This is a genomic window from Phytohabitans sp. LJ34 (genome assembly GCF_052068095.1).
GTDB lineage: Bacteria > Actinomycetota > Actinomycetes > Mycobacteriales > Micromonosporaceae > Phytohabitans.
Genome location: NZ_JBQHDG010000002.1, coordinates 285,439 through 340,893 on the forward strand (window position 1 = coordinate 285,439; position 55,455 = coordinate 340,893).

Consider the following 55,455-nt stretch of genomic DNA (forward strand, 5'->3'; position numbering starts at 1 on the left):
GCGTGACGACGAGCGCGAGCGGGAAGTGCGTGGCGTCCACGCTGCCCACCTGCTCGACGCCGTGGCGGTCAAGCAATGTGGCCAGCGCATCCTTGCCACTCCCGGCCGCTAGGCCCGAATCGCCGCCCACGTTCTGGAGCGCGAAGAGCGTGTCGAACAGCCGCGGGTGGCCGGTCTCCCGCTGGATCGCGCCGAGGCCCACGTGTTCGTACGGCATCAGCGCGGTCCGCTCAGCCTGTAGGCGGGTCAGCAGGTCGGCGACCGGCTCGCGCGGGTCGAGGGTGACCCGCACCGGCACGGTGTTGAGGAACAGGCCGATCGCCCGCTCGATGTGCGGGATCGGGGCGGTGCGGCCGGCGACGGTGGCCCCGAAGACGACGTCGGTGCGACCGGACACGGTGGACAGCGCCACCGCCCAGGCGGCGTTGAGGAGGGTGTTGAGCGTGACGCCGCGTTCCCGGGCGACGGCGCGGAGCCGGTCGCTGAGGGCGGCGGTGAGCTCGGCGCGGTGCCGCTCCGGCAGCGTGGGGCGTTCGGTGCGGCCGGCCGGTCCGACGAGGGTGGGCTCGGCGAGGCCGGCGAGCGCCTGTCCCCACGCCTTGGTCGCCCGGTCGGCGTCCTGAGCGGCGAGCCAGGCGAGGTAGTCCCGGTAGGAGCCGGCCGGCGGGAGGTCGGCCGCACCGTCCGCGCCAGCGACGGCCGGTGCCGCGGAGGCGGCGCCGCCGTACAGGCTCAGCAGCTGCTCCAGGAACAGTGACGCGGACCAGCCGTCCCAGAGCAGCACGTGGTGGGTGAGCACGAGCCGGTCCCGGCCACCGCCGAGGCGTACCAGCAGAAGGCGGAACAGCGGCGGGTGGGCGAGGTCGAAGCGGCGGGTGCGGTCCCGCGACAGCAGCGTTTCGAGGCGGGTGTCCCGCTCGGCCGCCGGCAGCGTGGAGAGGTCCACCTCGGACAGTGGAACCTCGACGGTCGCGCCGACGAACTGCACCGGCGCGCGCAGGCCGTCGCTGGTGAAGCCGGCCCGCACGCTGGGGTTGCGGTCGAGCAGGGCGGCGCAGGCGGCACGCAGCCGGGCGGCGTCGACGCCGCGGACGAAGCCGAAGGACGCCTGCGCGGTGTAGACGTCGATGCCGCCGGTGTCGTAGCTGGCGTGGAAGTACAGCCCCTCCTGGAGCGGGGAGAGCGGCCAGACGTCGGCGACCGGCACCGGGCTGGCCCGGCGCACGGTGGCCAGCTCGTCGTCGCTGAGCGTGACGAGCGGCCCGCCCGTTTCCCAAGAGGGCTGCCCTGTGCCCGCCGGGACGCCAAGAGGGCTGCCCTCTTGGGGCGCGGGCGCGGCCGCTTCGGCCAGGGCCGCCGGCGTGCGGTGGGCGAAGACGTCGCGCGGGCTGACTTCCAGGCCGGCGGTCCGGGCCCGGCTGGATACCGCGATGGAGAGGATGCTGTCGCCGCCGAGCGCGAAGAAGTCGTCGTCCGGGCCCACCTCGGGCAGGCCGAGCACGTCGGCGACGGCGGCGCAGAGCAGCCGTTCGCGGTCGTTCCTCGGCGCGCGTGAGACGGCCCGGGTCGCGTCGGGCGCGGGCAGCGCGGCGCGGTCCAGCTTGCCGTTCGGCGTCCGCGGCAGCGTGTCGAGCGCGACGAAGGCGCCGGGGACCATCGGCTCGGGCAGGACTGCCGCGAGCTCGTCCCGCAGGACCGCGACATCGGCCGGGCCGGCGACGTACGCGACGAGCCGGACGCCACCCGGGCCGTCCGCGCGGGCGACCACCGCGGCGTCCGTCACCCCGGGGGCGCGGCGCAGCCTGGCCTCGACCTCACCCGGCTCCACCCGGTTGCCGCGGATCTTGACCTGCTGGTCGGCGCGGCCGAGGTATTCGAGGGCCCCGTCGGGCCGTCGCCGCACGCGGTCGCCGGTGCGGTACATGCGCTCCCCCGGCTCGCCGTACGGGTCGGCGACGAAGCGGCCCGCGGTCAGTCCGAGCCGGTCGTGGTACCCGAGCGCCAGCTGCGGGCCGGCGATGTACAGCTCACCGGTGGTGGCCGGCCGCAGGAACGGGTCGAGCACGTAGAGGCGGGTGTTCCACACCGGACGTCCGATGGGGACGGTGCTGCCCTCCGCCCCGTCCACGTCCCAGGACGTGACCTGGACGGCGGACTCCGTCGGGCCGTAGACGTTGTGCAGCGGCGCGCCGGCCGTGGCCAGCCAGTGGCGGGCGGTCTCGGCGGTCAGCGCGTCACCGCCGGCCAGCACCCGCCGCACCCCGGCGAACGCGCCCGCGCCGGCGTCGGCGAGCGGGCCGAGCAGCGACGAGACGGTGACGACGGTGGTGACGCCGTGCTCGCGGACCAGCTCGGCGACGTACCGGGGGTCGCGCAGCCCGTCCGGCTTGGCGAGCACCACCGCGGCCCCGGCGGTGAGCGGCCAGAAGATCTCCAGGATCGACGGGTCGAAGCTGGCGGAGAGCTGGTGCAGGACGCGGTCGTCGGGCCCGAGGCCCCACCTGTCGCGGGCCCAGGCGAGCTGGTGGCCGATCGCCCGGTGGGTGACGAGGACACCTTTGGGTGTGCCGGTCGAGCCGGAGGTGTAGAGCAGGTAAGCGGGGTCGCTCGCGGTCGGCGGCGGTCCGTCGACGGCCGGGCCGTCGATGTCGAGGTCGCGGAGGACGAGCGTGGCGCCGGAGTCGGCGAGCAGGAACGCGATCCGGTCTTCCGGGTAGTCCACGTCGACCGGCAGGTAGGCGGCGCCGGCCCTGAGCACGCCGAGCAGCGCGACGATCTGCTCCACCGAGCGGGGCATGGCGACGGCGACGACCTGTCCGGACCGGACGCCCCGCGCCCGCAGCCGCCCGGCGAGCGTGCCGGCGCGCGCGTCCAGGTCGGCGTAGGACACCCGCTGGTCGCCGGCGACGAGTGCGGTCGCCTGTGGACGGAGCGCGACCTGCTCCGCGAAGGCGGCGACGAGCGTGGTCCCCGGTACGTCCCGGGCCGGTCCGGCGAGCGGCTCCACCGGCGGGATCAGGTCGACGCGGGCGGCCAGCTGGTCCGGGTCGGCGGCGACCGCGGTGAGCAGCCGGGCGAGCTGGTCGGCGACGTCCCGCACCGTGGCCGCGTCCAGCCGTGCGGCGTCATGCTTGAGCCGCAGCTCGAGACGGTCGCCCGGCATGACGATGAGAGCGAGGGGGTAGTGGCCGGTGTCCACGTAGTCCGGTACGCCGGCGCGGAGCGTGCCGCCCGGGTCGGTGAGGTCGCCGTCGACCGGGTAGTTCTCCAGCACGACGATCGTGTCGAAGAGGTCGCCGAGCCCGGCCATCCGCTGGAGCTCGGCCAGCCCCACGTGCTGGTGGTCGAGGAGCGCGGACCGCTCGGCCTGCAAGGTGCCGAGCGCGGTGGCCAGCGACTGGCCGGGACGCCAGCGCATGCGTACCGGCAGCGTGTTGACGAGCAGGCCGACCAGCGACTCGACGCCGTCCACCTCGGCGGCCCGGCCGGAGACGGTGGTGCCGAAGACGACGTCGGTGCGGCCGGTGAGGCGGCCGAGCAGCAGGCCCCAGGCGCCCTGGACGACGGTGCCGAGGGTGAGGCCGCGCTCCCGGGCCCGGGCGGTGAGACCGGCGGTGACCTCCTCGGGCAGCGCGACGCGCACCTCCTCGTGGCGCGGCGGCGCGGTGGCGGCGGCCGGTGCGAGCATCGTCGGCTCGTCGAGCCCGGCGAGCGCGGCCCGCCACGCCTCGGTCGCGGCCGCCCGGTCCCGCCCGCCGAGCCAGGCCAGGTAGTCGCGGTACGGCGCGGGCGGCGGCGGTGCGGCGCCGCCGTAGAGGGCGAGCAGCTCACGGAGCAGGACGGAGACCGACCAGCCGTCGGCGACGATGTGGTGGAAGCGCAGGACGAGCTCGTGCCGCTCGGCGTCGCGCCGGACCAGCGCCGCCCGCACCAGGGGCCCGGCGCCGAGGTCGAACGGCGCGTCCACATCGGACCAGGGCAGCTCGACCGACGGCGCGATCAGCTGCACCACCCGCCCGTCCGGCCGCTGCCGGAACGTGGCGCGCAGCGGGGCGTGCCGGTCGACGAGCGCCTGTGCCGCGCGGCGCAGGGCCGGCACGTCGAGCGGCCCGGTCAGGTCGACGGTGAGCCGGACCGCGTAGACCGCGGAGCCGGGATCGAGGTGGGCGTGGAAGAAGAAGCCCTCCTGTAGCGGCGACAGCGGCAGCACCTCGGCCGCGTCCTCGCCCGGCAGCGGCTCCAGGACGACGGCGGGCAGCTCCACAGTGGACCCGCCGGCACCCGCGGCCGTGGCGAGCGCGGCGGCGGTCCGGTGCCGGAAGACGTCCCGCAGCGACAGCGCGAGGCCGGCCTCGCGGGCCCGGATCAGCAGCTGGATCGCCACGATGCTGTCGCCGCCGAGCGCGAAGAAGTCGTCGTCCACGCCGACGCCCGGCAGGTCGAGCACCTCGCCGAACAGCGCGCACAGCACGCCTTCGCGGGCGTCCCGGGGCGGCGTGCCGGTGGCGAGCGCGGCGAAGTCGGGAGTGGGCAGCGCCTTGCGGTCCAGCTTGCCGCTGGCCGCGACCGGCAGCCGGTGCAGCGGCACGATCGCCGACGGCACCATGTACTCCGGCAGCCGCTCCCGGGCGTACGAGCGGACCGACCGCAGGAACGCGTTGACGTCCAGGAACGCGGCGGGGGTATTCGCCAGCGCCGGCCGGACCCGCTGGCCGGGGCGGTACACCGTGCCGAACCCGGTGCCCGGCCGGGCGAACACCGCGTCCAGCTCGCCGACAAGGCCGTCGCCGGCCCAGGTGACACCGACCTCGTAGCCGAGCTCGGCGGCGAGGTCGTGCAGGTCCTCCGGTTCGACGCCGCCGACGGCCAGGCGCGCGTTGGGGATCCCGGTGACGCGCAGCCGCTCGAGCCGGCGCGTCCGGAGCAGGTCGAGGGCCTGCGGCCACGGCGCCTCGGGAGCCGCCGTCGCCGGGGCCGGCGGCGAGAGCACCACGTCGTACCGGTACCGGCTCAGCTCGTTGTGGTAGCGGCCCCGCTTGACCCGCACGTCGGCCACCACACCGGGCAGGGTGGTGAAGTAGTCCGGGTCGAGCAGCAGCTCGCGCTCCCAGGCCACGGCCCGGTCGACGTCGGCCGGCCCGCCGCCGCGCACCGACTCGATCGCCGCGCGGAAGTGGCGCAGCAGGCGGTGGTTGCGGATGTCCCCGGCGAAGACCCGCCCGCCGGGCGCGAGCAGGCCGAACGCGGCGGTCAGCACCGACGTGAGGTAGGCGGCGCTCGGGAAGTACTGCGCCACCGAGTTGACCACGATGGTGTCGAAGAAGCCGCGCGGCAGCCCGTCGAAGTCGTGCGCCGGCTGGCAGCGCAGCTCCACGTGCGGCGGGATCCCGGTACGCAGCCGCCGGATCGCCTCCGCCGACAGGTCGGTGGCCCAGTACGCCTCGGTGTGCGGGGCGAGCGCGGTGAGGATCAGTCCACTGCCGACACCGATCTCCAGCACCCGGCGCGGGCGCAGCGCGAGGACGCTCTCCACGGTGGCGTCCCGCCAGGCGTGCATCTCGTCGACGGGCAGCGGTTCGCCGTCGTAGCTGCTGTTCCATCCGGCGAACGGGTTGTCCACCGCGTCCGTCTTGAAGAGCGCGTCGTGCGCTTCCCGCCAGCCGCGCACGTGCGCGTCGACCTCCGGCGTGGCGCCGACGGCCGGCACCACGTAGGCCGCCAGCCGCTGGTCCCGCGCGACGACGGCGACCTGCGCGACGGCCGGGTGTCCACCGAGGACCGCCTCGACCTCGCCCGGCTCGATCCGGTACCCCCGGATCTTGACCTGGTCGTCGGCCCGCCCGACGAAGTCCAGGCGCCCGTCGTCCAGCACCCGCACGAGGTCGCCGGTGCGGTAGAGGCGGGTGCCGGGCTCGAAGGGGTTGGCGACGAACCGCTCCGCGGTCAGCGCGGTCCGCCCCAGGTAACCGCGGGCGAGCCCGGCGCCGCCGAGGTACAGCTCACCGAAGTCCGCCGGCCGCAACCGGGAGTCGAGAACGTGGACCGCCGTACCGGGGTCCGCCACTCCGATGGGGACGGACGAGGACGCGGTGGATGGATCGCACAGGCCCAGCGTGGAGTTGACGGTCGCCTCAGTCGGGCCGTAGGCGTTGAACATCCGCCGGCCGCGGGCGTGCCGCGCGACGAGCTCCGGCGCCACCCGCTCTGTGCCGGCCAGCAGCGTGGCCCCCTCGGGCAGCACGCAGTCGGCGGGCAGCGCGGCCAGCAGCGCCGGCGGCAGGATCATGAAGTTGGCGCCGTGCGCGTGGATGTAGTCGGTGAGCGCCGGTCCGGGCACCCGCCGCTCGGCCGGCACGACGACGAGCCGCCCGCCGGAGAGCAGGCCGAGGCACAGGTCCCAGAACGCGACGTCGAAGCTCGGCGACGCGAACTGGAGCACGCGGCTGTGCGGCCCGACGCCGAACCGCTCGACCTGCGTGGCGAGGAGCTTCGCGACGCCGGTGTGCGACAGCACGACGCCCTTGGGGCGGCCGGTGGAGCCGGAGGTGTAGATGACGTAGGCGGCGTTGGTGACGTGGAGCGACCGGACCGGGTCGGTGTCCGGCTGGCCGTCGGCGAGCCCGTCCAGCGAGTCCAGGACGCACACCGGCGACGCGTCGGCCACCATGAAGGCGATCCGCTCGGCCGGGTAGTCGGGGTCGAGCGGCAGGTAGGCCCCGCCCGCCTTGAGCACCGCCACCTCGGCGACGATCATGTCGACCGAGCGGGGCAGGGACAGCCCGACGACCTGCTCCGGGCCGACGCCGCGCGCGACGAGCGCGTGGGCCACCCGGTTGGCGCGGGCGTTGAGCTGCGCGTACGTCAGCTCGGTGTCCTCGAAGACGAGGGCCACCGCGTCCGGCGTCGCGCGCACCCGCGCCTCGAACAGGTCCGGCCAGGTCGTTCCACTGCTCACTTGTTGCCGCCTCCGGCGAGGATCGGTACGACCTGGTCGATCGCGTACGGGATGCTCAGCACGGTGTTGAAGGAGAGCGCCCCGCCCAGCGGCGGCTCCTCGTACGGCAGGAACGTGGCCCGCCCTTCCTTGGCCACCGCGAGCCCGGCGTAGACCTTGTCCGCCTTGACCCGCGACTCAGCCGTGGGATCGCTGCTGAGGAAGAGCAGGCGGTCGACGTCGACGAGGTCGAGCCGCTCGGAGCTGACGACCGTGGCGTTCTCCTTGCCGGCGAGCTTGGTGATCTCGTCCGGGATGGTGAAGCCGAGCGCGGTCAGGAACACCGCCTTCGGGTCGCTGCCGGCGAAGACCGCGTACTGGCCGGGCTCGAACGGGTCGACGACGGCGGCCGTCTTGCCGGCCCACTCCGGGTGCTGCGCGCGCACGTCGGCGAAGCGCTTGTCGATGCCGGCGATCAGCTCCTTCGCCCGCGCCTCCTTGCCCAGCGCCTTGCCGATCGCGAGCGTCATGTCCTGCCACGGCGCCGCGTAGTCGTCGAACTTCGGCGGCTGTCCCACCGTCGGGGCGATCTGGGACAGCGTCGCGTAGTTCTCCTTCGTCATCCCGCTGTACTGGGCCAGGATGAGGTTCGGCTTCAGCGCGGCGATCTTCTCGAAGTTGTACTCGTCGCGCTCGCCGACGATCTCCGGCGGCGCGGAGCCCCACAGCGGCTGGGCCCACGGCCACTTGCCGAACGGCTTCTCGCCGAACCAGTCCACCGCGCCGACCGGCTTGACGCCCAGCGCCAGCACGGCGTCCTGGTCGCTGAGGCCCAGCGTCACCACCCGGGCGGGCGCCGCCTTGATCTCGGTGCTGCCGTACTTGTGGGCCACCGTCACGGGAAAAGAGCCCTGGCCGGACGCCGCCGCGGGTTCCTCCGGATCGGAGCCGGAACCGCAGGCTCCCAGAGCCAGTGCGGCCGCGAACGCGGCCACCACGGGCATGCGTGATCGCAACATGTCGCTCCCCTGGGACTGGTCGAAGGGTCAGGCAGTCGTGAACTGCGGGGCGGGCACTCCCGCGCCGACGATCGAGGCCAGGATCTCGGCGGCCCGGATCGCGGTGTTGGAGAGCAGCGACGACGTGATGCCGTGGGTGTGCTCGGTGCCGCCCTGTAGGTAGATGCCCGGTCCCAGCGCGGGATCGGTCACCACCCGGTAGTCCCGCCCCACCCGCAGCCGGCCCGCCTCGTCGCGGTCGCAGGGGCAGGACGCCAGCAGCGGGCCCGGGTCGGCGGGGCGGTAGCCGGTGGCGTAGATCACCGCGTCGGCGTCCAGCACCGTCCGCTCGCCGGTGGCCAGGGACTCCACTGTGGTCCGGACGCCCGAGGCCGTCTCGACCGCGTCGGTGACGCGGGAGACGTTGAACAGCCGCAGCCGCTGGGCGCCGAGCACCTTCTCGCGGTAGACCCGCCGGTACAGCTCGTCGATGAGGTCGATGTCGACGACGGAGTAGTTGGTGTTGGCGTGGTAGTCCACAAGGGACTGTTTGACGTCCGCGGGCGCGTCGTAGAAGTCGTCGACCGCGGCGGGGTCGAAGATGCGGTTGGCGAACGCGCTGTCGTCGGCCGGGCTGTACCCGTACCGGGAGAAGACCGCGCACACCTCGGCCGCCGGAAAGCGCTCGTGCAGGAACGCCACCACCTCGGCCGCGCTCTGCCCCGCCCCCACGACCACGAAGCGCCCGCCGTCGGTGAGCTCGCCGGCCCGTTCGAGCAGACCGCGGTTGTGCCAGATCCGGCGCGACTGGACCACCCCGGCCGGCAGGTGCGGGCGCAGGCCGGTGGCGAAGACCACGTTGCGCGCGCGGTAGACGCTCACGCCGTCGGGGCTGCGCACGGTGACGTCGAGGAAGCCGTCGGCCGGCTCGACGCTCAGCACCTCGTGGCCGTAGCAGACCAGGTCGTCCACTTTGGCCGCCGCCCACTCGAGGTAGTCGTGGAACTCCACGCGAAGCGGGAAGAGGTTCTTGTGGTTGATGAAGTCGATCAACCGGTCCTTGCTGTGCAGATAGCAGAGGAAGGAGAACTCGCTGGTCGGGTTGCGGAGCGTCACCAGGTCCTTGAGGAACGAGACCTGCATCGTGGCGTCCTCGATCAACATGCCGCGGTGCCAGCCGAAGTGCGGCTGCCGCTCCAGGAAGACGCCGGTCGTCTTGTCCGCGGAGATCGCGTTGTGCTCGGCCAGCGCGATCGCCAGTGCCAGGTTCGACGGCCCGAAGCCGACACCGACGAGGTCGTACACGGGTACCGCCTGCGACATGCCTGCCCCATCACTCGGTTGCGACTTAGGACAGCCTTGCTTAAGTTATCGAGTTAGGCAAGCCTTGCTTAACTGATCACATTTTGTGGAGGGCACTGATGCGGGTCGTTATGTTCGGGTATCAGACCTGGGGGCATCGCACCCTCCAGGCACTGCTCGAGTCCGGTCACGAGGTAGTCCTCGCGGTCACCCACCCGAAGAGCGACCACGCGTACGAGAAGATCTGGGACGACTCGGTCGCCGAGCTCGCCGAGAAGCACGGGGTGCCCGTCGAGATCCGCAGCCGGCCCGACGAGAGCCTCGTCGAGCGGCTGCGCGAGGTCGAGCCGGACGTCATCGTCGCGACCAACTGGCGCACCTGGATCCCGCCGGAGATCTTCCGGCTCCCCCGCCTCGGCACGCTCAACGTGCACGACTCGCTGCTGCCCGCGTACGCCGGCTTCGCGCCCCTGATCTGGGCCCTGATCAACGGCGAGGAGCAGGTCGGTGTGACCGCGCACATAATGGACGACGACCTCGACGCCGGCGACATCGTGCTCCAGCGGGCGGTGCCGGTCGGCCCCACCGACACCGCCACCGACCTGTTCCACCGCACGCTCGACCTCTTCGGACCGATCACAGTGGACGGTCTCGGGCTGATCGCGAGCGGACGCACCGATTGGGTGAAGCAGGACCGTTCCAAGGCCAGCTTCTTCCACAAGCGATCGATTGAGGACAGTCGCATCGACTGGAGCTGGCCCGCCGAAGACATCGAGCGGCTCGTGCGCGCGCAGTCCGACCCGTACCCGAACGCGTTCACGTACCACCGGGGGCAGCGCCTGCGGATCCTCGCCGCGGCCGTGTCCACGGGTCGCTACGGCGGCACGCCCGGTCGGATCTTCATCCGGGAGGGCGACGGCGTGGTCATCGTGGCCGGCGCCGACGCCCGGCATGGCCGTAACCACGGACTTCTCGTCAAACGGGTACGCCTCGAGGACGGCACTGAGCTGCCCGCGGCGGACCACTTCACGACCATGGGCGGGTACCTCACACCCCACGCCTGATCACAGTTTGACGCAAGAATCCCCTAGGACCGGCCTCCCATCGCTTGACACTTATCTGAGTCTATGTAACAAAATTGAAACGTAGTCCTAACCGCCGGGGAGGCCGGTATGGGACAGGTTTCGGCACCGAGTGGGCACCTGGTGCGGGTGGCCATCCGCTCGCCCCGGCGCCTGTTCCGCGACACGCTGGCGGTCTGCCTGTCCGGGCAGCCCGAGTTCACGGTCGTCGGGCACGTCTCCGACGACGCGGCCCTGCTCGGCCTCTGCGACCTGTGCGGGCCTGACCTGGTCGTCTACGACGCGGGCGCCGGCGTGGGCGAGGCACTGCGCGCCCTGCGGATGCTGCGCACCCGCTTCGTCCGCCTCCGGCTCATCGTGATCTACGACCGGCTCACGCCCGCCGACCTGTCCGGCAGCCGCCAGGTCGGCGTCGACACGCTGATCCCCTGCTCGCACGGGCTCGACGCGCTGCTCATGCTGCTGCACCAGCACGTCGACGCGCTGCGGTCCGGCGTGGCGGTACCGGTGCCGGGCGGGCTGACCACCCAGGAACGCGAGATCATCACCCTCACCGCCGCCGGGCACCCGGTCAGCCGCATCGCCGAGCTGCTCATCACGACCCCGTTCGCGGTGGAAAACTGCAAGCGGCGGATCTACCAGAAGCTCGCCGTCACCAGCCAGAGCCACGCGATCGCCCGCGCCATCACGCTCGGCCTGGTCAACCGCGCGCCACTGCCGCGCCCGCGGGTCTACGCGGCCGGCGGCCTCACCCTGGCCGTCCTCTGTGGACCGGACGTGCCCGCCCGCTACGACGTGGCGGTGGCGCTGCTCGCCCAGCACATCCCGTTCGTCACCGACGGCGGGAACGGCGGCGAGGGCCTCGACCTGTGGGACCACGCCGGCTCGGGCACGGTCCCGGTCATCCTTGTCGACCCGGACGCGGAGGCGTGGCAGCGACTCGGCGACGCCCGCGTCCCCATCATGGTGGTCACGACCCGCCCCATGAGCCGCGGCGAGACCCTGGACGTACTCGGCCGCGGCGCGGTGGCCATCGTGGCCGCGGAACGCATCGGCGAGGCCCTGGTGCCCGCCCTCACCCTCGCCGCGGCCGGTCACCTGACCATCGACCCCGCCGCCGCCAACTGGCTCATCGCCGCCGCCGGCACCCACGCCGGCGAGGCGGACGGCGGGCTGCCCGAGCTCACCATCCGCGAGGGCGACATCCTCCGCTCGATCGCGGCCGGCCACAGCGTGCGGCAGACGGCCCGGTCACTCGGGATCGCGGAGAAGACGGTGGAGAACACGCAGGCGCGCCTGTTCCGCAAGCTGGGGGCGCGGAACCGGGCGGGCGCGCTGGCCACCGCCCACGCACTCGGCCTCCTCGAACTCCTCGACCCTTAGGTTTGCCCACGTCCGCTTTTGGTTGCGCGCCGCATGCTCCCGCGGGCCTCAGCTTCGCTTGTGGTCGCGGTTAGATCGGCGCCTCCGGCGGGGCCACAGTGTCTGGGCGGCTCCATGATCGTTAGCCCTCCAGCTGTGCGACACGCCGGGGAGAGTCCGGTTTGCGGGCTAACGATCATCGGGCGGAGCGGTCGCGCGGTGGGCTTGTCCCGCGGACCCGGCAGTGGACGGCCGGGGATTTCGGCTCGCCCTGCGAGCCGCCGGCCGGGAGCGGTGCCCGCGGGAGCATACGGTCTACCGCTGACACGGACCTGGGAAAGAGTCTGTTCCGGATTTGACCGTGCGTTGTGGCCAGTCTCGCGACCCCCGACCGCGAAAGCTCTCCAGAGCGGTGATCAGGGAGTTGGTGGAGCGCCCCACCGACTCCCTGATCGACACGCCAGACCTCACTCAACCAGGCTGCTCGCCCACGGCGAACTGGACGGCGCCGTTGGCGTCGACCGCGGCGTCCAGGCTCTTGTCGTCGAGGATGCGGGCCGCCTCGGTCTCCAAAAAGACGCGGGCGCCGGCCTCGTCGCGCACCTCGTCGCCGTCCATGGGCTCGGCGGCGAGGGTGAGCATGAGCGCGCCTTGGGCGTCGTCGGTGGCGATGCGCAGGCCGGCGCCCTCGGGCACCTGGGGCTGCTCGGTGAGGTTGCGGATCACCGCCACCGCGTTGTCGGTCAGCGTGAGCATCGGAAGCTCCCTCCGGTTTTCTGCATGCAGGGTCCCGGCCGCCATACCCACGGATCCGCCGCCCGAACCTTGTCTTGACGACATCGACATGCCCACTTACCGTCTCGAAAGGAACAGCGGACGTCCTATGTCTGATCGCCCACCAGCGAGTGGAGGACCCCATGACCCGCCTGCCGAGACCTGCCGTACTCCTGTTCACCGCCGCCCTCCTGGCCACCGCCGGGTGCGCCGAGGCCACCGCCGCCGGGGGTGACCGGGAGCGGTGTTCGAGCTCCGTCCCGTACGTCGCCGGCACCGACGGGTACAGCGCCTTCCGCATTCCAGCTGTCGTGGCCGCCCGGTCGGGCGCGCTGCTGGCGTTCGCCGAGGGGCGGGTCGGTGGGCTCGGTGACGCCGGCGACATCGACCTCGTGCTGCGGCGCTCCACCGACGGCGGGTGCACCTGGGGGGCGCTCCAGGTGGTCGCGGACAGCGGCGCCAACACCTCCGGCAACCCGGCGCCCGTCGTGACGGCCGGTGGGCGGGTGGTGTTGCTGTCGACGTACAACGGCGGGACGGCGACCGAGGCCGCGATCATGCGGGGTGAGGTGCCCGCGGACCAGAGCCGGCGGGTGTTCGTCCAGACGAGCGACGACGACGGGGCGAGCTGGACGGCGCCGCGCGAGATCACCGCGGCGGCCAAGGCGGCCAACTGGCGGTGGTACGCGACCGGGCCCGTGCACGGCATCCGGCTGGCCCGGAGTGGGCGGCTGGTCATCCCGGCCAACCACTCGATCGCCCCGCCGGCCGGCTCGCCCGACAGCGGCACCGAGGCGAAGTACTACGGCGGGCACACGCTCTACAGCGACGACGGCGGCGAGACGTGGGCGATCGGGGCGGTCGACGACAACCCCAACGGGTACCTCAACGTGAACGAGACCACCGTCGCCGAGCTGCCCGACGGGCGCCTCTACCTCAACACCCGCGAGCACAACGGCACCGGGCCGGGAAACCGGGCGGACGCGTACAGCGCGGACGGCGGGGTGACCCTGGAGAAGCCCTACCGGCCGCAGGCCACGCTCACCGGGCCGGTCGTGCAGGGCAGCGTGCTCCAGCTGTCCGGGCCGGGCGCGCCGCTGGTCTTCGCCGGGCCCGCCGACCCGGCCGCCCGCGCGGCGCTGACGTTGCGGGTGAGCACCGACCGGGGCGTCACGTGGCGGGCCGCGCTGCCGCTCTCCGGGTTGCCCGCGGCGTACTCCGATCTGGTGCAGCTCGGCACCACGCTGGGTGTGTTGTACGAGACCGGCGACTTCGGTGCCAACGAGCGGATAGCCTTCCAGCGGATACCGATCCAGCAGCTTCGATAGGGTAACCTCGGACGTCCTATGACTCGCGCGAAAGACGGAAGACCATGACCCCACCGCGGCGGGGAGCCAGCGAAAACCAGCGGGCGCTGCAAGAGGCGATCAAGGAGCTGATCGTGCGGCGCGGACTGGCCCCTGGCTCCCTGCTGCCGACCGAGACCGAGCTGATGGCCGAGCTCTCGGTCAGCCGCCACCCGCTGCGCGAGGCGATCAAGGCGCTCCAGGCGCTCGGCATCGTCGACATCCGCCACGGCCTCGGCACGTACGTGGGCACGCCGTCGTTCTCGCCGCTGGAGGCCGGCCTCACGTTCCACTCGCACCTCTCGCTCCGCGGCGACCTGCGCGACATCGGCGACCTGGTGCAGATCCGCGAGGTGCTGGAGACCGGGCTGGTGCGCCAGGTGCTCGCGCTCGTCGACGACGCCGACTTCGACACCCTCGAGACCGCGGTCGCCGCGATGGAGCGGGAGGCCGCCGACGGGCGCTACTCCCCCGAGGCCGACTGGCTCTTCCACAAGACGCTCTACGAGCCGCTGCGCAACGAGCTGATCAGCGACCTGCTGCGGGTCTTCTGGAGCGTCTTCGACAAGGTGAACGCCGAGCTGCCGCGCACGGTCGAAACCCCGCAGGTGGCGGCGGCCGCCCACCGCAACATCCTCAACGCGTTGCGCGACGGCGACGGGCAGGTGCTCGCCGCCGCCATGGCCGACCATTTCAACGACATCCGTGAACGGATCTCGCGCGTCCCGCGCCGGTGAGCGCGCGGCGGCGGGCGTAGCATCGGCCCGTGAACCGCGGTGAGGTGTGGACCATAGGAGACCGCACCGACCTGCGGTACCGGGTCGTCGTGCTCTCCGGCGACACGCACAACGACCGCCCCAACGCCGCGCCCTACTGCGCGCCGGTCGTGCGGCAGCGCGGCAGCATCACCGACCTGCCGCCGTTCGCGGTGCCGCTGTCGGAGACCGACCCGGTGTCGGGCGTCGTCGTGGTCAACCGCATGCGCCGCCTCCCGGTGACCTCCGGGGCCGAGCGGCTCGGCATGATCACCGGCGCCAGCCTCGCCCGCGTCGACGACGCGCTGCGCAACCTCTTCGACCTCTGAGCGCGGCGGGGTCAGCAGCTCCACATCAGCAGCTCGGTGCCGGTGGCCGTCGCGGCGCGCTCCTTCGTGGACAGTGCCCCGGCCTCGGGGGGCTGCGGGAAGCGTTCGCCGTACAGGCGGCGGTTGTCGTCGCTCAGCGCGGTCGGGTAGCCGTCGGCCGGTCCGGGCAGGGTGGTCAGCTTGCCGGCGGGTGAGATGACCGTCGGGCCGGCGTCGCCGGGGATGGCGACCCAGCCGGTGGCGTTGACCGCCGTGGCCGGCATGGCCAGGTCGGGCCAGTGGGTGACCTCGCCGGTGCGCAGGTCCCAGCGGGCGGGCGCGGTCACCAGGTTGCCACCGGCCACCGCCTTGCCGAGCATGTCGAGCACGCGCCGGTCGGGCTCGCTGCCCTGCACGCGCGGGGCGACCTGGTGGGCTGGCGGGGGGCCTTCCTCGACCGGGAGCCCCACCCAGCCGGCGGCCCAGTGCCCGCGGACGGCGAGCACCTGCCCGGCGGCCGCGCCCGGCGGGAGGTCGAGGGCGCGACCGGTGCCGTCGGGGTGCCAGGCGTACGGTGCGGCGCCCTCGCCGCGCGTGCCGACCACCGTGCCGTCGCCGCCGACGCCGGAGCCGCGCACGTCGCCGGGGCGGGTGAGCAGCACCGGTCCGCGGAGCGGGTCGGCGTGCGGCCACGACACGACCGCGAACCGCACGCCGCGCCACGCCTCGCCGGTGACGTCGCCGCCCTCGTCGACGGCGAGCGGCGTCCACCATTCGTACCCGTCGACGGGGGCCAGCTTGACGGTCGAGCCGTCGTGGTAGATCCAGGCCAGCGGGCCGCCGTCGGCGGTGGCGGACGTGCCGACCACGACGCCGGAGGAGTTGACCGCGCGGGGCTCTGCGTTCGTGCCGACGGCGGGCAGCACCTTCGGCTCGCCGCCGGTCCAGAGCACCGGGCGCACGGAGCCGTCGGGCCGCACCAGGCCGGCCGCCGCGTACCGGCCGGTGGGGTCGGCGACGACCTGCCCGGTGAGCCTGCCCTTGCCGGCCGGTGCGGGCAGCGCCGCCACGGTGCAGGTGCTGAACGGCGGCGGGGTCGAGGTCACTGTCTCGCCGATCGGCACGTCCAGCCGGTCGGCGCCTTCGGTGCGGTCGAGCGCCTGCCCGACCGCCGCGGTGCCGGCGAGGGCGAAGACGGTCGCGGCGGCCACGGCCGCGTACCGGCGGCGGCGCCGCACCACTCCCCCGGCCTCGATCGCCCGCGACAGGTCGGCGTTGGCCGGCGGGACCCGCGCGGTCTCCAGCAGCACGCGAACGTCGTCGGCCCGCTCCTCGAACGGATCACTCACGCTTACAAGCCCCCACCCTTGCCCGTGCCCGCCCCGGCGAACGGTGCCTCCTGGCCGAGCCGTGCGCGCAGCGTGGCGAGGCCGCGCGCGGTCTGTGCCTTCACATTGCCGGTTGAGCAACGCATCGCCGCCGCCACGCTCTCCACCGGCATGTCGCAGAGGAAGCGCATCACCAGCACCGTGCGCTGGCCCTTGGGCAGGTCGGCGAGCGCCCGCACCACAAGGTCGCGCTCCTCCACGCCGCTGTCGCCGGACGCGCCCCGCTCCGGGGTCGCCGACATCAGCCACACCTTCGACCAGGCCAGCCGCTTTTCGTCGATGTACGTGCGGACGAGCATGCGGTGCACGTACCCGTCGAGGTTGTCGGCGGCCCGGGCCCGCGCCCAGTGCACGTAGAGCTTGGTGACGGTGGTCTGCACCAGGTCGTCGGCGCGGTGCTCGTCGCCGCACAGCAGGTAGGCGGCGCGGTGCCACCGGGCCAGCCGCGCCGAGACGAACTCGACGTACTCGGACGTGTCGTCCGTCCGCATACGGTGCACTCCTCCCCCGACCACCCTCACCCACGATGACGGGCGGCGGTCACGGCGGGGTTGCGGTGGCGGCGAAGAAAAAAGAGCGGGCCCCGCGAGGGGCCCGCTCCTGTGTGCGGTTGGTTACGCGCCGCACACGTTGTCGTTCAGGCGGATCCCGGTCGGGCCGGGCGAGCCGCTGCTGGTGAACCCGATCGTCGCGGACGCTCCCGCGGCGAGGGTCGAGTTCCACGACGGTGCCGCGGCGGTGACCGTGGTGCCGCTCTGGCTCACCGTCGCGTTCCAGCCGCTGGCGACCGTCGCACCGGCCGGCATCGTCCAGGTGGCCGTCCACGGGCTGAGCGGGGCGGTGCTGTTGTTGCGCACCGTCACCTCACCCTGGAAGCCACCGGACCACTGGCTGCTGATCCGCGTCGTCGCGGTGCACGTCTGCGGGCCGCTGGTGGACGGCGGCGGGCTGGTCGGCGGCACCGACGTGGGCGGCGGGCTGGTCGGCGGCGGAGAGGTGGGCGGGGTGCCACCGAACTGCACGTCGACGCAGTTGTAGAACGCCTCGGGGCTGTCCGACCGCTGCCAGATCGAGTAGATGATGTGGCGGCCCTGCTTCACCGGCAGGCGGGCGTTCCAGTAGTACTCGTTGCCGGACGAGCCGTTTTGCGTGGGCGGGTTGGTCACCTGGTCGAACGGCGTCGCCTCGAGGTCCGACCACTTCAGCGGCTGGTTCGGGTCGAACCCGTCCCGGGTGATGTACTGCGTCCAGGTGCCCGGGTGCGGCGCCCACGCGTTGTACCGGAACTGCATCGTGCTGCCCGACTGGACCTGGGTGACCGGCCAGTCGAGGCGGCCCGCGTTGTAGGCGGCGTACTTGGTGGTGCCACCGCCGCACAGCTGGCCGTCGGCGATGATCGTCCGGTGGTTGCCGGCGGCGTTGCTTTGCAGCACGCCGAACCAGTCCCACAGCGGCTGCTTGCCGCCCTGGGCCACGGCGGCCACGCAGGCCGGGTTGGTGGGGTTGATGTCGCCACCGCCGCCCGCCAGGCCGTCCTTGTAGCACGCGTACGTGCGGGTGGCCGGAGACACGAACGCGCCGTGCGCCTCCACCGGACTGGGTTTCAAGAGCAGCGGAATCCCGCTGCCCAGTAGCGCGGCGGCGGCGAGCACCGCCAACCTGCGTCTCGCTTTCACTTTCGTTGCCTTTCGTCGCGACTGCACAGGGTCGCCCGGACAGGCGAGGGCGCCCACCGGGGGTGCCGCCCGTTGACACCCGTGCCCGGCGCGCCCTTCGCGGTCGAGAAAGGCCACTCGCGTCCGACTATTGAATCATGCGAATACATGAGCGAACAAACAGGCCCGGCCTCCGCGGAGGCCGGGCCTGGTTCGCCGGTACAGGCTCAGTAGCGCGTCTGGGTCTGCGCGTTGAGCTGGTGGAACCTGTTGAACTCGGCGCCGAAGAGCCGCCAGTCACGCACCTGGAGGACGTCGAGGCCCTTGGTGATGTCGTTGGAGTAGATGTAGCCGTTGTAGTAGTACGCCGACCACGATCCGGCCAGGACCAGGTCGGTCGCGGAGACCGGACCCCGCTCCCAGTACGCGATCTCCTTCGGGCGGGACGAGTTGGTGAAGTCCCAGATGGAGATGCCGCCCTGGTACCAAGCCTGCACCATGATGTCGCGGCCGGGCACCGGGATCAGCGAGCCATTGTGCGCGACGCAGTTCTCGGTCTCGGCGTTCAAGCGGGGGATCTTGAAGTAGCTCTTGAACACGAGCCGGCGGTGCTTGCCCCAGCCCTGGATGTCGTAGATCGCGTCCGCGCCCTTGGTGGACGGGACGCTCGCGAGGCACTCCGCCGCCACGCCGCCGCCCAGCTCGTCGGTGAAGACGACCTTGGTGCCGGCGTTGTTGAACGTGGCCGAGTGCCAGAAGGCGAAGTTGACCGTGTCGCGCACCCGGGTGATCACCCGCGGCGCCTCCGGACGGCTGATGTCGAGCAGGATGCCGTCACCCATGCACGCGCCCGCGGCGATGTCCTTCTTCGGGTACGCGGTGATGTCGTGGCAGCCGCTGGTCTCGGTGCTCGGCGTGCCCGGCGGGTTGCCAGAGTCGCCCGGGAACAGGTTGGGCGTCGCCACGACCGCCGCGGAGGTCGGGTTGCGCACCGGCACCTTGACGATCGAGATCAGGTCGTGCGGCGGCTTGCAGTCCGGGAACGTCTCCGACGGGAAGTACGACGACACGTACACGTAGAGCGAACGGCGGTCCTTGCCCGGCACCAGCGTGTGCGTGTGCGAGCCGCAGTTGGTCTCCACGGACTTCACGTAGCGCGGGCTGGCCTTGTCGCTGATGTCGAAGATGCGGATGCCTTCCCAGGCCGCCTTGTTGGTGGCGGAAAGGCTCGTGCTCTGGCACGAGTCGTCGCTGCGCGACGAGTCGACCGACATGATGAGCAGGTTGCCGTCGACCGAGACGTCACCCTGGCCGCCGGGGCAGGACACCTGGGAGACCAGCCTCGGCTGCGACGGCCGGCTGATGTCGAAGATGGCGAACCCGTTGAAGTTACCGGCGAACGCGTACTTGCCCTGGAACGCGATGTCGGAGTTGATGCCGTTGGCGAGCGGGCCCGAAAGGGGCACGTTCGTCAACAGGCGGATGTTGTTGCTGCTGACGATCTCGTCGACGCCGGGGATCTCGTTTGTGGACGGCGACTGGGCACTCGTCGGGGAGGCGGAGGCCGCGACAGCCAGCGTGAGAGCGAACGCGGCCGCCGCGACGGCACTGAGCCGCCGCAACCCTTGTGGGGCCGATCTGAACATGGGCATACCCCGTCTTTCAGGCCCTTTCAACGGCGAAAGGGCGCCAGATTGGTGCACACCTTACCGAGGCATCGTAACCGTCGATGTGACACCCGTCACTCGGATACTCAGGTCGGCGATATACGATCGCGCGCACCCTGCGATTACGGAGGTCAGTCTTGATGAGCCGTCGCACGTACGCGGTGATCGGCGCCGTAGTGGTGGCGGTAGCCGGCGTCGCGATAGCCCTCGGCGTCCGCGCGGCCGGCTCGGGCGACGACCCGGCGGCGAGCGCCTCCCCGACACCGACCACGTCGCCGGTCCCGGTGATCGTGCCCGGCCGCCCCGGCGAGTCCGCGTCGGTCATCCCCTCCGACAAGATCCCCGCGCCCGACGGCAGCCTCTACAACCAGGCCGACGCCTTCTTCATGCGCATGATGATCCCGCACCACGCCCAGGCCCTGGAGATGGCCGCCCTCGCCCCCGACCGGGCCGGCCACGAGCAGATCCGCGCCCTCGCCTCCCGCATCACCGCGGCGCAGAAGCCGGAGATCGCGGTGTTCCAGGCCTGGCTGAAGGCGCGCGGCCTCCCCGAAGACCAGGCCGGCCACAGCCACGCCGGCATGTGGGGGATGCAGCCGCCGGAGGCCCTGAAGGCGCTGGCCGGCATGCGCGGTGACGCGTTCGACAAGATGTTCGTCGACATGATGGTCGCCCATCACGAGGGCGCGGTCGCGATGGCGACGGACGCACTGCGCGCCGGCCGCGACCAGGAGGTGGAGCGGCTCGCCACCGGCATCGCCGCCGAGCAGCAGGCCGAGATCGGCCGAATGCGCCAGATCCCCCTGTAACGCCCGCGCTCAGTCGCGCTGTCGGGGCCGCACCAGCACCACCTTGTGCGGGTCGACGCCCGGCCGGTGGTAGAGCTGCGGCACGACCCGGGCCTCCGGAAACTTCTCGACCTCCAGCAGTCCCTGTTCGAACGCCTTGCGCATAGACTCGCCGAACGCGAGCGACGAGTAGACGCGGGCCGCGAACATGCGGGCCATCGTGTCCGGCAGCCGGCCGCGCATACCGATCACCACATCCAGCAGGCGGGCCGCCGCGACCGCCTGCTCCTCGGAGTCGCAGACGTTGAAGAACGCCACCCGAAGGTGATCGGCCGACGCCTTGAACATCCGGACCAGCAGGTCGGTCGGCACCGGCTCCGGCCGATCAGGACCGCCGGTCATGATCAGTGCGCCCGGCTGGCCGTGGCCGCTGAAGTGGACCATGTACGGCTTGTGCCGGTTGAACATGGGCATCAGGTCCAGCGGACGCGTCGCCTGCCATGCCTTGAGCCGGACGTACGCCGCCAGCGTGGCGTCATTGATCTTCATTTCGATCTCACGCGCCTCCTCGGCGACGTCGACCGTCGTCTCCTTGGGCACGTGGGACGCGAAGAGCAGGACGGTGACGCGCTCCGGGAGTGCGTCGAGCTCCGCCTCGGGGATGGCGCGCGAACAGGGCTCGGACACCGGCTGGAAGTCCGGATTCCAGCCCCTCCGCTCGACCGTCGGCTCGACGGCGTTGGTGATCTGGGCGACCGTGCCCTCCACCGCGCGGAACGTCACCCGCGCGTTCGCGACCTCGCCGGCCAGCCGATCGATCCGGGTGCCGATGGCCTTGACCGCACCGGCCTGGCCGGCCTGGCCGCTCCGGAGTGCGCCGATCGCGTCCGTCAGCGCGCCGACCCGGGTCTCCAGCGCGGACAGCCGCGCGCCCAGGTCGTCCACACCCTTCCGCAACAGGTCGTGCTGGCGCTCAGCGCCCAGGAGGAGCTCCGATGCGGCCCACATCGCGGCGATGAAGTCGACGATCTCCTTCTCCTTTGCTTCGAGCCTCCCTTGCAGCGCCTTTTCCTGCGGCCGGATAGCCATCTTGGCCTCGTGCGCGTTCTGCGCCTTCCGGTGCAGATGGCTCCGCCGCGACCCGGTGCTGCCGCGCATCTCCTCGATGAACTCGTTGTATTCGTCGGTGAGGTCGTCGCGCCGATCCCGCAGCACGCGGATCTGCTGGAAGATGGCGGCACGATCGGCAAGGAGGACCGAGAGCCGCTCGAGGTTGAACGCCGGCATCAGGCGCCCGCTCCGCCGGACTGCTCGTCGGCCAGTGCGGTCAGTAAAGTGGCGACGGCCTCGACGAGCTTCTCCGGTAGGTCGTCCGTGGCGTATCCGTCGGTCTCGAACACCACCGAACCACCCACCGGCGTGTGCCCGACCGCCACCGTGATGCGGCGCCGGCCCGCCGGGTCGGGTCGCGACGACCGCCAAAGCCGACGGACGAGCCGGGCGACCTCATGCCGGCCGACCAGGATGGACACCGCATCCGCACCCAGGCCGAGCCCTGCGCCGAGCACGGCCGCGGCCGCCTGTGCGGCGTCGAGCACCTCTCCCGCGCCACGGTCGTCGCCGCGTCGGAGGAACCCGTCGCTGTGCAGGTCTCCGGCCAGCTCCGGGGGGACTCGCACGTAGAAACCGGCCGCCATGAGTCAACAGACTAGAGACGGATCGACGGGACGGAACGGATCGACCAAGATCTGTCAATCGATCCGCCGCCACCCCGGGTCAGCAGCCGACGCGGGTGGTGCTCAGGGCTATGTCGTCCATGAGGATGTCGTAGGCGGGTGGGGTGGGGTCGCCCTGGTAGAGCTGCCAGCCGATCTTCACCGTGTCGAAGCGCGGGAAGACGAAGTCGACCGGGTTGCCGCCGTGGTCCTTGGTGGTGACGGTGAGGTCGGGCTGGGGGCGGCCGTCGATCCAGATGTCGATGCGGTTGTCGGCGGCGTCGGCGCGCCACTCGACGCACTGCCAGCGGCCGGCCACGGAGGGGGCGGACTCGCGCCAGTTCGTCCAGTCGCCGGTCGGGCCGCCGTCGGCGCCGACGCCCCACAGCGCGCGGTCGAGTGTCGGGACGTACTGGCCGCCCAGCGGGCGGACGATCTCCGGGCCCTGGCCGGTGGCCTCGACGAGCGTGTAGTGGGCCCAGTCGGGCGCGGTCGGGAAGGCCGCCACGCGTAGGCGGAGGCGGCCGAAGAAGCTGTTGCCGGGCGCGGCGAAGTCGTCGACCTTGAGGAAGGCGCGGCCGTTGCCCTCGGTGTGCACGTGGAGTACGCGGTCGCCGCGGTGGCGTTCGACGGTGAGGGTGCCGTGCTTGGTGTCGATGCCCCACTTGAGGCTGGCGGCCCCGCCCAGCGGCATGCGCTCGAAGTCCTCGCAGAACAGCAGCCGGTCGGAGCATCCGCCGCGGGAGTGCGCCGGCGCGGCGGCGGGAGCGGCGAAGAGCAGGAGTACACCGGCCGCGGCGGCCGCCAGGCGAGTCATCATGTCGATATTCTTACATATCTCGATGGAGTGTCGGTCGAACGTCGTTCGGTTCCGCGCGGATTTTCCGGTGGCGTCCGGATTTGCTTCGGCGGCGCTGGTCATGCGGCTGAAAGCGAATAGCGTCGGGCCATGACGTTCGATCATGAACAGCTTACCGTCCACAAGGGACGACGCAGCGGGCTGCCGGTGGCGATCGCCGTGCACTCCACCGTACGGGGCATGGCGATCGGCGGGTGCCGGCTCAAGCACTACGCCGACTGGCGCGACGGGGTGGCCGACGCGCTGCGGCTGGCCGAGGCGATGACGTACAAGACCGCGGTCGCCGGCCTCGACCACGGCGGCGGCAAGACCGTCGTGGCGCTACCGACCGCGGCGCCGTTGACCACCGACGAGAGGCACGACGTGCTGCTCGACGTGGGCGACGCGGTCGAGTCGCTCGGCGGGCGCTACGGCACCGGGCCCGACGTCGGCACCGGGCCGGCCGACATGGTGACGATCGGCGAGCGCACGCGGTGGGTCTTCTGCCGCCCGGCCGAGCGGGGCGGCAGCGGCGACTCGTCCGGCCCGACCGCCGAAGGGGTGCTCGCCGCGCTCGCCGCCCTCTGCGCGCACCGCTTCGGCAGCGCGGACATGGCCGGGCTGCGGGTCACGCTGATCGGGCTGGGCCACGTCGGCACCCACCTGGCGAAGGCGCTCGCCGGCGCCGGCGCGATCCTCACGGTCACCGACGTCGACCCCGGCCGTCGCACGCTCGCGGACGCGATGGGCGCGGCCTGGGTGGCTCCGGCGGAGGCGGCCACCGCGCCGGCCGACGTGGTCGTGCCGGCCGCGCTGGGCGGGCTGTTGACACCCGATCTTGTACCGCGCCTGCGCTGCGCCGCCATCGCCGGGCCGGCCAACAACCAGCTCGCCGAGGAACGCGTCGCCGACATGCTGCACGAGCGGGGCGTGCTGTGGGTGCCCGACCCGGTGGTGAGCGCGGGTGGCGCGATCTACGGCACCGGCGTGGAGCTGCGCGGCCTGACCCCGGCGGCGGCGCTCGCGGAGGTGCGCGGGATCGGCGCGACGGTCACCCGGATACTCGGCGCGGGCATGAGCCCGCACCGCGCGGCGAAGGACCTGGCCGAGGAACGCCTCAGGGGAGCGTGAGGCCGGCGTCGTGGGCGAGCAGCGCCACCTGCACCCGGTTGTTGAGCTCCAGCTTGGTCAGCACCCGGGACACGTGCGCCTTGACCGTCGCCACGCTCATGAAGAGCTCGCCGCTGATCTCCGCGTTGGACTTGCCCTGGCCGACCGCGACGGCGACCTCCCGCTCCCGCTCGCTCAGCCGGCCGAGCAGCGCCAGCGCGTGGCGCCGCCGCCCGTCCGCGCCGGTGTCGCTGACGTGGTCGATGAGGCGGCGGGTCACGGCGGGCGAGAGCATCGGCTCGCCGAGCGCGACCCGGCGCACCGCGCGCAGGATCTCGGCCGGCGGGGTGTCCTTGAGCAGGAAGCCGCTGGCGCCGGCCCGGAGCGCGCGCAGCACGTACTCGTCCGCGTGGAACGTCGTCAGCACGATCACCTCGGGCGGCTCGGGCCGGCGGCGCAGCGCCTCGGTGGCGGCGAGACCGTCGAGGCGGGGCATGCGGATGTCCATGAGCACGACGTCGGGCGCGTGCGAGCGGACGGCGGCGGCCACCTCGGCGCCGTCGGAGGCCTCGCCGACCACCACGATGTCGTCCGCGCCGCCGAGGATCATCGCGAGGCCGGCGCGGACCAGCGCGTCGTCGTCCACGATCAGGACCTTGATCGGCGCCTGGCCGCCCGCGGCGCCGACGCCGCCGGCCCGCGCGCCACCCGGAAAAGCGCCCGCGGCGCCGTCGCCGCCGGGCGGCGGGCCGCCCGGGAAGGCGCTCACGCCGGCCACGGCAGCCAGGCCCAGAGCCGGAAGTCGCCGGACGCGGTGCGGCCGCTCTCCAGCCGCCCGCCGGCGAGCGTGGCCCGCTCGGTGAGCCCCACGATGCCGGTGCCCGTGCCGGGAATCTCCGGCCCGGCCGGCACGCCCACCGGCCACGGGTTGCGCACCTCGACCGACAGGCCGTCGCCGGCCGCCCCCGCCACGATCACGTCCACAGTGGAACCGTACGCGTGCTTGCGGGCATTCGTGAGTCCTTCCTGCACGATCCGGTACGCGTTTCGCCCCACCGCCACAGGCACCGCGCCGAGGTCGGCCACCCGCCGGTCGAGGCGCACCCGCATGCCGGCCGCCCGCGACTCGTCGACGAGGCCGGGCAGGTCGGCGAGCGTGGGCTGGGGACGGTCGGGCGCCTCGTCGGCCGGGTCGTCGCGGAGCACGCCGATCACCTCGCGCAGCTCCTGGAGCGCCTGGTGGGCGCTGTCGCGGATCACGCCGGCCGCGCGGGCCACCTCCTCCGGCGGCGCGTCCGGGCGAAACTCCAGCGCGCCCGCGTGCAGGCTCAGCAGCGAGATCCGGTGGGCCAGCACGTCGTGCATCTCCCGCGCGATGCGGGCCCGCTCGGCCTGGCGGGCCTGCGCCACCCGCAGCTGCTGCTCGGACTCGGCGCGGTGGGCCCGGTCGCGGAGCGAGAGCACCAGCTGGCGGCGGGCCTTGACGACCAGCCCCCAGGCGAGCACCAGCGCCATGAACACCAGGGTCCAGACCAGGTCGACCCACATGGGGCTGCTGCTCCACTCCGGCCGCAGCAGCGGAAAGACGAAGCCGCTGGCGACGCCGACCGCGGCGAGTGCCAGCGCCACCGCGACGCGCCGGTGCACCACGACCGTGAAGAACGCGACCACCGCGGCACCGACGCTGGTCACCGACCAGAGGCCGACGACCGTCACGGCGATAGTGAGCCCGACCGGCCAGCGCCGCCGCACCCACAGGCCGAGGCAGCACAGCAGGCCGAGCAGGAAGTCGAGGGTCATCCGCCCCTCGTCGATGCCCTGCTCGAAGCCGTACGCGGCCAGGATCAGCGCGAGCCCTACCGCGAAGAGGAACAGCAGCACGTCGACGACCCAGTCGCGGGCCGTGCGCCGCACCCGCCGGCGGTCCTCCGGGTAGGGTTTCGCCAGCAGCGCGCCGGGCAGCAGCGCGCGGTATTCGGGCGTTGCCCCACCAACCATGATCAAATGGTACGACCCGGCAGGCGCCCGGGCATCCGACCAAAGTCGAATGCCGGCCATAGACCTCGGTCGGCGCGGGGACAGCCCTCGGTCACCCGCCGCCGACCTCGGGCCGATTCCGGGGTACCGGCCGGAGCCGCAGGCTGGACGCATGATCAGTGTGGAGCACCTGACCAAGCGGTACGGCCAGCACACGGCCGTCGACGACGTGTCGTTCCGCTGCGAGGCCGGGACAGTGACCGGGTTCCTCGGGCCCAACGGCGCCGGCAAGTCCACGACCATGCGCATGATCTGCGGCCTCACGCCACCCACGGTGGGCGGGGCGACGGTGGACGGCGTGCCGTACCGGCGGCTGCCCAACCCGGGCCGCCGCGTGGGTGTGCTCCTGGACGCCTCCGCGCAGCACCCGGGCCGCACCGGCCGGGAGACGCTCAGCCTCGCCGCGCACGTCATGGGCGTCGACCGCGGCCGGGTGGACAAGCTGCTCGACCTCGTCGGGCTGGACGCCAAGGCCGGCCGCAAGCGGGTCCGCCAGTACTCGCTGGGCATGCGGCAGCGGCTCGGCCTGGCGCACGCGCTGCTGGGCGACCCGCGCGTGCTCATCCTCGACGAGCCGGCCAACGGGCTGGACCCGGAGGGGATCTTCTGGATGCGTACGGTGCTGCGCGACTTCGCCGACCGGGGCGGCACCGTGCTGCTCTCCTCGCACCTGCTGCGCGAGGTCGAGGCGGTGGCGGACCGGCTGGTGGTCATCGGGGGTGGCCGGGTCGTCGCCGACGGCAGCAAAGAGGAGTTGCTCGCCGGCTCCGGGGTACGGGTGCGCGGCCTGGAGCCGGACAAGCTCGAATGGGCGCTCACCGCCGCCGGCGTGGCCGTGACCCCCACGCCGGACGGCGCGCTCGTCGCGCAGACCGACGCGGAGACCGTCGGGCGGGCCGCTACCGCGGCCGGGCTCGTGCTGCTGGAGCTCCGCCCCGCCGACGGCGGCGGGCTGGAGCAGCTCTTCCTCCAACTCACCTCGAACGGAGCGCCTCGATGACCACTCTGGAAGCGCCGCCCCGCCCCTCGCTCGGGCGCCTCACGCTCGTCGAGGTGCGCAAGATGACCGACACGCGGGCCGGCTTCTGGCTGCTGGCCGTGACCGGGCTCGCGTACGCGGCGCTGGTCGTGGTCATGCTCATCGTCGCCGACCCGCCGGACCTCACGTTCTACGGCATCTTCCAGACCACGCTGCTGCCGGCCGGCGTGCTGCTGCCGGTCATCGGCATCCTCTCGGTCACCAGCGAGTGGACGCAGCGGGGCGCGCTGACCACGTTCACGCTGGTGCCGGAGCGCGAGCGGGTCGCCGCGGCCAAGGTGCTCGCCGGCTTCGTGCTGGCCGGCGCCTCGGTCGTCGCGGGGCTGCTCGTCGCCGCGGTCGGCAACGCGATCGGGATGACGTTCTTCGACGGCGACGGCAGCTGGCGGCTGACCGCCGGCGCGCTGGGCAGCGCGGTGCTGTTCCAGCTGATCAACATGACCGTCGGCGTGGCGTTCGGCATGCTGCTGATGAACTCCGCGCTCGCCATCGTCATGTACTTCCTGCTGCCGACCGTGTGGAGCATGCTCACCAACATGATCGACGCGCTGCGGACGCCGGCCGAGTGGCTCGACCTCGGCATGACCTCCCAGCCGCTCGTCGACAACACCATGGCCGGCGCGGACTGGCCCAAGCTCGCCGCCTCCGTCGGCGTCTGGCTCGCCGTGCCACTCGCCGCCGGCCTCGCGCGCCTCCTCCGCCGGGAGGTGGCCTAGGGCCTGTCTCCTGGGTCTCGGTGGAGCGAGGCGAGATCCAGGCGGCGTCCGGGGGTGCCGGGCGAAAGGCCGCATACAACACCGGTATGCGACCTTTTCGCCCGGTGCCGCCGCTCGTCGTCTGGGCCCGCCGCAGCCCGTCGAGACCCAGGAGACAGGCCCGGGCGGTATACAGAGGAGATGGCGGCTGACGCGGTACCCGGTGAGATGTCTGAGGCTGCGACGGCGCTGCTCGCCGCGCTCGACGGCGAGCAGCGCTCACTCGCGTCGCGGCCCTTCGCCGACGAGGCCGCGCGGCGGTGGATCGAGTACCGCCCGCGGCCCCGGCCCGGCGCGTGCCTCGCGGACCTGGACCGCACCGCGCGCAAGGCGGCCCACCGGCTACTCGCGACGGCGCTGAGTCCGCCCGCGTACGCGCAGGCGATGGCGATCGTCGCCCTGGAGGAGGTGCTCGACCGCCAGGAGGGGTGGGCGCGCGGGCGGCACAGCAACGACTACTGGGTGGCGGTCTTCGGCGAGCCGGGGCGGGACGAGCCGTGGGGGTGGCGCTTCGAGGGCCACCACCTCTCGGTCACGATGACGGTCGCCGACGGGGTCGTCTCCCCCGCGCCGATCTTCCTGGGCGCCAACCCGCACCGCGTCGGGTACGCCGGCGGCACCGTGCTGCGCCCGCTCGCCGCCGAGGAAGACCTGGCCCGCGCGCTGCTCGACGCGATGGGCCGCGCCGACCGCCGCGCGGCGATCGTCTCCGACGAAGCCCCGCCGGACATCCGCACCGCCACCCGACCCGCGGTCGGCGGGCCCCTCGAGCCGCGGGGCGTGCCGGCCAGCCGCCTCGGCCCCGGCGCGCGGGCGGCCCTCTACCGCCTCGTCGCCCTCTACCTCGACCGGCTGCCGCCCGGCCTGGCCGCGCTGGAGTACGCGCGGATCGAGAGCGGCGAGCAGTGGTTCGCGTGGGAGGGGCCGACCCGGCCGGGTGGGCGGCACTACTACCGGGTGCAGGGCGAGGACGTGCTGATCGAGTACGACAACACGACCGACGACGGCAACCACGCGCACACGGTGCTCCGCCGGCCGCACGGCGACTTCGGCGACGACGTGCTCGCCAGCCACCGCGCGTCGGTGCCACACTCCGCCTAGCGCGGCCCGCTCACCCAAAATCGCGCAACGATTCGTGAAGTTGCTGCGAATGTGTGCTTAGGGTACCGACCGCTTCGCCGCCGCTTCCGACCATTCCAGCAGGAGCAGGGTGGCGTCGTCGGCCGGCGGCCCGCCCTGGTGGTCGCGGACCGCGTGGGAGATGCGTCGGGCGGTCTCGGCCACCGGGAGACCGACCGCGGCGTGGCGTTCGACCAGGTCGACGAGGCGCTCCAGGCCGAAGAGCGTGCCGTCGGCGTCGCGGGCCTCGGTGATCCCGTCCGTGTAGAAGAGGAGGCGGTCGCCACGCTCCAGGCGCTCCTCGGCGACGGCGGTGGGCGCGGGCACGCCGAGCGGGGTGCGGCGGCCACCGGCCAGCGCGCGCACCGCCTTGCCGCGGCGCAGCAGGACCGGCGGCGGGTGGCCGGCACCGACGTAGCGGAGGTGGCCGGCGTGCAGGTCGAACTCGGCCAGCACCGCCGTCACGAAACGCGAGTCGGTGAACTCCCCCTTCAGCGCGCGGTCGACCTCCTCCGCCATCTCGGCCAGCCCGGCACCGGCGCGGCGGCTGGCGCGGCTGGCGCCGAGGGCCACGGCGGTGGTGAGGGCGGCGGGCAGGCCCTTGCCGACTCCGTCGTACACGGCGAAGCGGGCCACCCCGTCGTCCACTGTGTAGTCGAACGCGTCGCCGCCCACCTCGTAGCTGGGTTCGAGCACGGCGGCGAGGACGAAGTGGTCGGTGGCGAACGTGAGCGGCGGCAGCAGCTGCCACAGCACCTCGGCGGCCGTGGTCATGGGCCGGGAGCGGCGGGCCACGACGATCGCGTCGCCGTACGCGGTCTTCGAGGTGATCATGTGCCCGACCAGGCCGGCGAGGAGGCGGGTGCCGGAGATCATCGCCGGGTCGGCCGGGTCGGCGCCGCGGACCTCCAGCACGCCGATCCGCTCGGTGCCGTTGACGATGGGCATCCAGAGGCGGGGCGGGTCGCCGGCGGACGGCACCGGGGTGAGCGTCATGAACGCCCGGCCCGCGACCGAACCCCGTATCGGGATCGGGTCGGTGGCCTTGTCGGGCGACAGCACGCGCAGCCGCTCCTGCTCGTGGTCGACGAGGTGGATGGTGACGTCGAGGCCGACCCGCGCGGCGGCCACCTCCACGATCTCGGCGAGCCCGCTCGGGCCGACGAAGTGTGCCACGTCGATCAGCTCGGCGAGCATGCCGTGCCATTCCGCGGGGCGCGGGACGCTCATAGCCCGAACAGCGGCGCCACGCCGGTGATCCGCAGAACCTCCTCGACGATGCGCCGGGGGTTGCGGACGCACAGCCGCACGCCGCTCCGCTGGGCCGCCTCGCGCCCACGCAGCAGCGCGCGCACGCCGCTGGAGTCGAGGAACGGCACGGCCGACAGGTCCACCACCACGTCGCGCTGGGCGCGGGCGAGCGCCGCCTCGATCTCGGCGACCACGCGATCCTCGGCCTGCATGTCCAGGTCGCCCTCGAGGTAGATCACGGCTACCTCGTCCCGCGCGAGTGTCATCGGTCGCCTCCTAAGCCGTGATCAAATCTCAGTTACCCCGGACCGACCCTACTCACACACGCGGCCCTCGACAGCTCTGCCGCCAGGTAACTAGTCTGAGGCACATGAGTCCTTACATCGTGGAGGCGGCCGCCTGGCAGGAAAGCTGGGACCGCCAGCAGGAGGCGTACATGCCGGACCGCGAGGAGCGCTTCACCGCCCTCCTGGACACGGTCGACGCGGTCACCGCCGGACGCGCACCCCGCGTACTCGACCTGGCCGGCGGCACCGGCTCGATCTCACTGCGGCTGCTGCGGCGCTTCCCCGAGGCCACCACCACCCTCCTCGACCTCGACCCGGTGCTCCGCCACATCGCCGCCGGAACACTCGGCGAGCGGGCCACGGTGGTCACGGCCGACCTGCGCACCAAGGAATGGCTGTCGGCCCTCCCCCACCAGGACTTCGACGCGGTGCTGACCGCGACCGCGCTGCACTGGCTGGACCCGTCGCGCCTGGCCGAGCTGTACGGCGAGATCCGCGAAGCCCTCCGCCCCGGCGGCGTCTTCGTCAACGCCGACCACATGCCCGACGACGGCCTGCCCGGCTTGTCAGCCCGCCTCGGCGAGCGCGCGGACGCACTCCGCCACGCCCGCTACGCGGCCGGCGCGGCCCTGTCGTGGGCCGACTGGTGGGATCGGGCGGCGGCCGACCCGACGCTGGGGCCGCTGGTGATCGAACGCAAGCGCCTCTTCACCGAGCACCACAGCTCGGAGTGGACGCCACCGGTGTCGTGGCACCTGGAGGCGCTACGGGCGGCGGGGTACGCGGAGATCGGGCTCGTGTGGCGCGGCGCGCGGGATGCCGCGGTGGCGGGGGTCAAGGGCTAGGCATCTTTGCCCGCGTCCGCGTCTGGTCACCCGCCGCCACTCCCGCCCGGTACCGCTCGCCCGTGCGCTGCGCTTAGCTGAGGCTGCGCACGCGCTCCTCGAATCAGGCCGCGCGCACGCGCCGCACTCGGCCCGGGTTTCGGGCGAGCACCAGGTCCACATGGCGGGACAAGCGGCTCGCATCTGAGATGCGCCATGATCGTTAGCCCGGAAACCGGACGACACGCCGGGGAGACTCTGGGTGTTGGGCTAACGATCATCGGTGGACGCATTCGTGCGAGCAGGTCGACAGCTCGCCGAGAGCCACACCGTGACCCCCGCGCGCGGAGCGTGGCTAGGCGAAAGCGCTTCGGGCGAAGCTCACGCCGCCGCGTTCGGCCGGGTCTAGGAATGGGCGAGGCACCAGGCGCGGCGGCTGCCTGATGTAGACCTGGAGCGACGCGGCCTGGACGCGGATGTCGAGCCCGTCGCCCGCGATCCGCCAGTCGGGGTCGATCCAGCCGGTGCGGGGCGTCTCCTGCCGCACCTCGCGCAGCACCGCTGCCGTCTCGACGCGGCCGTGACCCAGACGGGCCGGCCGCGCGTCGTGGCCGATGGCCGCGGTGATGCCGCCGGCGTCGCAGTCGAGTGTCGCGGGCGCGACCCACCACAGCGGCTGGCCGTCGGGGGTTTGCGGCTCGACGCGGCGGACGATGTAGTCGAAGTCGACGCGCAGGTAGTCGACGGGCATCGTGTCGTCGACGATGTCGTCCTCGTCGGGCTCGCCCTCCAGCTTGCCGACGTCGACGGCGTGGACCAGGCAGCCCTGCCAGGCCAGCACGGGGGCGTCGTCGAGCGTCCACGCGGCCGGGTGCCACCAGCGGGCCGCGGGCAGGCCGGACTCCGGGTGCGCGGGTGGAGCCACGCCCGCCAGTGTCACATGTTGATCATGTGGCCGGCCAGGCCGTGGATGGCTTCCTTGACGGCCTCGCCGAGGGTGGGGTGGGCGTGTACGTTGCGGGCGACCTCGTGCACCGTCAGGTCCCATTGCTGGGCCAGGGTCAGCTCGGGCAGCAGCTCGGTCACGTCCGGGCCGATGAGGTGGGCGCCGAGCAGCTCGCCGTACCTCGCGTCGCTGAGCACCTTGACGAAGCCGGAGGTGTCGCCGAGGCCGTTCGACTTGCCGTTCGCCGTGAAGGGGAACTTCGCGACGCGCACGTCGAAGCCCTTCTCGCGGGCCTGCGCCTCGGTCCAGCCGAAGCTGGCGATCTGCGGCTGGCAGTATGTGGCGCGCGGAATCATCACGTAGTCGAGCTCCATGGTCTCCGCGTCGCCGATCGTCTCGGCGGCCACGATGCCCATCGACTCGGCGGCGTGCGCGAGCATCAGCTTGGCCGTGACGTCGCCGATCGCGAAGATGTGCGGCACGCTGGTGCGGCAGCGGCCGTCGACGTCGATGGCGCCGCGGTCGGTGAGCTTGACGCCGGTGTTCTCCAGGCCGTAGCCCTCGACGCGGGGCTGGAAGCCGATCGCCTGGAGCACCTTGTCCGCTTCGAGCACCTGCTGCTGGCCGTCGCGCGACACGGTGACGCGCACACCGGAGTCAGACTCCGAGATCGACTCCACGCGCGTCGAGGTGAGCACGTCGATGCCGAGGCGGCGGTAGCGCTTGGCGAGCTCGGCCGACACCTCCTCGTCCTCCAGCGGCACGAGGCGGTCGAGGAACTCCACGATCGTCACGCGCACGCCGTAGTTCGCCAGCACGTAGGCGAACTCGACGCCGATCGCACCGGCGCCGGCGATCACGATGCTCGACGGCAGCGAGTCCGAAAGGATCTGCTCCTCATAAGTCACGACACGTGGGGACAAAGACGTCCCGGGCAGAAGCCGCGTCGTAGCCCCCGTCGCGATGATGCAATGGTCGAACGTCACGGTGGCATCCCCCACCCGCAACGTATGAGGATCGACGAACACACCTCGCGCGTCGTACTGCCTGATCTTGTTCTTCTTCATCAGGTAGTTGACGCCCTTGACCCGGCCGTCGGCGACCTTGCGGCTGCGCTGGAACGCGGCGCCGTAGTCGAACGTCACCTCGCCCTGGATGCCGAAGGTCTTCGCCTCCTGGGTGAAGATGTGCGCCAGCTCCGCGTTGCGCAGCAGCGCCTTCGAGGGGATGCAGCCGATGTTGAGGCAGACCCCGCCCCAGAACCGCTCCTCGACGACGGCAACCGACAAGCCGAGCTGGGCGGCCCGGACCGCGGCGGTGTACCCACCCGGTCCGGCGCCCAGCACCACGACGTTGAAGTGGTCAGTCATACAAGAAACCTAGTCAGCGCGACGACAACCGCCGACCGACCGCCGAAATCAACCGGTCGAGCTCCGAGCCGAACGGGTTGTCGTGCACCAGGTAGGTCCAGGTGGCCGACGGGCGGACCAGCGTGGCCTCCTCCGGTTCCCAGTCTTCGGTGACCTCGATCGTCTCGAAGGTCTCCAGCGTGAGCTGCTCGATCTTCGGGAAGAGGTCGTTGAACGCCGGCACCGCCGACCGGTGGAACTCGTCGAGCGGGTCGAGCCGCCCCAGCGCCCGCAGGTGCACGCCCTCGCGCACCTCGTTGAGCTCGGCCAGGTGCTCGGCCCACAGGCGGTCGAGGTGGTAGAGCGCGATCGAGCGGCCGATGCGGGAGAGCAGCTCGTCGTCGATCTCCTCGGTCTCCTCCGGGAAGCGGTCGCGGAGCAGGTCGGCGGCGACGTCGGTGGTGAGCAGCCGCTCGCGGCGCTCGGCGAGCGCGATGCGCTGCTGCTCGATCACCACGCTGTACCGCCAGGTGTTGCGGTGGATCTCGTGGTTGACGCCCTCGGCGACGCGCTGGGCGTGCTCGATCGCGTACGTGACCTGCTCGTCCACGACCAGACCGTCGGCGTGCATCTTCGGCGAGGCGGGGATCAGCTCGGGCGCGTGGCGCACGACGAGCTCGTCTTCCAGGCTGACGAAGAAGACCGAGTGCCCGGGGTCGCCCTGCCGGCCGGAGCGGCCGCGCAGCTGGTCGTCGACGCGGCGGCTGTCGTGGCGGCCGGAGCCGATGATGTACAGCCCGCCCAGCTCGGCGATCCGGTCGTAGTCGGCCTGGTCGCTGCCGCCGAGGCGGATGTCGACGCCGCGGCCGGCCATCTGGGTGGAGACGGTCACCGCGCCGTACGTGCCGGCCTCGGCGATGATCGCCGCCTCCTCCTCGTCGTTCTTCGCGTTGAGCACGACGCAGGGGATGCCGGCGGTGTTGAGGCCGGCGGCGAGCTGCTCGGACTCCTTGACGTCGAGCGTGCCGATCAGCACCGGGCGGCCCGCCTCGTGGGTGAGGCGGATCTCCTCGATCAGCGCCTCCTCCTTCTCGGCCCGGGTGGCGTAGATGCGGTCTTCGTCGTCGACGCGGACGCAGGGTGTGTTGGGCGGGATGACCGCGACCTCGAGCTTGAAGAACTCGCGCAGCTCGTTGCCGACCAGCACCGCGGTGGCGGTCATGCCGCAGAGCGTCTTGTAGAGCGCGATGTACGCCTGCACGGTGATCGTGTCGAGCACCTCGCCCTCGGCGGTGGCGCTCAGCCCCTCCTTGGCCTCGACGGCCGCCTGGAGCCCGTCCGGCCAGCGGCGGCGCTGGGCCACCCGGCCGCGCATCTCGTCGACGAGCTCGACCGCGCCGTTGCGCACGATGTAGTCGACGTCGCGGTGCAGCAGCGCCTCGGCGTGCAGGGCGACGTTGACGGCGGAGAGCTGCTCGACGTTCTCGTCCGCGTACAGGTCGATGCCGCCCAGCGCCTTCTCGACCGCCCGGAGACCGCGGTCGGTGAGCGCGACCGACCGGCCGTCGTCGGCGATCTCGTAGTGGCGCTTGTTGACCAGGGCCTTGACCAGGGCGGCCGCGGCGTGCACCGGGTCCTGCTCGCCGGGCACGGTGCCGGCCAGCACCATCGGCACGCGGGCCTCGTCGATGAGGATCGAGTCGGCCTCGTCGACGATGCAGCAGGCCAGCTCGCGCTGCACCCGGTCGTCGATGTCGGTGACCAGCTGGTCGCGCAGGTAGTCGAAGCCGCCCTCGCTGACCGAGACGTAGGTGACGTCGTTGCCGTACGCCGCGCGGCGCTGCTCGGGGGTGGACGCCTCGGTGACCCACCCGACGGTCAGCCCGAGCAGCCGGTAGACCGGTGCCATCCAGAGCGCGTCGCGGCGGGCGAGGTAGTCGTTGACCGTGATCACGTGGACCGGGCCCTTGCCGCGGCGCACGTGCCCGTACGCGGCGATCGCGGCGGTCAGCGTCTTGCCCTCACCGGTGGCCATCTCGGCGACCTTGCCGGAGAGCAACGCCATCGCGCCGAGGAGCTGCACGTCGTACGGCGTCTGGTCGAGCCCGCGCCGGGCCGCCTCCCGCCCGAACGCGCAGATGTCGACGTAGTCGGTCGCCTCGGCGGCCTTCTCGGTCAGCTCGGAGTCGCTGAGGTCGGCAAGCTCCTCCGCCCGACTACTGATCTTGGGGAGCAGCTTCTCCAGCGGGCCGAGGTCGACCGTGGTACCCGGGCGCTGGAGGAAGCGCTGCATCCTGCTTTTCAACCGCTGCGACACACCCATGGTGGGCAACGGTACTATTCAACATTCCAAGATCGTCGCCACCTCCTGCCGCGTTCGCGACGCGAGGTCGCGTAGCAGCTCAGGGCCCTTGTCGAACGGCACCACCGCGGTCACCACGTGACGCAGGATCCCCGCGGCGCACTCGCGCACCATCGATATCGTCTCGGCGGAGAGCCGTTCCCGGTCCCAGGCGGCGGCGAGACCGCGCGGCACTCGCCCGATCTGCGCGCAGCGCACCGAAAGCCCGTTGTGGTGGAACTCCTCCCCCAGCCGCAGCTCGCCCGCCCCGCCCTGGTAGAACGCCAGGTCGACGACGGTCCCCTGGGGCCGCAGCAGGCGCGTCGCCAGGTGCAGCGCCGACGCCCGCCCCCGGCACTGGAAGACCACGTCGGCGCCGCGGTCGCCCGGCCCCCGCCGCCACCGGCTCTTGACCGCGACCGCCGGGTCACCGGCCGCCGGGTCGAGCACCGCGCAACCGAGGGCCGCCGCGACATCCCGGCGCCGCGACGTCTCGTCGAGTACGAGCACCGAGTCCGCGCCGTGACGGATTGCGAACGCCGCGGTCAGAAGACCGATCATCCCGGCGCCGACGACGGCTACCCGCCGACCCCGCACGCCGTCGCCGAGGTCGCGCACCCCCGCGCCGAAGACGTCCGCCGCCGCGTGCAGCAGACCGTTGGCGCAGATGGGACCGGCGTGCGCCACGTAGACGCCGAGCATCGGGTCGAGGTCGGCCGGCAGCGGCACCCACCGGTCGACCAGCGGGTCGGCGAGGTAGCCGGTGCGGTGCCCGTACGCCATCGCGACGACCGTGCCCTCCGCGACGGCCGGGGTGGCCGACTCGGTGACCTGCCCGACCTCCATGTAGCCGAGCCGCTCCACCGGGTACGCCTGCGCCGGTTCGCCGGGCACGAACAGGCCGAGTTCGGGATCGAGGCGGGCGGAGAGTAACGGGTTGGTGCCCTTGACGTAGCTCAGCTCGGTGCCCGCCGACACTCCACTGTAGAGCGTGGCGACCCGGAAGGTGCCGTCCCGCAGCGGCGCCGGCTCCTGCTCGCGGATCTCCACGTGCTGCGGCGCGGTGACGACGATGACCCGCTCAGACACCGACCGCCTCCCCCGTCGCGGCCGAGCGGGCCACGGCGGCGGCGAGGCGGTGGGTGCGCAGCGCCTCGGCGTAGGGCACGCGCACGTCGTCGGCCACGCCCAGCACCGCGTCGACGAACGCCCGGTCGACCGCGACCCGCGCCGCGACCGGGTCACCGGGGTAGCGGTGTTCGCCGCCCGCGTCCCGTACCAGAAGGGCGTCCTCGCCGACCGCGATGGCCAGACCGTCCGCGATGACCTCGACCGCGGCGCGGTGTTTCCAGCCGAGTACACAGGCGGTGGTGAGCGTTCCGGGGGCGCCGCTCGCGAAGTGCACCATGGCGGCGGTCGCCGCGTCGACGTCGGCGCCTTGCACCGCCGGGCGGCCGCCGCCGGCCGCGTGCACCCGCACCACCTCGCCGGCCAGCAGCCGCATGACGTCGAGCACGTGCGGAGCCTGCTCGATCAGCGGCCCGCCGGAGGACTCGCGCCGCACCCACCAGTCGACCGGCGGCACCTTGTCGAGCCAGGCGCCGTTGACCAGCCGCACCTCGCGGCCGGCGAGCAGGTCGCGGGCGCGCTCGACCACCGCCAGGTACCGCCAGTGCAGCCCGACCGCGGTGACGACGCGCTCGGCGAGCGGGGCGATGCGTTCGGCGGTGGCGAGGTCGACGGCGAGCGGCTTCTCCACGAACATCGGCAGCCCCGCGGCGAGCACCGCCTCCTCGGCCGGCCCGTGCGCGAAAGGTGGCACGCATACGTATACAGCATCCGGTTGGGCATCGACGAGAGCCGCTACGTCCGGGTACGCCAGCGCGCCGTGCTCGGCCGCGAGCGCGCCGGCCGCGTCGGGTACCACGTCGGTCACGCCCACGACGCGCACGTCCGGGAAACCGGACAGCACGCTGGCGTGGCGCCGCGCCACGTTGCCCGCACCGACAATGGCGACGGCGCACGTTCCACCCATGTGTTCTCGCTCCCAACGCCCGACTGTCGCGGCGGTTGGATACCCGATCTTTGGGAAACCACTCCCCCATGTGGCATCCGCTTTCGGTGAGCCCTGTCGTGGAGGCCTGGTCCGCGTACCGGACCGGCACCGCCAGCCAGTGGCAACCCCGAGATCTGGTCCGGGCGAAGGGATCCAGCACGGTGTCCGTCGTGCTCCCCGCCCGCGACGAGCAGGACACGGTCGGTGAGATCGTCCGTACGATCCGCCGGCACCTCGTCGAGCGGCTTCCGCTCGTGGACGAGGTCATCGTCGTCGACTCCCGTTCCGGTGACGAGACCGCGCGCGTCGCGGGCGAGGCCGGCGCGCGGGTGGTCGACCAGGACCAGATGACCCGGGGCCTGCCCCGGCTGGAGGGGAAGGGCGACGCGCTGTGGGCCGGCCTCGCGGCCGCGCGCGGCGATGTCGTGGCGTTCGTCGACGCCGACCTGCGCGAGTTCCGGCCACACTTCGTGACCGGGCTGCTCGGGCCCCTGCTCACCGACCCCTCGGTCGTGTACGTCAAAGGCTTCTACCACCGGCCGCTCGAAGCCTCGGCCGACACCGAACGCGACGGCGGCGGCCGGGTCACCGAACTCATGGCCCGCCCGCTGCTCAACCTCTTCTGGCCCGAGTTGGCCGGTTTCGTGCAGCCCCTCGCGGGCGAGTACGCGGGCCGCCGCGAGGTCCTCGAACAGCTGCCCTTCGTCTCCGGGTACGGCGTCGAGCTCGCCATGCTCATCGACCTGCTGGAGACGGTGGGCCTCGACGCGCTCGCCCAGGTGGACCTCGGCGAGCGCCACCACCGCCACCAGAGCACCGAGGCGCTGGGGCGAATGGCCGCGCAGATCCTGTACACCGCCTGGTCCCGCCTGTACCGCCAGGGCGTCGTGCCGACGGCGCAGCCGGTGGCCGGCGCGCTGACCCAGTTCCGGCGGGGCGGCGAGGACGCGCTGCCCGGCCTCGGCCGCGAGGTCGTGACGCACGACGTGTCGGTGAGCGAACGCCCCCCGCTGGCCCGGCTGCGGGTCGTCTCGTGAAGGTCCTCATGAACGCGGGCCCGTGGCTGCCCGTCCCGCCGGACGGCTACGGCGGCATCGAGAACATCGTGGCCACGCTCGTCCCCCCGCTGCGCGAGCTGGGCGTGGAGGTGGTGCTGGCCAGCGTCGGCAGCTCCACTTTGGACGTCGACGAGCTCGTGTCGGTCTTCCCCTCGCCCCAGTTTCCCCAGCTTCAACGCCCGTACAACCAGGTCAACGGCGTCGTACCGGCGCACCAACACGCGGTCGTCCGGGCGGTACGCGAGCGCGGCGACATCGACCTCGTGCACGACCACGTCGAGGCGGCCGGCCTGTCCACGCTGGCCGCGCTCGGCCGGGACGACCCGCCGGTGCTGCACACGCTGCACTGGGACCTGCACAAGCACCCCGAGCTGTACGGCACGTTCGAGGGCGGGGGCCGGGTGTGGGTCAACGGCGTCTCCGCGAACCAGCTGTCCCGGGCGCCCGAGGCGTTGCGCGCGCACGCGGTCGGCCACGTACACCTGGCCACGCCGCTGGCCGACGGCGCCGACCGGCGGCGGCCGCCGGACAAGGGCGACCACGTCGTGATCCTGGGCCGGATCACGCCCGGCAAAGGGCAGGACCTGGGCGCGCGGCTGGCGCACGAGCACGGCTTCGACCTGATCCTGGCCGGCCCGGTGGGGCCGTACCACTCCCCTTCGGACCTCGCGGCGGTCTCCACTTCGGACAATCCCGACGTGGCCTACTTCCGCGAGAAGGTCGAGCCCTATGTGGACGGTCGGCGGGTGCGCTGGCTCGGCACCGTACGCCCACCGGCCCGCGACGACCTGGTCGCCGGCGCCCGCGCGGTGCTCGCGCCGCTGCGCTGGGCCGAGCCGGGCGGGACGTTCGTGGTCGAGGCGCTCGCGCTGGGCACGCCCGTCGTGGGCCTGTCGATGGGCTGCCTGCCCGAGCTTGTCGACCACGGCCGCACCGGCTTCCTCACCGCGCACGAGGACGAGCTGCCCGACCTGGTGGAGGCGGCCGCCAAGCTCGACCCCGCCGAGGCGATGCGCGAGGCGGCGCGGCGCTTCACCCCCGCCGTGATGGCGGCCCGCTACGTGGAGCTCTACCGGGCGGTGCTCGCGTCCGTGTAACGCAGGACCGCGCCCACCCCGTGGCGCAGGTCGGCGTCGTCGGGGCCGACCAGGACCAGGTCGGCCCCGGTGCCGGCGACGGCGCGGACCAGCGCGGCGTCCGCCCGCACCCGCACCGGCTCCTCGACACCCATCTCGGTCAGCTGCGCCGGGTCGAGCGCCAGCTGCGCCGGCTCCGGCCCGATCCACAGCTCGTCGGTCGACGACGGGTCGTCCACGATCAGCATCGCCTCGACCTGTTCGCGCTGGAGGGCGTTGACGACGGCGGCGAGCCCGTTGCCGACCCCCGCCTGCGCGCCGAACCGGTCCACCGCGTCCCGGGTACGCCGGTCGGCCACGTCGGCGACCGCCACGGTCGTCGCGTCGTCCAGCGGCTCCGGGTCGGCGCCGGCCGCCCGCGAACCCGCGTCGGTCACCACCGCCCGCTCCCGCCACCGCTTGGGCAGCTGGTCCAGGAGCAGCTGGCGGGCCCGCACGTCCCCGGCCAGGACCAGCACGTCCGGCCCGAGCGTGTCGGCCAGCTCCGTCGTGGCGGCGGCCACGTCGCCGGTGTTGCGCTGCCAGGTGGTCTCCGCCTCCCGCTGGTACCGCGCCTGCGACCACCCGCCCGGCTTGACCTTCCGGATCGGGTACGACTCGTGCCCCCGCACGGTCTCGCTGTGCCGCACCGTCCCGGTCGGCGGCACCGTGCCCGCCTCGGCGGGCGGCGCCACGCCCGCACCCGGCCGCACCCCACCGGTGTCGAACGCGGTCAGGTCGCCGCCGGTCCGGTCCGCCACGACACGCAGCCAGCCGACCTCCTCACCGCGCTGGGCGACGAGGGGCATGGTGTGCGGCAGCGCGCCGTACCGGGCCAGGTCCGCCCGCGGTGGCGTGGGCAGCCGCTCGACGGTCACGTCGTCCGGCGCCGCCTCGCTCACGAACAGCGCGACCCCCCGCCGGTCCGGCTCGGCCGGCGCAGCGTCGAGCGCCTGGTCCATCGCGCTCAGCAGGCCGGCGCTGGCCCCCTGCCCGGCGAGGCTCTCGCGCAGCGCCCGCCAGCGCAGCGCCACCGCCCGCGCGGCGTCCTCGGTGTCCGGGGTGGCATCCAGGTAGGCCGACGCCCAGGGCCCCGGGTGGGCGTAAAGCGACCGCAGGAATGAGAGGTCCATGACGTCGCCATACCCGATGACAACGCATTCACTCACCCGCCGCCCCCTCGTGGAAATGCGCGGCAATCGATACGCTGAGTACTTGCGCGATAAACAATCGGTAGGACTGCCATGACCTGGGACCGGGAGCTCTTCCCCGAACCCGTGTCGCACCGGCCGGGCCCCATCATCAACGGCCACGTGGTCAAGCTCGAGGCCGGCTATCCGCGCGAGATCAAAATCGGCCAGCCCGTCCTGGTCGGCGTACTGGCCGCCGCGGCCGTGGTCCGCCTGATCCTTTCGCTGCTGCGGGCCGGCTCCGGCGGCGGCCGCAAGTGGAAAGAGCTCAAGAAGGGCCCCGAGTACCTGGTCACCCCGATGCGCGTCCGCGCCACCGACGGCGTCCTCTGCGAAATGGAAATCCACGGCCACCTGCCGCAAAGCGCACTGGAACCGCGCGACCACGTACAGGTCACGGTCCGCCGCCAGAAAGACCCGGAACTCGCCCCCCGCGTCGAAAAGATCGTCAACCTGACGACCGCTCAGCTGCTGACCCCGCACACCCCGACGCTCTGGTCCCACCTGGGCCCGGCTCTGCTGACCCAGGCCCTGCTGGGCCTGCTCGTCTTCGCCACGGTCGCCGCCTGCACGGTGATCACCTGACCGCTACGCCGTCTCGCGGGTGACCACATGTGAGGGGTAGGCGGTGACCGGTGGGACGCGGGCGCCGGTCAGCACCGCCGACGCCGCTCCCGCCGCGATGTGCTCCACCGGGTGGGTCGCGGTCGTCAGCGACGGCAGGCTCAGCGCGGCGAACGGGATGTCGTCGAAGCCGGCCACCGCCATGTCGCCGGGCACGTCGAGGCCTCGGGTGCGGAGCGCGGCGAGCGCGCCCAGCGCCATCGCGTCGCTGGTGGCGAAGACCGCGTCGGTGTCCGGCCAGCGGTCCAGGATCCGCTCCGCGGCCGCGCGGCCGGAGGCGGCCGTGAAGTCGCCCGGCACCAGGCGCACCGGCAGGCCCACCTCGGCCGCGGCGGCGCGGTACGCGTCGATCGGGCGCTGGGTGCACGGCATCCACCGCGGGCCGGTGACCATGGCGACGCGGCGGCGGCCGGTGGTGTACATGTGGTGGATCATCGCGGTGGTGGCGCCGCCGTTGTCGACGTCGAACGACGGGACGTCGCGCGAGCCCACCCCGATCGACGCCACCCGGCCGGCGAGGGCGGGTGGCATGGCGGCGAACACGGCGTCCGTGGTGTTCGCGACGATCAGCCCGCGCACGCCGCGGTCCTCGGCGAGCCGGCGCAGCACCGGGCCCGGGTCGTCCACCGGCAGCCACACCAGCGAGACGCCCACGTCGTAGGGCGCGCCGGTCTCCGCGGCGGAGCGGAGCACGCGGTCCACGTACGGGTCGTCGAGCACGGCGGGGGTGGCGCCGGCGATCGCGACCACGAGGCGGTAGCCGGCGCCGGTCTTGAGTGCGCGGGCGACCTGGTCGGGGGCGTACCCGAGTCGGTCGGCGGCGACCCGTACCCGGTCGCGGGCGGCGGGCGACGCGAAGCCGTAGCCGGCCAGGACCCGGGACGCGGTCGAGCGGGAGACACCCGCGGCGCGGGCGACGTCGTCCAACGTTGGTGCCATGAGAGAAATCATGCACCCGCTTGAGATGAGAACGCTCTCAGCGTTGTGATTCACCAATGCGCCCGCAGCACCCTCGCTACGTCATCGCCGCCCGCAACGGGGTCGCCGCGGCCTTCGGCCTCAACGGACTGGCGGTCGCGACGTGGTTCGCGCGGGTGCCGGCCGCCCGTGACGCGCTCGGCCTCACCGCGGGCGAGCTCGGCCTGCTCATGCTGAGCCTCTCCGCCGGCTCGCTGCTGGCCCTGCCACTGGCCGGCCTGATCGCGAACCGGCTCGGCACCGCCCGTACCGTCGCCGTCGCCGGCCTGGCGATGGCCGCCGGTCTGGTCGGGGCCGGCGTGGCCGCGGACGCCTGGGGTTGGGCCCCGGCGGTGGGTGCGGGGCTCTTCGCGATCGGCTTCGGCGCGGGCAGCTGCGAGGTCGCGATGAACGTCGAGGCGGCCGCCGTCGAGCGCAAGCTGGAGCGCACCATCATGCCGCGCTTCCACGCCGCCTGGAGCCTGGGCACCGTCGCCGGCGCCGGCCTGGGCGCGGCCGCCGCGCGGGCCGGCGTGCCGATCGCGGCCCACCTGGCGGTGATCGCGGTGGTAGTCGGCGCCGGCACGCTGGTGGCGGTCCGCTCCTTCCTACCGGACGAGCGGGCGGCCGCCGAGGGCGGCGCGAAGGGTGGCGGCCTGCTCGCCGCCTGGCGCGAGCCGCGCACCGTCCTCATCGGACTGCTGGTGCTGGTGATGGCGTTCACCGAGGGCACCGCCAACGACTGGCTCGCGGTCGCGTTCGTGGACGGGCACGGCGTGAGCGAGGCGGCCGGCGCGGCGAGCTTCGGCATCTTCGTGGCCGCGATGACCGTAGGCCGCACCGCCGGCACGCTGGCGCTGGACCGCTGGGGCCGGCTCCGGGTGCTGTGGACGACAATGGCGTTCGCCGCCGCCGGCGCCGCCGTAGCGGTGTACGCCGACTCCGTACCCCTCGCGCTCGCCGGCGTGGCCCTGTGGGGCCTCGGCGCCTGCCTCGGCTTCCCGGTCGGGATGAGCGCCGCCGCCGACGACGAGAACCGGGCGCCGGCGCGGGTGAGCGTGGTCGCGGTGATCGGCTACACCGCGTTCCTGGCCGGCCCACCGTTCGTCGGCCTGCTCGGCGACCGGGTGGGCGTGCTCCGCGCCCTGCTGGTCGTGCCCCTGCTGATCCTCCCCGCGCTAGCGCTGGTGCCCGCTCTCCGCCCACCCCGCACCCCGACACGAACCCCCGAACCCGTGAAGGCCGCCGTCGACTAGCTTTCGGCGTCGGAGTTGCCGCGCAGTGCATAACCATGCGACCCGTGCGCACCCTCAGAGCCCCTTCGCCGCCACCCATAAGCCAGTGGATCTAGAGACCTTTCGGGGTCAGGGTCGCCGCTCGTCGCGGCGTTGCTTCAAGGCAGATTTGCCCACGTCCGCGTCAGCGGCGGACCGTATGCTCCCGCGGGCACCGCTCCCGGCCGGCGGCTCGCAGCGCTCGCCGAAACCCCCGGCCGTCCACTGCCAGCTCCGCGAGACAAGCCCGAGCGGGTCTGCGCGGGGGCCTACCTGCGCCATCCTGACGCAGCGTAACCAGCCAAAGGGACCAGACTTCCCCGTCGCTTCCCGGATCGCCGATCCGGGAACAGACATTGTGGACAAACGTCGACCACCGCCTGGCGCGAGCTCCGTCACCACGCCCCCTTTCCTCCCGGCCGGTTGCGCGCAGGGTGATCGCGACCAACGGCGGACGGGTGAGGCCGCGGGAGCAACGGTCTGGACCACGACGGACATCGCGGTAGCTCAAATCTCTGTCCAAATAGGGGTCGAAGCCACCCCGACTCCGCAACCACCCACCAACAAACCGAACCAGCCGGAGACGGCCCGCCGACCCGCGCGTTCTCCGGCGGGAGCAGTGGTCCGCAGCTGACACGAACCGGGGCCATTCAAGCCTGAGGCACCGCGTTACCCCTCCTACAGACGTTGCTTCTGGACCTTGCCCATGTCGTTGCGGGGCAGTTCGGGCAGGAAGCGGACTTGGCGCGGCCGTTTGTGCGCCGACAGCTGGCTGGCGACGAAGCCGATCAGCTCGTCCGCCTCCACGCCGTCCGCCACGACGTACGCGACGATCTCCTGCCCCAGCTCGTCGTGGGGTGCGCCGACGACGGCGGCCTCGCGGACCGCGGGGTGGGCGAGCAGCGCGTTTTCCACCTCGCCGGCCCCGACGCGGTAGCCGCCGCTCTTGATGAGGTCGGTGGACGAGCGGCCGACGACGCGGTGCCAGCCGTCCGGGCCGACGGTGGCCACGTCGCCGGTGCGGAACCACCCGTCCTCCGTGTACGCGGCCGCGGTCGCGTCCGGCCGGTTCAGGTAGCCGGAGAAGAGCGTGGCGCCGCGGACCTGGAGCTCGCCCACGGCCTCGCCGTCGTGCGGTGCCGGCGCGCCGTCCTCGCCGACCAGGCGGGTCTCGACGCCGGCGATCGGCCGGCCTACCGCGCCCGGCCGCCGTTCGCCGTCGGCGCGGGTGGCGACGGTGATGAGGGTTTCGGTCATGCCGTACCGCTCGACCAGCTCGTGCCCGGTCAGCTCGCGCAGCGCCGTGAATACCGGCACGGCAAGGGCGGCGCTGCCCGACACCAGCAGCCGCGCCGGCACCAGCGCGCGGGCCGCCGCCGGGTCGGCCGCGACGCGGTGCCAGACGGTGGGTACCCCGAAGTAGAGGGTGCCGGCGGCCGCCGCGTACGCCTCGGGGCGGGGGCGGACCGTGTGCACCAGCCGGGAGCCGGTGCGGAGGGCGCCGAGCACGCCGAGGACGAGTCCGTGCACGTGGTACAGCGGGAGGCCGTGCACGAGCGTATCGCCGGCGGTCCAGGCCCAGGCGTCGGCGAGCCCGTCCAGGCCGGCGGCGATGGCGTCCCGGCTGAGGAGCACGCCCTTGGGCGCGCCGGTCGTGCCGCTCGTGTAGAGGACGAGCGCGGTCGCGCCGCCCGCCGGCCGCGCGGCGAACGACCCGCGCGCGTGGACGTCGACGCCGTCGAGGAGCTCAGCGCCCGCGTCGCCGAGGATGTGCGCGCGCTCCATCGGCCCCGAGTCGGGCGGGATGGGCACGACGGGGACGCCGGCGGCCAGACCGCCCACCACCGCCACGATCGTCTCCAGCGACGCGGTGGCGGTGACCGCGACGGCCGGCGCGCCGGCGACGCGGGCGGCGAGGGCGCTCGCGGCACCGGCCAGGTCGGACCAGGACATCGCGCGGTCACCGACCCGCACGGCGTCGGGACGATCTCCGAAACGCCCGGTGAGCGCGGGCAGCAGGTCCATGCGGGACACCCTAGGCTAGGGGGATGGCACGGAAACCGACCGTTGTCGACGTCGAGACCGGGCAGAAGAAGGTCTTCGCCTGGGCGGTCGACTGGCCGGGGTGGTGCCGTTCGGCCAAGACGGAGGAGGCGGCCCTCGCCGCGCTCGCCGACTACGTGCCGCGATACGCGGTGGTGGCGGAAAAGGCAGGGCTGACCTTCCCGAAGACGATCGGCGACACGTTCGAGATCCGGGAGCGGCTGCCGGGCGACGGCGGCACCGAGTTCGGGATCCCCAGCAAGATCTCGGCGGGCGACCGCGAGCCGGTGAAGGCGGCCGAGGCCACCCGCGCCGCCAAGCTGATGACCGCCGCCTGGGAGACGCTCGCCGAGGTGGCGGCGGCTTCCCCGGCCGAGCTGCGCAAGGGCCCGCGCGGCGGCGGCCGCGACCGGGACAAGATGCTCGACCACGTGGTCGGCGCCGAGCAGGCCTATGCACGGCAGGTCGGCATCAAGCACAAAACGCCCACCTTCGACGACGAGGAGGCGGTCGGCGCCCTCCGGGCCGACCTGCTGGCCCTGCTGGGCAAGCCGACCAAGGCCGGCGACGAGCCGAAGTGGCCCCACCGGTACGCGGTGCGCCGCATCGTCTGGCACGTGCTCGACCACGTGTGGGAGATGGAGGATCGGGCGGCCCCGGAGCTGGCACAACCCGAAGCTGGGCGCGCGGCGGCCGGCTCGGATTGAGCCGGCGTCCGGGGCCGAAGCGGCGGAGCGAGCCAGCCGGCAGAGTTCCACATCCCTCTTGAGGATGAGGCGTGACGGACGTCCTACCGCGCATGACGTAGCGCACAAACCAACTGGTGGTGGACGCCGAACGACGTTTCGCGAGAGATCATCGTTGTCATGAGTGCGGTAGCGCTGGCCGTGATCTTCGCGATCGCGTCAGCAGCGGCGTACGCGGCGGGGGCAGTGGTGCAGGAGCGACTGGCCGCCGAAGCTGTGCGCATGCCCGTCCTGGCGCTGCTGCGCCGGGGCCGGTGGTGGTTCGCGGTGGGTCTCAACGCGGCCGGCGGCGCGCTGCACGTCGCGGCGCTCGCCTTCGGCCCGCTCTCCCTCGTGCAGCCGCTGGGCGTGCTGACGCTCGTGCTGGCCTTGCCGATGGGCGCGGCACTGGCCGGCCGGCGCGTCTCGGCCCGCCACTGGCGCGGCGCCGGATACACGGTCGCCGGCCTCGTGGTGCTCCTGTTGCTGGTGAGCCCCGCGACCGGTGCCGAGGCGCTGACCGGGCGCGACGCCACCACGCTGGCCATCGCCGCCACCGTGACCGTGGCCGTCCTGATGGCCGCCGCCCGCCTGTCCCGCCCCCTGGTCGTCCGCAGCCTGCTCAACGCCGCCGCGTCCGGCGTGGCCTTCGCGGTCGCGTCCGCGCTGACCCAGACCGTCGCGCTGCGCACCAGCGAAGACGGCCCGCTCGCCCTGCTGAGCCCGCTCGCGCTCGTGCTCGCCGCGATGGCGGTCGGCGGCCTGCTGCTCTCCCAGATGGCCTACCGCCACTCCGGCCTCGGCGCGCCGCTCGCCACCGTCACCTTGGCCAACCCGATCGCCTCGGCGGTGATCGGCATGGTGCTGCTCGGCGAACGCTTCGTGGGCGGCACCGCCGGCGCGGCCGCCGCTCTGGCCGCGGCCGCGGTCGCCGCGCTCGGCGTGGTCGCCCTCGCCCAGCCCGACCGGTCGACGCCCCCGACTCCCCCTACGCCCAATCCCACGCCGGACCGCGAGCCCGCCCTGGTCTAGCTTCGGCCTCTGGATCCTCCTTGGACAAAAGATTCGGGCCTTCGGGGTCGGCCGCGGAGGCCGAGGTCACCCCCTACCCGGACAGTCTCTAGCCCTGGGGGGCTCGGCGTGTCAACGTAACTGCATGGGCACGGAGGTGGAGCGGCACGAGTTCAGCCGGGAGGACCGTGCGCGATACCGGCGCAAGGTGCGGCAGTGCCTGGACGTGTTCGCGGAGATGTTGCGGGAGTCGCGGTTCGAGTTCGAGCGGCCGATGACCGGGCTGGAGATCGAGCTCAACCTCGTCGACGAGCAGGCCGAGCCGGCGATGCGCAACGCCGAGGTGCTCGCCGCGATCGCCGACCCGGACTTCCAGACCGAGCTGGGGCAGTTCAACGTCGAGATCAACGTGGCGCCGCGCCGGCTGGCCGGTGACGGCACGGCCGGCTTCGAGCGGCACGTGCGCGGCAGCCTCAACGCGGCCGAGGAGAAGGCGCGCACGGTCGGCGCGCACATGGTGATGATCGGCATCCTGCCGACGCTCGCCCGCGAGCACCTCACGCTGGAGTCGCTCTCGGCCAACCCGCGCTACGCGCTGCTCAACGAGCAGATCTTCGCGGCCCGCGGCGAGGATCTCGACATCCGCATCGACGGGATCGACCGGCTGGCGGTGACCGCGGACACCGTGGCGCCCGAGGCGGCGTGCACCAGCACCCAGTTTCACCTCCAGGTGAGCCCCAGCCAGTTCGCGGCGTACTGGAACGCGGCCCAGTGTGTCGCCGGCGTGCAGGTCGCGCTCGGCGCCAACGCGCCCTTCCTCTTCGGCAAGGAGCTGTGGCGGGAGACCCGCATCCCCCTGTTCGAGCAGGCCACCGACACCCGGTCCGAGGAGATCAAGGCACAGGGGGTGCGGCCGCGGGTGTGGTTCGGCGAGCGGTGGGTGACCTCGGTCTTCGACCTGTTCGAGGAAAACGTCCGCTACTTCCCCGCGCTGCTGCCGGTCTGCGAGGACGACGACCCGGCCCGGACCCTGGCCAGCGGCGACATCCCGCAGCTGACCGAGCTGCGGCTGCACAACGGCACGATCTATCGATGGAACCGCCCGGTGTACGACGTGGTCCGCGGCCGGCCCCACCTCCGGGTGGAAAACCGCGTGCTCCCGGCCGGCCCGACGGTGGTCGACACGGTGGCCAACGGAGCGTTCTACTTCGGACTCGTGCGGGCGCTCGCCGAGTCCGACCGTCCACTGTGGTCGCAGATGTCGTTCAGCGCGGCGGAGGAAAACTTCCACGCCTGCGCCCGCCACGGCATCACCGCCACGGTCTTCTGGCCGGGCCTCGGCTACCTGCCGGTGACCGAGCTGGTGCTGCGGCGGCTGCTGCCGCTGGCCCGCGAGGGCCTGGACGCCTGGGAGGTCGACCCGGCCGAGCGCGACCGCCTGCTGACCATCATCGAGCAGCGCTGCCTGACCGGCCGCAACGGCGCGACCTGGCAGGCCGACTCCCTCCACCTGCTGGAAGACGACCACCACCTGGCGCGGCCGGACGCGCTGCGGGCCCTGCTCCAGCGCTACATCCCGCTGATGCACGAAAACACGCCCGTGCACGAGTGGCCCCTCGACTAGGTGCCCGCCGTCAACACCGCCTCGTCCACCGGTGCGATGACCGTCGCGCCGTCCGGTGCGACCGGGGTGAGGCGGACGGCGCGGCCACGGGCCAGGTCGTCGGCGGTGCAGATGTAGCGGTCGGTCACAATGAACTCCCACCACGGGTCGCGCGCGCACACCCGCCGCCCGGTCCGGTCGCTCCGCGCGACCAGCGCGGTGAAGGCCGGCCACGCCTCCTGCGTCACGTCCATCACCGCCGGGCGGCCGCCGGTGTACCGGTCGAGCGCGGCCATCACCGCGGGCATGTCCGGCACGTGCTCGGGCATCGTGTGCAAGGCCGGCGCGCGGCTGCCCACGCCGAGCGCCCCGATCACCACCGCCGTCACCAGCCACGCCGGCGCCCGCCGCGCGGACGGGAGGGACGCGGCGGCGGCCACCGCGATCCACAGCAGCAGCAGGGGTACCGCGCGGGTGAACTGCCCGACGTACGTGAAGCGCAGGTCGTCGACGGCGCGTGCCACGTACCCGACGAACAGGATCGTGGCCAGCGCGGCGGCGCACACGCCGGCGGCGAGGAAGCGGCGCGGCGGCCCGGGCGGCAGCCGGCGGGTGAGTAGCGCGGCGGCGCCGAAGAACGCGGCGGCGACCACCGCGCCCGCCGGCGTCCACGGCGCGTAGTAGCGGAGCACGTAGCCGGCCACCTCGCCCGCGGCGGGTGTCGCGTGCCCGCCGCCGTACCCGAAGTAGCGGGCGAACTCCCCCGGCCAGTGCAGCAGCAGGTTGAGCGCGATCGGCAGCGCGAAGACGGCGAGCACCGCAGCCGCGCCGAGCACCGCGACCCGCGCCTCACGCCAGGCCGGCCGGGCGGTCAGGAGTGACGTGGCCACCGCCGCGCCGGCGATCGCCGGGGCGAAGAGCAGGAAGCTGACGTGGCCGTGCACCAGCAGGCCGGCGGCGAGCGCGAGCGCGGGCAGGTGGCCGACCCGGCCGGCGGCGACCGAGGCGGCGGCGGTGAGCAGCAGCAGGAACGGCGCCACGTAGAGGTCGGGCATCCACGCCGAGGCCAGGATCGCCGGCTGCACCGCGAAGTACAGTACCCCGGCCGCGCCGCAGAGGGCGGTCACCGCCCGCGAGCCGGTCCAGCTGTGCACGATGGCCAGGCTGAGGCCGAGGAGTACCGAGTTGAGGGCAAGCAACGCCACCCACTGCCCGTTCCACGGGGTGGGTACGGCGCCGAGCAGGTCGTACAGCAGCCACTCGCCGAAGGCCTGCACGTAGAAGAACGCCGGGCCGGGGTGGTGGAAGCCGAGCCGCGAGTAGTTGCCGACCAGCAGGTCGAAGTGCTTGGCGTCGGCCGTGATGATCGAGTTGGCGGCGAAGTCGCCGCGCTCGTACACCACGCGGCCGAAGGTCACCGGGTTGCGCAGGAGCAGCAGCCCGAAGAGCGCACCCGCCGCGACGGCGAAGACGGCGGGTCCGCTGGTGCCCCGCCGTCTTCGTACCGCAGTGTCTTGCATCCCCGCTCCTTAGATCGGAGCGGATCGTATCGCGAGTTACCGCTGGTCGATGGGAACGTAGCTCCGCTCCGCGGCGCCGGTGTAGACCTGCCGCGGGCGGCCGATCTTGTTGGCCGGGTCGGACATCATCTCGCGCCACTGGGCGATCCAGCCGGGCAGCCGGCCGAGCGCGAAGAGCACCGTGAACATCTTCGGCGGGAAGCCCATCGCCTTGTAGATGAGGCCGGTGTAGAAGTCGACGTTCGGGTAGAGCTTGCGGGAGACGAAGTAGTCGTCGGCGAGCGCGATCTCCTCCAGCTGCATCGCCAGGTCGAGCAGCTCGTCGGGCTGGTGCATGCGCTCCAGCACGTCGCGGGCGGCCTGCTTGACGATCGCGGCGCGGGGATCGTAGTTCTTGTACACCCGGTGGCCGAAGCCCATCAGCTTGACGCCGGGCTCCTTGTCCTTGACCCGGCGTACGAACGACTTGACGTCGCCGCCGTCCGCCTTGATCTTGTCGAGCATCTCCAGCACGGCCTGGTTGGCGCCGCCGTGCAGCGGGCCGGAGAGCGCGTGCACGCCCGCCGAGACCGAGGCGAAGAGGTTGGCCTGGGCCGAGCCGACCAGCCGCACCGTCGACGTGGAGCAGTTTTGCTCGTGGTCGGCGTGCAGCACGAAGAGCATGTCGAGGACCTTGGCCACGACCGGGTCGACCTCGTACGCCGTCGCGGGCACGGCGAACGTCATGCGCAGGAAGTTCTCCACGTAGCCGAGCGCGTTGTCCGGGTACATGAACGGCTGGCCGATCGACTTCTTGTACGCGTACGACGCGATGGTCGGCACCTTGGCCAGCAGCCGGATCGTGGAGATCTCCACCTGGTCGGCGTCGAACGGGTCGAGGTGGTCCTGGTAGAACGTCGAAAGCGCGCTCACCGCCGAGGAGAGCACCGGCATCGGGTGGGCGTCGCGGGGAAAGCCGTCGAAGAAGCGCCGCAGGTCTTCGTGGAGCAGCGTGTGCAGGCGGACCTTGTCGCTGAACGCGTCCAGCTGCTCCGTGGTCGGCAGCTCGCCGTAGATCAACAGGTAGGACGTCTCGAGGAAGGTGGCGCCCTTGGCCAGCTCCTCGATGGGGTACCCGCGGTAACGGAGGATGCCCGCGTCACCATCGATGTACGTAATCGCCGAGGTCGTCGAGGCGGTGTTGACGAAGCCCGGGTCGAATGTGACGTACCCGGTCTCCTTCAGAAGCTTGCCGACGTCAATGCCTGAGGCGCCCTCGACCGCCTCGTGCACCGGCATCGGCAGCTGTCCGCCGTGGTGCTCCAGCTTCACAACCGTCATGGGGTGCCTCGCTTCGCCCGCAGATTCTTCGAGATTGCTTTTACTCAACCGTAATCCCTCCGGGCTTGATAGACCTGTGCGCATCTGCCGGTGAGGAATGCGTCACTAAGGCTTGTCCGATTCCTTCAAGACCCCTACCCGCCGGGGTCCTAGCGTGAGGGCCATGGCACCCAGAGCAGACGCGATCGGCCTCGTCGTGGCCGACATGAGCCGGTCCCTGTCCTTCTACCGCCGCCTCGGTCTGGAGTTTCCCGCCGGGGCGGAGTCCGAACCTCACGTGGAGGCCCAGCTGCCCGGCGGGCTGCGGCTGCTCCTCGACACGGTGGCGACGATCCACTCGTTCGACCCGGAGTGGCGCGCGCCCTCGGGCAGCCCGCGCGTCGGTTTGGCGTTCGCCTGCGACGGCCCCGCCGAGGTCGACAAGGTGTACGCGGACATGGTGGGCGCCGGGTTCGAGGGGCACAAGGAGCCGTGGGACGCCTTCTGGGGCCAGCGGTACGCGACGCTGCACGACCCGGACGGCAACGGCGTGGACCTCTTCGCCCCGCTGTCCTAGCGCGGCGCCGCCCGTCCTGGCGCGCGGCGGCGCTGTCCTAGCGCGGCGCCGGCGCCGGCGTGGCGCGCGGTTGTCGGGGGGCGCCGGTAGCCTCGGCTTGTGTACCACGAGCGGCCCTCGCGGCTGCCCGGCGCTTTCGTGTGGCGGCGCGCCGAGCGCGCGCCCCGCGCCGGGCGGGTGCTGCCCGACGGCTGCATCGACCTGCTCTGGTGGCAGGGCGACCTGATCGTGGCCGGCCCCGACACCATGGCGTACGAGTCGGTGCTGGAGGCCGGTGAGACGATCGTCGGCCTCCGCTTCGCGCCCGGCGTGGCACCGGCCGCGCTCGGCGTGCCCGCCGACGAGCTGCGCGACACGCGGGTGCGGCTGTCGGCGCTGTGGCCGGCCCGCGCGGCCCGGGAGGCCGCCGAGCGGGTGGCCGCCGATCCGTCACACGCGTTGGAAGACCTGGCCGAAGGCCGGCTGGCGGCGGCCGACGGCCCCGACCCGGCGGTGCCCGCCGTCGTGGCGCTGCTGCGGTCCGGGGCGCCGGTCGCCACCGTCGCCGACGAGGTGGGGATGAGCGAGCGGCAGCTGCACCGCAGGTCGCTGGCCGCGTTCGGATACGGGCCGAAGACGCTCGCCCGCATCCTGCGCCTGGGGCGGGCGCTCGACCTGGCCCGCGCCGGGAGGCCGCTCGCGTCGGTGGCCGCCGAGACCGGCTACGCCGACCAGGCCCACCTCTCCCGCGACACCCGCGCGCTGGCCGGCGTGCCGCTGGGCGCGCTCATCCGGCCCTGAGCGCGCCCCCGGCTCGGGGGCCGGGCGCCCCGGCTCGGGTGCTCATCCGGCCCCGCGGCGCCCTCCGCTTGGGGGCCGGGCGCGCTCATCCGGCCTTGAGCGCCCACACGGCGACGGCCGTCGCGGCGAACAGGGCCGCGGTGACCAGGCCGGTCGCGTGCAGCCCGGTGAGGAATACCCGGGTGCCGGGCGCGCCCGCCACCGCCCCGTACACGGCGATGCCCATGGCTCCCCCGGCCTGGCGGGCGGTGTTGTTGACGCCGGAGGCCAGCCCGGAACGTGCGGCCGGCGCGGCGCCGATCGCGGCCGTGACCACGCCCGGCGTGAGCAGCCCCAGCCCGACGCCCCAGGCGAGCAGCGCCGGGAAGAGCCGCGTGTACGGTGTGCCGGCCTCCCAGGTGGCCAGCGGGGCGACGCCGAGCGCCGCGACCGCGAGCCCGGCGACGATCGCGGGCCGGGGGCCGGTACGCGCGATGAGCCGCCCGGCCAGCGGCGCCAGCACGGCCAGCGGCAGGAAGAGCGGCAGCAGCGCCGCGCCGGCGGCCAGCGCGGAGCGGTGCTGCACCACCTGGAGGAAGAGCGTGAGCAGGAACAGCAGGCCGAGCGTGCCGAAGTTCATCAGACCGGCGGCGAGGTTGGCCACGGCGAACGTCCGCCGGCGAAACAAGCCCAGCGGCAGCATTGGTTCGGCGGCACGCGCCTCAGTCCACACGAACGCCACCGCCGCGGCCACTGCGACGACCACCACGGCCGGCTGACCCGCCACGGTCGCGAACGTCGCCGCCGCCAGCGCCACTGCCGCCAACACCGTGCCCGCGTAGTCGACGCGCTTGCCCGGCCGCCCCTCCTCGGCCGTCACCGCACGCGCGGTGACGGCGGCGGCGAGCAGGACGATCGGGACGTTCAGCAGGAAGACCCACCGCCAGCCCCAGGCCTCGACGAGCGCGCCGCCGACCAGCGGCCCGGCGGGCAGCGCCAGGCTGCCGACGCCGGCCCAGACACCGATCGCGCGGGCCCGTTCGCCCCGCTCCGGGAACGCGCGGCCGATGATGGCGAGCGTGCCGGGCAGCAGCAGCGCGGCGCCGGCACCCTGCACCACCCGGGCGGCGACGAGCACGCCGACGCCCGGGGCCAGCCCGCAGGCCAGCGACGCCGCGCCGAAGAGGCCGAGGCCGAGCAGCACGATCCGTCGGTGGCCGCGCAGGTCGCCGAGCGCGCCCGCGGCGAGCAGCAGGGCGGCCAGCGCGAGGGCGTACCCGTCAACCACCCACTGGAGCCCGGCCACACCCGCGCCGGTCCCGGCCTGGACGGCCGGGAGCGCCACGTTGACCACGGTCACGTCGAGCAGCACCAGGAAGTACCCGGCGCACATCGTGACCAGGACGAGCCGGCGCGCCCGCCCGCCGCCGGTCACCGACCGCCGCCGTACTCCTCGTCGCTGATCTTGTCGCCCCACTCGGACTCGGGCTCGTCGCCGGCGGGTGCCTCCCACATGGCCAGGTGGGTCATGAAGTGGTCGGGCGCGGCGCCGTGCCAGTGCCACTCACCGGGCGGGGTGTGCACCGTGTCGCCGGCGCGGATCTCGAGGATTTCGCCGCCCCGCGCCTGCACCCGTCCGACACCCTCGGTGACGTGCAGCGTCTGCCCCACAGC

At 73.0% G+C, this 55,455-nt stretch carries 47 protein-coding genes (2 of these 47 cut by a window edge); 20 read left to right on the forward strand and 27 right to left on the reverse strand.

The window, feature by feature from the left end; all coding sequences use genetic code 11:
• The 3 genes in view from ACTMTJ_RS04320 to ACTMTJ_RS04330 are tightly spaced (at most 27 nt apart) and all read right to left on the reverse strand, a layout consistent with a single transcriptional unit that may run on beyond the window.
• Positions 1 to 6,955, reverse strand: the start of a protein-coding gene (locus ACTMTJ_RS04320; protein ID WP_441214731.1) for an amino acid adenylation domain-containing protein. The gene continues 10,514 nt to the left of window position 1, outside the view; only the first 6,955 of its 17,469 coding nucleotides appear in the window; the start codon lies at positions 6,953 to 6,955; its stop codon lies beyond the left edge, outside the window.
• Positions 6,952 to 7,953: an iron-siderophore ABC transporter substrate-binding protein gene (locus tag ACTMTJ_RS04325; RefSeq protein WP_441214732.1), complete on the reverse strand. Its 1,002-nt coding sequence runs from the start codon at positions 7,951 to 7,953 to the stop codon at positions 6,952 to 6,954. The genes ACTMTJ_RS04320 and ACTMTJ_RS04325 overlap by 4 nt, the downstream gene beginning before the upstream one ends.
• A 27-nt stretch (positions 7,954 to 7,980) precedes the next feature.
• Complete coding sequence (locus tag ACTMTJ_RS04330) at positions 7,981 to 9,255, reverse strand: lysine N(6)-hydroxylase/L-ornithine N(5)-oxygenase family protein (protein WP_441214733.1); 1,275 nt, start codon at positions 9,253 to 9,255, stop codon at positions 7,981 to 7,983.
• A 98-nt stretch (positions 9,256 to 9,353) separates the two neighbouring features.
• Here ACTMTJ_RS04330 and ACTMTJ_RS04335 point away from each other — a divergent pair, with 98 nt between their 5' ends.
• Both ACTMTJ_RS04335 and ACTMTJ_RS04340 read left to right on the forward strand, forming a co-directional pair.
• Positions 9,354 to 10,298, forward strand: a complete 945-nt coding sequence (locus ACTMTJ_RS04335; protein WP_441214734.1) for a methionyl-tRNA formyltransferase — start codon at positions 9,354 to 9,356, stop codon at positions 10,296 to 10,298.
• Between the two features lie 108 nt (positions 10,299 to 10,406).
• Complete coding sequence (locus ACTMTJ_RS04340; RefSeq protein ID WP_441214735.1) at positions 10,407 to 11,699, forward strand: LuxR C-terminal-related transcriptional regulator; 1,293 nt, start codon at positions 10,407 to 10,409, stop codon at positions 11,697 to 11,699.
• 450 nt (positions 11,700 to 12,149) lie between these two features.
• Here ACTMTJ_RS04340 and ACTMTJ_RS04345 read toward each other — a convergent pair whose 3' ends face one another.
• Positions 12,150 to 12,434: an adhesin gene (locus ACTMTJ_RS04345; protein ID WP_441214736.1), complete on the reverse strand. Its 285-nt coding sequence runs from the start codon at positions 12,432 to 12,434 to the stop codon at positions 12,150 to 12,152.
• A 161-nt stretch (positions 12,435 to 12,595) separates the two neighbouring features.
• On the opposite strand from ACTMTJ_RS04345, the gene ACTMTJ_RS04350 reads away from it, so the two are divergent.
• The 3 genes from ACTMTJ_RS04350 to ACTMTJ_RS04360 are packed head-to-tail and all read left to right on the forward strand — an operon-like array spanning position 12,596 to position 14,882.
• On the forward strand, positions 12,596 to 13,780 hold the full coding sequence (locus tag ACTMTJ_RS04350; RefSeq protein ID WP_441214737.1) for a sialidase family protein: 1,185 nt from the start codon (positions 12,596 to 12,598) through the stop codon (positions 13,778 to 13,780).
• Positions 13,781 to 13,824: 44 nt separating this feature from the next.
• Positions 13,825 to 14,535, forward strand: coding sequence for a FadR/GntR family transcriptional regulator (locus tag ACTMTJ_RS04355; protein WP_441214738.1), 711 nt, complete (start codon positions 13,825 to 13,827; stop codon positions 14,533 to 14,535).
• Positions 14,536 to 14,564: 29 nt separating this feature from the next.
• Entirely contained in the window at positions 14,565 to 14,882 is a 318-nt protein-coding gene (locus ACTMTJ_RS04360) for a type II toxin-antitoxin system PemK/MazF family toxin (protein WP_441214739.1), read from the forward strand.
• A gap of 11 nt (positions 14,883 to 14,893) precedes the next feature.
• On the opposite strand, the gene ACTMTJ_RS04365 is transcribed toward ACTMTJ_RS04360, so the two are convergent.
• The 4 genes from ACTMTJ_RS04365 to ACTMTJ_RS04380 form a co-directional block, all read right to left on the reverse strand.
• Complete coding sequence (locus tag ACTMTJ_RS04365) at positions 14,894 to 16,210, reverse strand: hypothetical protein (protein WP_441214740.1); 1,317 nt, start codon at positions 16,208 to 16,210, stop codon at positions 14,894 to 14,896.
• Between the two features lie 2 nt (positions 16,211 to 16,212).
• Entirely contained in the window at positions 16,213 to 16,740 is a 528-nt protein-coding gene (locus ACTMTJ_RS04370) for a SigE family RNA polymerase sigma factor (protein WP_441214741.1), read from the reverse strand.
• A gap of 123 nt (positions 16,741 to 16,863) precedes the next feature.
• The gene (locus ACTMTJ_RS04375; RefSeq protein ID WP_441214742.1) at positions 16,864 to 17,925 is read right to left on the reverse strand and encodes a lytic polysaccharide monooxygenase auxiliary activity family 9 protein; all 1,062 of its coding nucleotides are present in this window, start codon (positions 17,923 to 17,925) and stop codon (positions 16,864 to 16,866) included.
• Positions 17,926 to 18,131: 206 nt separating this feature from the next.
• Positions 18,132 to 19,550 (reverse strand): LVIVD repeat-containing protein, encoded by a 1,419-nt coding sequence (locus tag ACTMTJ_RS04380; RefSeq protein WP_441214743.1) that lies wholly within the window; start codon positions 19,548 to 19,550, stop codon positions 18,132 to 18,134.
• 161 nt (positions 19,551 to 19,711) lie between these two features.
• Between ACTMTJ_RS04380 and ACTMTJ_RS04385 the strand changes: the two genes are divergently transcribed.
• The gene (locus tag ACTMTJ_RS04385; protein WP_441214744.1) at positions 19,712 to 20,380 is read left to right on the forward strand and encodes a DUF305 domain-containing protein; all 669 of its coding nucleotides are present in this window, start codon (positions 19,712 to 19,714) and stop codon (positions 20,378 to 20,380) included.
• 9 nt (positions 20,381 to 20,389) lie between these two features.
• Here ACTMTJ_RS04385 and ACTMTJ_RS04390 read toward each other — a convergent pair whose 3' ends face one another.
• From ACTMTJ_RS04390 to ACTMTJ_RS04400, 3 genes are all read right to left on the reverse strand, one after another.
• Complete coding sequence (locus tag ACTMTJ_RS04390) at positions 20,390 to 21,646, reverse strand: hypothetical protein (protein ID WP_441214745.1); 1,257 nt, start codon at positions 21,644 to 21,646, stop codon at positions 20,390 to 20,392.
• Positions 21,646 to 22,056, reverse strand: a complete 411-nt coding sequence (locus ACTMTJ_RS04395) for a hypothetical protein (RefSeq protein ID WP_441214746.1) — start codon at positions 22,054 to 22,056, stop codon at positions 21,646 to 21,648. The genes ACTMTJ_RS04390 and ACTMTJ_RS04395 overlap by 1 nt, the downstream gene beginning before the upstream one ends.
• Positions 22,057 to 22,135: 79 nt before the next feature.
• The gene (locus tag ACTMTJ_RS04400; protein ID WP_441214747.1) at positions 22,136 to 22,894 is read right to left on the reverse strand and encodes a hypothetical protein; all 759 of its coding nucleotides are present in this window, start codon (positions 22,892 to 22,894) and stop codon (positions 22,136 to 22,138) included.
• Positions 22,895 to 23,023: 129 nt separating this feature from the next.
• On the opposite strand from ACTMTJ_RS04400, the gene ACTMTJ_RS04405 reads away from it, so the two are divergent.
• The gene (locus ACTMTJ_RS04405; RefSeq protein WP_441214748.1) at positions 23,024 to 24,043 is read left to right on the forward strand and encodes a Glu/Leu/Phe/Val dehydrogenase dimerization domain-containing protein; all 1,020 of its coding nucleotides are present in this window, start codon (positions 23,024 to 23,026) and stop codon (positions 24,041 to 24,043) included.
• Here ACTMTJ_RS04405 and ACTMTJ_RS04410 read toward each other — a convergent pair.
• Together ACTMTJ_RS04410 and ACTMTJ_RS04415 are read right to left on the reverse strand one after the other, a co-directional pair.
• Positions 24,030 to 24,809: a response regulator transcription factor gene (locus tag ACTMTJ_RS04410; protein WP_441214953.1), complete on the reverse strand. Its 780-nt coding sequence runs from the start codon at positions 24,807 to 24,809 to the stop codon at positions 24,030 to 24,032. The genes ACTMTJ_RS04405 and ACTMTJ_RS04410 overlap by 14 nt on opposite strands.
• Positions 24,788 to 26,020: a sensor histidine kinase gene (locus ACTMTJ_RS04415; RefSeq protein ID WP_441214749.1), complete on the reverse strand. Its 1,233-nt coding sequence runs from the start codon at positions 26,018 to 26,020 to the stop codon at positions 24,788 to 24,790. Before ACTMTJ_RS04415 ends, ACTMTJ_RS04410 begins: the two co-directional genes overlap by 22 nt.
• Positions 26,021 to 26,171: 151 nt before the next feature.
• Here ACTMTJ_RS04415 and ACTMTJ_RS04420 point away from each other — a divergent pair, with 151 nt between their 5' ends.
• The 3 genes from ACTMTJ_RS04420 (at position 26,172) to ACTMTJ_RS04430 (ending at position 28,954) form a co-directional block, all read left to right on the forward strand.
• On the forward strand, positions 26,172 to 27,059 hold the full coding sequence (locus ACTMTJ_RS04420) for an ABC transporter ATP-binding protein (RefSeq protein WP_441214750.1): 888 nt from the start codon (positions 26,172 to 26,174) through the stop codon (positions 27,057 to 27,059).
• A complete protein-coding gene (locus ACTMTJ_RS04425; RefSeq protein ID WP_441214751.1) occupies positions 27,056 to 27,814 on the forward strand; it encodes an ABC transporter permease in 759 nt (252 codons plus the stop codon). Before ACTMTJ_RS04420 ends, ACTMTJ_RS04425 begins: the two co-directional genes overlap by 4 nt.
• A gap of 180 nt (positions 27,815 to 27,994) precedes the next feature.
• On the forward strand, positions 27,995 to 28,954 hold the full coding sequence (locus ACTMTJ_RS04430) for a DUF3500 domain-containing protein (RefSeq protein ID WP_441214752.1): 960 nt from the start codon (positions 27,995 to 27,997) through the stop codon (positions 28,952 to 28,954).
• A gap of 57 nt (positions 28,955 to 29,011) precedes the next feature.
• Here ACTMTJ_RS04430 and ACTMTJ_RS04435 read toward each other — a convergent pair whose 3' ends face one another.
• Positions 29,012 to 30,202 carry a PP2C family protein-serine/threonine phosphatase gene (locus tag ACTMTJ_RS04435; RefSeq protein ID WP_441214753.1) on the reverse strand — a complete coding sequence of 397 codons (1,191 nt, stop codon included), beginning with the start codon at positions 30,200 to 30,202 and terminating at the stop codon, positions 29,012 to 29,014.
• On the reverse strand, positions 30,199 to 30,489 hold the full coding sequence (locus ACTMTJ_RS04440) for an STAS domain-containing protein (protein ID WP_441214754.1): 291 nt from the start codon (positions 30,487 to 30,489) through the stop codon (positions 30,199 to 30,201). Before ACTMTJ_RS04440 ends, ACTMTJ_RS04435 begins: the two co-directional genes overlap by 4 nt.
• Before the next feature lie 104 nt (positions 30,490 to 30,593).
• On the opposite strand from ACTMTJ_RS04440, the gene ACTMTJ_RS04445 reads away from it, so the two are divergent.
• The gene (locus ACTMTJ_RS04445) at positions 30,594 to 31,355 is read left to right on the forward strand and encodes a class I SAM-dependent methyltransferase (RefSeq protein ID WP_441214755.1); all 762 of its coding nucleotides are present in this window, start codon (positions 30,594 to 30,596) and stop codon (positions 31,353 to 31,355) included.
• Between the two features lie 334 nt (positions 31,356 to 31,689).
• Here ACTMTJ_RS04445 and ACTMTJ_RS04450 read toward each other — a convergent pair whose 3' ends face one another.
• From ACTMTJ_RS04450 to ACTMTJ_RS04470, 5 genes are read right to left on the reverse strand one after another with little or no spacing between them, the layout of a single operon-like run.
• The gene (locus ACTMTJ_RS04450) at positions 31,690 to 32,259 is read right to left on the reverse strand and encodes a hypothetical protein (protein WP_441214756.1); all 570 of its coding nucleotides are present in this window, start codon (positions 32,257 to 32,259) and stop codon (positions 31,690 to 31,692) included.
• A gap of 11 nt (positions 32,260 to 32,270) precedes the next feature.
• Positions 32,271 to 33,650, reverse strand: a complete 1,380-nt coding sequence (gene lpdA / locus ACTMTJ_RS04455) for a dihydrolipoyl dehydrogenase (RefSeq protein WP_441214757.1) — start codon at positions 33,648 to 33,650, stop codon at positions 32,271 to 32,273.
• Between the two features lie 13 nt (positions 33,651 to 33,663).
• On the reverse strand, positions 33,664 to 35,952 hold the full coding sequence (gene secA2, locus ACTMTJ_RS04460) for an accessory Sec system translocase SecA2 (protein ID WP_441214758.1): 2,289 nt from the start codon (positions 35,950 to 35,952) through the stop codon (positions 33,664 to 33,666).
• A gap of 18 nt (positions 35,953 to 35,970) precedes the next feature.
• On the reverse strand, positions 35,971 to 37,059 hold the full coding sequence (locus ACTMTJ_RS04465) for a zinc-dependent alcohol dehydrogenase (protein ID WP_441214759.1): 1,089 nt from the start codon (positions 37,057 to 37,059) through the stop codon (positions 35,971 to 35,973).
• Positions 37,052 to 38,005: a Gfo/Idh/MocA family protein gene (locus tag ACTMTJ_RS04470; protein WP_441214760.1), complete on the reverse strand. Its 954-nt coding sequence runs from the start codon at positions 38,003 to 38,005 to the stop codon at positions 37,052 to 37,054. Before ACTMTJ_RS04470 ends, ACTMTJ_RS04465 begins: the two co-directional genes overlap by 8 nt.
• A gap of 68 nt (positions 38,006 to 38,073) precedes the next feature.
• On the opposite strand from ACTMTJ_RS04470, the gene ACTMTJ_RS04475 reads away from it, so the two are divergent.
• Positions 38,074 to 39,063: a glucosyl-3-phosphoglycerate synthase gene (locus ACTMTJ_RS04475; protein WP_441214761.1), complete on the forward strand. Its 990-nt coding sequence runs from the start codon at positions 38,074 to 38,076 to the stop codon at positions 39,061 to 39,063.
• 8 nt (positions 39,064 to 39,071) lie between these two features.
• On the forward strand, positions 39,072 to 40,181 hold the full coding sequence (locus ACTMTJ_RS04480; protein ID WP_441214762.1) for a glycosyltransferase: 1,110 nt from the start codon (positions 39,072 to 39,074) through the stop codon (positions 40,179 to 40,181).
• On the opposite strand, the gene ACTMTJ_RS04485 is transcribed toward ACTMTJ_RS04480, so the two are convergent.
• On the reverse strand, positions 40,154 to 41,332 hold the full coding sequence (locus ACTMTJ_RS04485; protein ID WP_441214763.1) for a baeRF2 domain-containing protein: 1,179 nt from the start codon (positions 41,330 to 41,332) through the stop codon (positions 40,154 to 40,156). The two genes, ACTMTJ_RS04480 and ACTMTJ_RS04485, sit on opposite strands and share 28 nt — an antisense overlap.
• Positions 41,333 to 41,443: 111 nt before the next feature.
• Here ACTMTJ_RS04485 and ACTMTJ_RS04490 point away from each other — a divergent pair, with 111 nt between their 5' ends.
• Positions 41,444 to 41,974: a hypothetical protein gene (locus ACTMTJ_RS04490; protein WP_441214764.1), complete on the forward strand. Its 531-nt coding sequence runs from the start codon at positions 41,444 to 41,446 to the stop codon at positions 41,972 to 41,974.
• A gap of 3 nt (positions 41,975 to 41,977) precedes the next feature.
• Here ACTMTJ_RS04490 and ACTMTJ_RS04495 read toward each other — a convergent pair whose 3' ends face one another.
• A complete protein-coding gene (locus ACTMTJ_RS04495; RefSeq protein WP_441214765.1) occupies positions 41,978 to 42,952 on the reverse strand; it encodes a LacI family DNA-binding transcriptional regulator in 975 nt (324 codons plus the stop codon).
• 56 nt (positions 42,953 to 43,008) lie between these two features.
• Here ACTMTJ_RS04495 and ACTMTJ_RS04500 point away from each other — a divergent pair, with 56 nt between their 5' ends.
• Positions 43,009 to 44,226: an MFS transporter gene (locus tag ACTMTJ_RS04500; RefSeq protein WP_441214766.1), complete on the forward strand. Its 1,218-nt coding sequence runs from the start codon at positions 43,009 to 43,011 to the stop codon at positions 44,224 to 44,226.
• 696 nt (positions 44,227 to 44,922) lie between these two features.
• Here the strand turns inward: ACTMTJ_RS04500 and ACTMTJ_RS04505 are convergent.
• Complete coding sequence (locus ACTMTJ_RS04505) at positions 44,923 to 46,269, reverse strand: acyl-CoA synthetase (RefSeq protein WP_441214767.1); 1,347 nt, start codon at positions 46,267 to 46,269, stop codon at positions 44,923 to 44,925.
• Positions 46,270 to 46,292: 23 nt separating this feature from the next.
• Between ACTMTJ_RS04505 and ACTMTJ_RS04510 the strand changes: the two genes are divergently transcribed.
• The 3 genes from ACTMTJ_RS04510 (at position 46,293) to ACTMTJ_RS04520 (ending at position 49,647) form a co-directional block, all read left to right on the forward strand.
• Positions 46,293 to 46,994, forward strand: coding sequence for a hypothetical protein (locus ACTMTJ_RS04510; RefSeq protein WP_441214768.1), 702 nt, complete (start codon positions 46,293 to 46,295; stop codon positions 46,992 to 46,994).
• 159 nt (positions 46,995 to 47,153) lie between these two features.
• Positions 47,154 to 48,044, forward strand: a complete 891-nt coding sequence (locus ACTMTJ_RS04515) for a DMT family transporter (protein WP_441214769.1) — start codon at positions 47,154 to 47,156, stop codon at positions 48,042 to 48,044.
• A 124-nt stretch (positions 48,045 to 48,168) separates the two neighbouring features.
• On the forward strand, positions 48,169 to 49,647 hold the full coding sequence (locus ACTMTJ_RS04520; RefSeq protein WP_441214770.1) for a glutamate--cysteine ligase: 1,479 nt from the start codon (positions 48,169 to 48,171) through the stop codon (positions 49,645 to 49,647).
• On the opposite strand, the gene ACTMTJ_RS04525 is transcribed toward ACTMTJ_RS04520, so the two are convergent.
• Complete coding sequence (locus ACTMTJ_RS04525) at positions 49,644 to 51,146, reverse strand: hypothetical protein (RefSeq protein WP_441214771.1); 1,503 nt, start codon at positions 51,144 to 51,146, stop codon at positions 49,644 to 49,646. The genes ACTMTJ_RS04520 and ACTMTJ_RS04525 overlap by 4 nt on opposite strands.
• A gap of 36 nt (positions 51,147 to 51,182) precedes the next feature.
• Positions 51,183 to 52,466, reverse strand: coding sequence for a citrate synthase (locus ACTMTJ_RS04530; RefSeq protein ID WP_441214772.1), 1,284 nt, complete (start codon positions 52,464 to 52,466; stop codon positions 51,183 to 51,185).
• Between the two features lie 163 nt (positions 52,467 to 52,629).
• Between ACTMTJ_RS04530 and ACTMTJ_RS04535 the strand changes: the two genes are divergently transcribed.
• Positions 52,630 to 53,022 carry a VOC family protein gene (locus ACTMTJ_RS04535; RefSeq protein WP_441214773.1) on the forward strand — a complete coding sequence of 131 codons (393 nt, stop codon included), beginning with the start codon at positions 52,630 to 52,632 and terminating at the stop codon, positions 53,020 to 53,022.
• Between the two features lie 99 nt (positions 53,023 to 53,121).
• A complete protein-coding gene (locus ACTMTJ_RS04540) occupies positions 53,122 to 53,802 on the forward strand; it encodes a helix-turn-helix domain-containing protein (protein WP_441214774.1) in 681 nt (226 codons plus the stop codon).
• Positions 53,803 to 53,887: 85 nt separating this feature from the next.
• Here ACTMTJ_RS04540 and ACTMTJ_RS04545 read toward each other — a convergent pair whose 3' ends face one another.
• Both ACTMTJ_RS04545 and ACTMTJ_RS04550 read right to left on the reverse strand, forming a co-directional pair.
• The gene (locus ACTMTJ_RS04545) at positions 53,888 to 55,216 is read right to left on the reverse strand and encodes an MFS transporter (protein WP_441214775.1); all 1,329 of its coding nucleotides are present in this window, start codon (positions 55,214 to 55,216) and stop codon (positions 53,888 to 53,890) included.
• Positions 55,213 to 55,455, reverse strand: the 3' portion of a protein-coding gene (locus ACTMTJ_RS04550) for a (R)-mandelonitrile lyase (RefSeq protein WP_441214776.1). It continues 159 nt past the right edge of the window; 243 of the gene's 402 nt are visible here — the last part of the coding sequence; its start codon lies off the right edge, out of view — the gene reads right to left on this strand; it ends in the stop codon at positions 55,213 to 55,215. Before ACTMTJ_RS04550 ends, ACTMTJ_RS04545 begins: the two co-directional genes overlap by 4 nt.

Bases quoted from the DNA above. Each gene is read 5' to 3' on its own strand.
- ACTMTJ_RS04525 (WP_441214771.1), bottom strand. From the start codon at position 51,146: ATGCAAGACACTGCGGTACGAAGACGGCGGGGCACCAGCGGACCCGCC.
- ACTMTJ_RS04390 (WP_441214745.1), bottom strand. From the start codon at position 21,646: ATGCCGGCGTTCAACCTCGAGCGGCTCTCGGTCCTCCTTGCCGATCGT.
- ACTMTJ_RS04370 (WP_441214741.1), bottom strand. From the start codon at position 16,740: ATGCGGACGGACGACACGTCCGAGTACGTCGAGTTCGTCTCGGCGCGG.
- ACTMTJ_RS04330 (WP_441214733.1), bottom strand. From the start codon at position 9,255: ATGTCGCAGGCGGTACCCGTGTACGACCTCGTCGGTGTCGGCTTCGGG.
- ACTMTJ_RS04435 (WP_441214753.1), bottom strand. From the start codon at position 30,202: ATGAGCGTCCCGCGCCCCGCGGAATGGCACGGCATGCTCGCCGAGCTG.
- ACTMTJ_RS04355 (WP_441214738.1), top strand. From the start codon at position 13,825: ATGACCCCACCGCGGCGGGGAGCCAGCGAAAACCAGCGGGCGCTGCAA.
- ACTMTJ_RS04445 (WP_441214755.1), top strand. From the start codon at position 30,594: ATGAGTCCTTACATCGTGGAGGCGGCCGCCTGGCAGGAAAGCTGGGAC.
- ACTMTJ_RS04480 (WP_441214762.1), top strand. From the start codon at position 39,072: ATGAACGCGGGCCCGTGGCTGCCCGTCCCGCCGGACGGCTACGGCGGC.
- secA2 (WP_441214758.1), bottom strand. From the start codon at position 35,952: ATGGGTGTGTCGCAGCGGTTGAAAAGCAGGATGCAGCGCTTCCTCCAG.
- ACTMTJ_RS04535 (WP_441214773.1), top strand. From the start codon at position 52,630: ATGGCACCCAGAGCAGACGCGATCGGCCTCGTCGTGGCCGACATGAGC.
- ACTMTJ_RS04500 (WP_441214766.1), top strand. From the start codon at position 43,009: ATGCGCCCGCAGCACCCTCGCTACGTCATCGCCGCCCGCAACGGGGTC.
- ACTMTJ_RS04425 (WP_441214751.1), top strand. From the start codon at position 27,056: ATGACCACTCTGGAAGCGCCGCCCCGCCCCTCGCTCGGGCGCCTCACG.
- ACTMTJ_RS04515 (WP_441214769.1), top strand. From the start codon at position 47,154: ATGAGTGCGGTAGCGCTGGCCGTGATCTTCGCGATCGCGTCAGCAGCG.
- ACTMTJ_RS04340 (WP_441214735.1), top strand. From the start codon at position 10,407: ATGGGACAGGTTTCGGCACCGAGTGGGCACCTGGTGCGGGTGGCCATC.
- ACTMTJ_RS04335 (WP_441214734.1), top strand. From the start codon at position 9,354: ATGCGGGTCGTTATGTTCGGGTATCAGACCTGGGGGCATCGCACCCTC.
- ACTMTJ_RS04520 (WP_441214770.1), top strand. From the start codon at position 48,169: ATGGGCACGGAGGTGGAGCGGCACGAGTTCAGCCGGGAGGACCGTGCG.
- ACTMTJ_RS04530 (WP_441214772.1), bottom strand. From the start codon at position 52,466: ATGACGGTTGTGAAGCTGGAGCACCACGGCGGACAGCTGCCGATGCCG.
- ACTMTJ_RS04470 (WP_441214760.1), bottom strand. From the start codon at position 38,005: ATGGGTGGAACGTGCGCCGTCGCCATTGTCGGTGCGGGCAACGTGGCG.
- ACTMTJ_RS04345 (WP_441214736.1), bottom strand. From the start codon at position 12,434: ATGCTCACGCTGACCGACAACGCGGTGGCGGTGATCCGCAACCTCACC.
- ACTMTJ_RS04380 (WP_441214743.1), bottom strand. From the start codon at position 19,550: ATGTTCAGATCGGCCCCACAAGGGTTGCGGCGGCTCAGTGCCGTCGCG.
- ACTMTJ_RS04405 (WP_441214748.1), top strand. From the start codon at position 23,024: ATGACGTTCGATCATGAACAGCTTACCGTCCACAAGGGACGACGCAGC.
- ACTMTJ_RS04415 (WP_441214749.1), bottom strand. From the start codon at position 26,020: ATGGTTGGTGGGGCAACGCCCGAATACCGCGCGCTGCTGCCCGGCGCG.
- ACTMTJ_RS04490 (WP_441214764.1), top strand. From the start codon at position 41,444: ATGACCTGGGACCGGGAGCTCTTCCCCGAACCCGTGTCGCACCGGCCG.
- ACTMTJ_RS04395 (WP_441214746.1), bottom strand. From the start codon at position 22,056: ATGGCGGCCGGTTTCTACGTGCGAGTCCCCCCGGAGCTGGCCGGAGAC.
- ACTMTJ_RS04325 (WP_441214732.1), bottom strand. From the start codon at position 7,953: ATGTTGCGATCACGCATGCCCGTGGTGGCCGCGTTCGCGGCCGCACTG.
- ACTMTJ_RS04510 (WP_441214768.1), top strand. From the start codon at position 46,293: ATGGCACGGAAACCGACCGTTGTCGACGTCGAGACCGGGCAGAAGAAG.
- ACTMTJ_RS04505 (WP_441214767.1), bottom strand. From the start codon at position 46,269: ATGGACCTGCTGCCCGCGCTCACCGGGCGTTTCGGAGATCGTCCCGAC.
- ACTMTJ_RS04400 (WP_441214747.1), bottom strand. From the start codon at position 22,894: ATGATGACTCGCCTGGCGGCCGCCGCGGCCGGTGTACTCCTGCTCTTC.
- ACTMTJ_RS04485 (WP_441214763.1), bottom strand. From the start codon at position 41,332: ATGGACCTCTCATTCCTGCGGTCGCTTTACGCCCACCCGGGGCCCTGG.
- ACTMTJ_RS04385 (WP_441214744.1), top strand. From the start codon at position 19,712: ATGAGCCGTCGCACGTACGCGGTGATCGGCGCCGTAGTGGTGGCGGTA.
- lpdA (WP_441214757.1), bottom strand. From the start codon at position 33,650: ATGACTGACCACTTCAACGTCGTGGTGCTGGGCGCCGGACCGGGTGGG.
- ACTMTJ_RS04420 (WP_441214750.1), top strand. From the start codon at position 26,172: ATGATCAGTGTGGAGCACCTGACCAAGCGGTACGGCCAGCACACGGCC.
- ACTMTJ_RS04475 (WP_441214761.1), top strand. From the start codon at position 38,074: ATGTGGCATCCGCTTTCGGTGAGCCCTGTCGTGGAGGCCTGGTCCGCG.
- ACTMTJ_RS04350 (WP_441214737.1), top strand. From the start codon at position 12,596: ATGACCCGCCTGCCGAGACCTGCCGTACTCCTGTTCACCGCCGCCCTC.
- ACTMTJ_RS04440 (WP_441214754.1), bottom strand. From the start codon at position 30,489: ATGACACTCGCGCGGGACGAGGTAGCCGTGATCTACCTCGAGGGCGAC.
- ACTMTJ_RS04430 (WP_441214752.1), top strand. From the start codon at position 27,995: ATGGCGGCTGACGCGGTACCCGGTGAGATGTCTGAGGCTGCGACGGCG.
- ACTMTJ_RS04495 (WP_441214765.1), bottom strand. From the start codon at position 42,952: ATGGCACCAACGTTGGACGACGTCGCCCGCGCCGCGGGTGTCTCCCGC.